The 56,199-nt window shown below is 68.6% G+C and carries 50 protein-coding genes and 1 other RNA gene (1 of these 51 only partly in view); 24 read left to right on the top strand and 27 right to left on the bottom strand.

Features of this window, described 5'->3' with window-relative positions; translation table 11 throughout:
- The 10 genes from V8Z80_RS18795 to V8Z80_RS18750 all read right to left on the bottom strand — a co-directional run.
- A protein-coding gene (locus tag V8Z80_RS18795) for an ABC transporter ATP-binding protein (protein ID WP_155196370.1) crosses the window boundary here: on the bottom strand, positions 1-683 show its 5' portion. The gene continues 28 nt to the left of window position 1, outside the view; 683 of the gene's 711 nt are visible here — the first part of the coding sequence; it begins with the start codon at positions 681-683; the stop codon falls past the left edge of the window.
- Positions 680-1,450 (bottom strand): ABC transporter ATP-binding protein, encoded by a 771-nt coding sequence (locus V8Z80_RS18790; RefSeq protein ID WP_155196371.1) that lies wholly within the window; start codon positions 1,448-1,450, stop codon positions 680-682. The genes V8Z80_RS18795 and V8Z80_RS18790 overlap by 4 nt, the downstream gene beginning before the upstream one ends.
- Positions 1,443-2,309, bottom strand: coding sequence for a branched-chain amino acid ABC transporter permease (locus V8Z80_RS18785; protein WP_155196372.1), 867 nt, complete (start codon positions 2,307-2,309; stop codon positions 1,443-1,445). Before V8Z80_RS18785 ends, V8Z80_RS18790 begins: the two co-directional genes overlap by 8 nt.
- Before the next feature lie 6 nt (positions 2,310-2,315).
- Positions 2,316-3,197, bottom strand: a complete 882-nt coding sequence (locus V8Z80_RS18780) for a branched-chain amino acid ABC transporter permease (RefSeq protein ID WP_155196373.1) — start codon at positions 3,195-3,197, stop codon at positions 2,316-2,318.
- 161 nt (positions 3,198-3,358) lie between these two features.
- Positions 3,359-4,513 (bottom strand): ABC transporter substrate-binding protein, encoded by a 1,155-nt coding sequence (locus V8Z80_RS18775; RefSeq protein WP_155196374.1) that lies wholly within the window; start codon positions 4,511-4,513, stop codon positions 3,359-3,361.
- A gap of 167 nt (positions 4,514-4,680) precedes the next feature.
- Positions 4,681-5,322, bottom strand: coding sequence for a tRNA-uridine aminocarboxypropyltransferase (locus V8Z80_RS18770; protein WP_336063088.1), 642 nt, complete (start codon positions 5,320-5,322; stop codon positions 4,681-4,683).
- Positions 5,306-6,385 (bottom strand): hybrid sensor histidine kinase/response regulator, encoded by a 1,080-nt coding sequence (locus V8Z80_RS18765; RefSeq protein ID WP_155196376.1) that lies wholly within the window; start codon positions 6,383-6,385, stop codon positions 5,306-5,308. The genes V8Z80_RS18770 and V8Z80_RS18765 overlap by 17 nt, the downstream gene beginning before the upstream one ends.
- 19 nt (positions 6,386-6,404) lie before the next feature.
- A complete protein-coding gene (locus V8Z80_RS18760; RefSeq protein WP_155196377.1) occupies positions 6,405-7,058 on the bottom strand; it encodes a chemotaxis protein CheB in 654 nt (217 codons plus the stop codon).
- On the bottom strand, positions 7,055-7,870 hold the full coding sequence (locus V8Z80_RS18755) for a CheR family methyltransferase (protein WP_155196378.1): 816 nt from the start codon (positions 7,868-7,870) through the stop codon (positions 7,055-7,057). The genes V8Z80_RS18760 and V8Z80_RS18755 overlap by 4 nt, the downstream gene beginning before the upstream one ends.
- 12 nt (positions 7,871-7,882) lie before the next feature.
- Positions 7,883-11,020 (bottom strand): response regulator, encoded by a 3,138-nt coding sequence (locus tag V8Z80_RS18750; RefSeq protein ID WP_336063087.1) that lies wholly within the window; start codon positions 11,018-11,020, stop codon positions 7,883-7,885.
- A 302-nt stretch (positions 11,021-11,322) separates the two neighbouring features.
- Between V8Z80_RS18750 and V8Z80_RS18745 the strand changes: the two genes are divergently transcribed.
- Positions 11,323-11,706: a phage holin family protein gene (locus V8Z80_RS18745; RefSeq protein WP_155196380.1), complete on the top strand. Its 384-nt coding sequence runs from the start codon at positions 11,323-11,325 to the stop codon at positions 11,704-11,706.
- Positions 11,703-12,374 carry a DUF883 family protein gene (locus V8Z80_RS18740; protein WP_155196381.1) on the top strand — a complete coding sequence of 224 codons (672 nt, stop codon included), beginning with the start codon at positions 11,703-11,705 and terminating at the stop codon, positions 12,372-12,374. The genes V8Z80_RS18745 and V8Z80_RS18740 overlap by 4 nt, the downstream gene beginning before the upstream one ends.
- 48 nt (positions 12,375-12,422) lie before the next feature.
- On the opposite strand, the gene V8Z80_RS18735 is transcribed toward V8Z80_RS18740, so the two are convergent.
- Positions 12,423-13,616: an amino acid aminotransferase gene (locus tag V8Z80_RS18735; RefSeq protein ID WP_336063086.1), complete on the bottom strand. Its 1,194-nt coding sequence runs from the start codon at positions 13,614-13,616 to the stop codon at positions 12,423-12,425.
- A gap of 321 nt (positions 13,617-13,937) precedes the next feature.
- On the opposite strand from V8Z80_RS18735, the gene uca reads away from it, so the two are divergent.
- On the top strand, positions 13,938-19,418 hold the full coding sequence (uca, locus tag V8Z80_RS18730; RefSeq protein ID WP_336063085.1) for an urea carboxylase: 5,481 nt from the start codon (positions 13,938-13,940) through the stop codon (positions 19,416-19,418).
- Positions 19,415-20,107 (top strand): GntR family transcriptional regulator, encoded by a 693-nt coding sequence (locus V8Z80_RS18725; RefSeq protein WP_155196383.1) that lies wholly within the window; start codon positions 19,415-19,417, stop codon positions 20,105-20,107. The genes uca and V8Z80_RS18725 overlap by 4 nt, the downstream gene beginning before the upstream one ends.
- A gap of 64 nt (positions 20,108-20,171) precedes the next feature.
- Here V8Z80_RS18725 and V8Z80_RS18720 read toward each other — a convergent pair whose 3' ends face one another.
- Complete coding sequence (locus V8Z80_RS18720; protein ID WP_336063092.1) at positions 20,172-20,726, bottom strand: helix-turn-helix domain-containing protein; 555 nt, start codon at positions 20,724-20,726, stop codon at positions 20,172-20,174.
- 151 nt (positions 20,727-20,877) lie between these two features.
- Here V8Z80_RS18720 and V8Z80_RS18715 point away from each other — a divergent pair, with 151 nt between their 5' ends.
- Positions 20,878-21,789, top strand: coding sequence for an EamA/RhaT family transporter (locus V8Z80_RS18715; RefSeq protein ID WP_155196385.1), 912 nt, complete (start codon positions 20,878-20,880; stop codon positions 21,787-21,789).
- Positions 21,790-21,867: 78 nt separating this feature from the next.
- Here V8Z80_RS18715 and ybgF read toward each other — a convergent pair whose 3' ends face one another.
- From ybgF to V8Z80_RS18675, 8 genes are all read right to left on the bottom strand, one after another.
- Positions 21,868-22,545 carry a tol-pal system protein YbgF gene (ybgF, locus tag V8Z80_RS18710; protein WP_155196386.1) on the bottom strand — a complete coding sequence of 226 codons (678 nt, stop codon included), beginning with the start codon at positions 22,543-22,545 and terminating at the stop codon, positions 21,868-21,870.
- Between the two features lie 124 nt (positions 22,546-22,669).
- Positions 22,670-23,185: a peptidoglycan-associated lipoprotein Pal gene (pal, locus tag V8Z80_RS18705; protein ID WP_155196387.1), complete on the bottom strand. Its 516-nt coding sequence runs from the start codon at positions 23,183-23,185 to the stop codon at positions 22,670-22,672.
- Positions 23,186-23,225: 40 nt separating this feature from the next.
- Positions 23,226-24,566, bottom strand: a complete 1,341-nt coding sequence (tolB, locus tag V8Z80_RS18700; protein ID WP_442951999.1) for a Tol-Pal system beta propeller repeat protein TolB — start codon at positions 24,564-24,566, stop codon at positions 23,226-23,228.
- 13 nt (positions 24,567-24,579) lie between these two features.
- Positions 24,580-25,803, bottom strand: coding sequence for a cell envelope integrity protein TolA (tolA, locus tag V8Z80_RS18695; protein WP_442951998.1), 1,224 nt, complete (start codon positions 25,801-25,803; stop codon positions 24,580-24,582).
- A gap of 19 nt (positions 25,804-25,822) precedes the next feature.
- On the bottom strand, positions 25,823-26,266 hold the full coding sequence (gene tolR / locus V8Z80_RS18690) for a protein TolR (RefSeq protein WP_336063084.1): 444 nt from the start codon (positions 26,264-26,266) through the stop codon (positions 25,823-25,825).
- Entirely contained in the window at positions 26,266-26,946 is a 681-nt protein-coding gene (tolQ, locus tag V8Z80_RS18685; protein ID WP_336063083.1) for a protein TolQ, read from the bottom strand. The genes tolR and tolQ overlap by 1 nt, the downstream gene beginning before the upstream one ends.
- 2 nt (positions 26,947-26,948) lie before the next feature.
- Positions 26,949-27,374 carry a tol-pal system-associated acyl-CoA thioesterase gene (gene ybgC / locus V8Z80_RS18680; RefSeq protein WP_336063082.1) on the bottom strand — a complete coding sequence of 142 codons (426 nt, stop codon included), beginning with the start codon at positions 27,372-27,374 and terminating at the stop codon, positions 26,949-26,951.
- Between the two features lie 33 nt (positions 27,375-27,407).
- Entirely contained in the window at positions 27,408-29,138 is a 1,731-nt protein-coding gene (locus tag V8Z80_RS18675; RefSeq protein WP_155196391.1) for a proline--tRNA ligase, read from the bottom strand.
- An 88-nt stretch (positions 29,139-29,226) separates the two neighbouring features.
- On the opposite strand from V8Z80_RS18675, the gene V8Z80_RS18670 reads away from it, so the two are divergent.
- The 6 genes from V8Z80_RS18670 (at position 29,227) to V8Z80_RS18645 (ending at position 35,202) form a co-directional block, all read left to right on the top strand.
- The gene (locus tag V8Z80_RS18670; protein ID WP_336063081.1) at positions 29,227-29,802 is read left to right on the top strand and encodes an RNA pyrophosphohydrolase; all 576 of its coding nucleotides are present in this window, start codon (positions 29,227-29,229) and stop codon (positions 29,800-29,802) included.
- On the top strand, positions 29,783-30,469 hold the full coding sequence (locus tag V8Z80_RS18665; protein ID WP_155196393.1) for a response regulator: 687 nt from the start codon (positions 29,783-29,785) through the stop codon (positions 30,467-30,469). The genes V8Z80_RS18670 and V8Z80_RS18665 overlap by 20 nt, the downstream gene beginning before the upstream one ends.
- A 46-nt stretch (positions 30,470-30,515) precedes the next feature.
- Complete coding sequence (locus V8Z80_RS18660; RefSeq protein WP_336063090.1) at positions 30,516-31,994, top strand: sensor histidine kinase; 1,479 nt, start codon at positions 30,516-30,518, stop codon at positions 31,992-31,994.
- Positions 31,995-32,181: 187 nt separating this feature from the next.
- Positions 32,182-32,649, top strand: coding sequence for a tripartite tricarboxylate transporter TctB family protein (locus V8Z80_RS18655; RefSeq protein WP_336063080.1), 468 nt, complete (start codon positions 32,182-32,184; stop codon positions 32,647-32,649).
- Positions 32,650-32,655: 6 nt separating this feature from the next.
- Positions 32,656-34,176, top strand: a complete 1,521-nt coding sequence (locus V8Z80_RS18650; protein ID WP_336063079.1) for a tripartite tricarboxylate transporter permease — start codon at positions 32,656-32,658, stop codon at positions 34,174-34,176.
- A 96-nt stretch (positions 34,177-34,272) separates the two neighbouring features.
- Positions 34,273-35,202, top strand: coding sequence for a 2-hydroxyacid dehydrogenase (locus V8Z80_RS18645; protein WP_336063078.1), 930 nt, complete (start codon positions 34,273-34,275; stop codon positions 35,200-35,202).
- Here the strand turns inward: V8Z80_RS18645 and V8Z80_RS18640 are convergent.
- Entirely contained in the window at positions 35,196-36,140 is a 945-nt protein-coding gene (locus V8Z80_RS18640; RefSeq protein WP_336063077.1) for a LysR substrate-binding domain-containing protein, read from the bottom strand. The genes V8Z80_RS18645 and V8Z80_RS18640 overlap by 7 nt on opposite strands.
- Before the next feature lie 117 nt (positions 36,141-36,257).
- On the opposite strand from V8Z80_RS18640, the gene V8Z80_RS18635 reads away from it, so the two are divergent.
- The 5 genes from V8Z80_RS18635 (at position 36,258) to V8Z80_RS18615 (ending at position 43,514) form a co-directional block, all read left to right on the top strand.
- Positions 36,258-36,863 (top strand): FMN-dependent NADH-azoreductase, encoded by a 606-nt coding sequence (locus V8Z80_RS18635; protein ID WP_336063076.1) that lies wholly within the window; start codon positions 36,258-36,260, stop codon positions 36,861-36,863.
- 96 nt (positions 36,864-36,959) lie between these two features.
- The gene (locus V8Z80_RS18630) at positions 36,960-37,628 is read left to right on the top strand and encodes a TetR/AcrR family transcriptional regulator (RefSeq protein WP_336063075.1); all 669 of its coding nucleotides are present in this window, start codon (positions 36,960-36,962) and stop codon (positions 37,626-37,628) included.
- The gene (locus V8Z80_RS18625; RefSeq protein ID WP_336063074.1) at positions 37,625-39,082 is read left to right on the top strand and encodes an efflux transporter outer membrane subunit; all 1,458 of its coding nucleotides are present in this window, start codon (positions 37,625-37,627) and stop codon (positions 39,080-39,082) included. Before V8Z80_RS18630 ends, V8Z80_RS18625 begins: the two co-directional genes overlap by 4 nt.
- 14 nt (positions 39,083-39,096) lie before the next feature.
- Entirely contained in the window at positions 39,097-40,311 is a 1,215-nt protein-coding gene (locus V8Z80_RS18620) for an efflux RND transporter periplasmic adaptor subunit (protein WP_336063073.1), read from the top strand.
- Positions 40,308-43,514 carry an efflux RND transporter permease subunit gene (locus V8Z80_RS18615; RefSeq protein ID WP_336063072.1) on the top strand — a complete coding sequence of 1,069 codons (3,207 nt, stop codon included), beginning with the start codon at positions 40,308-40,310 and terminating at the stop codon, positions 43,512-43,514. Before V8Z80_RS18620 ends, V8Z80_RS18615 begins: the two co-directional genes overlap by 4 nt.
- A gap of 80 nt (positions 43,515-43,594) precedes the next feature.
- Here the strand turns inward: V8Z80_RS18615 and V8Z80_RS18610 are convergent, their stop codons facing one another.
- The 4 genes from V8Z80_RS18610 to V8Z80_RS18595 all read right to left on the bottom strand — a co-directional run bounded on the left by V8Z80_RS18610 (position 43,595) and on the right by V8Z80_RS18595 (position 48,382).
- Positions 43,595-44,500: an NAD(P)-dependent oxidoreductase gene (locus tag V8Z80_RS18610; RefSeq protein ID WP_336063071.1), complete on the bottom strand. Its 906-nt coding sequence runs from the start codon at positions 44,498-44,500 to the stop codon at positions 43,595-43,597.
- Between the two features lie 66 nt (positions 44,501-44,566).
- On the bottom strand, positions 44,567-46,204 hold the full coding sequence (locus V8Z80_RS18605) for a gamma-glutamyltransferase family protein (protein ID WP_336063070.1): 1,638 nt from the start codon (positions 46,202-46,204) through the stop codon (positions 44,567-44,569).
- Positions 46,205-46,396: 192 nt separating this feature from the next.
- Positions 46,397-47,902, bottom strand: coding sequence for a tripartite tricarboxylate transporter permease (locus V8Z80_RS18600; RefSeq protein WP_336063069.1), 1,506 nt, complete (start codon positions 47,900-47,902; stop codon positions 46,397-46,399).
- A 21-nt stretch (positions 47,903-47,923) separates the two neighbouring features.
- A complete protein-coding gene (locus V8Z80_RS18595; RefSeq protein WP_336063068.1) occupies positions 47,924-48,382 on the bottom strand; it encodes a tripartite tricarboxylate transporter TctB family protein in 459 nt (152 codons plus the stop codon).
- Positions 48,383-48,770: 388 nt separating this feature from the next.
- On the opposite strand from V8Z80_RS18595, the gene V8Z80_RS18590 reads away from it, so the two are divergent.
- The 4 genes from V8Z80_RS18590 to V8Z80_RS18575 all read left to right on the top strand — a co-directional run bounded on the left by V8Z80_RS18590 (position 48,771) and on the right by V8Z80_RS18575 (position 50,579).
- The gene (locus tag V8Z80_RS18590; RefSeq protein WP_336063067.1) at positions 48,771-49,199 is read left to right on the top strand and encodes a hypothetical protein; all 429 of its coding nucleotides are present in this window, start codon (positions 48,771-48,773) and stop codon (positions 49,197-49,199) included.
- Complete coding sequence (locus V8Z80_RS18585) at positions 49,199-49,513, top strand: cell division protein ZapA (RefSeq protein ID WP_155197242.1); 315 nt, start codon at positions 49,199-49,201, stop codon at positions 49,511-49,513. The genes V8Z80_RS18590 and V8Z80_RS18585 overlap by 1 nt, the downstream gene beginning before the upstream one ends.
- Positions 49,514-49,531: 18 nt before the next feature.
- A non-coding RNA gene (gene ssrS / locus V8Z80_RS18580) (6S RNA) lies at positions 49,532-49,717 on the top strand.
- Positions 49,718-49,799: 82 nt separating this feature from the next.
- Positions 49,800-50,579, top strand: a complete 780-nt coding sequence (locus tag V8Z80_RS18575; RefSeq protein ID WP_336063066.1) for an SIMPL domain-containing protein — start codon at positions 49,800-49,802, stop codon at positions 50,577-50,579.
- An 86-nt stretch (positions 50,580-50,665) separates the two neighbouring features.
- Here V8Z80_RS18575 and lgt read toward each other — a convergent pair whose 3' ends face one another.
- On the bottom strand, positions 50,666-51,448 hold the full coding sequence (gene lgt / locus V8Z80_RS18570) for a prolipoprotein diacylglyceryl transferase (RefSeq protein WP_155197240.1): 783 nt from the start codon (positions 51,446-51,448) through the stop codon (positions 50,666-50,668).
- Positions 51,449-51,537: 89 nt separating this feature from the next.
- Here lgt and ilvD point away from each other — a divergent pair, with 89 nt between their 5' ends.
- The 3 genes from ilvD (at position 51,538) to msrA (ending at position 54,240) form a co-directional block, all read left to right on the top strand.
- Positions 51,538-53,223 (top strand): dihydroxy-acid dehydratase, encoded by a 1,686-nt coding sequence (ilvD, locus tag V8Z80_RS18565; RefSeq protein WP_155197239.1) that lies wholly within the window; start codon positions 51,538-51,540, stop codon positions 53,221-53,223.
- Positions 53,216-53,542, top strand: a complete 327-nt coding sequence (locus V8Z80_RS18560; protein ID WP_155197238.1) for a c-type cytochrome — start codon at positions 53,216-53,218, stop codon at positions 53,540-53,542. The genes ilvD and V8Z80_RS18560 overlap by 8 nt, the downstream gene beginning before the upstream one ends.
- Before the next feature lie 137 nt (positions 53,543-53,679).
- Positions 53,680-54,240, top strand: coding sequence for a peptide-methionine (S)-S-oxide reductase MsrA (gene msrA, locus V8Z80_RS18555; RefSeq protein WP_155197237.1), 561 nt, complete (start codon positions 53,680-53,682; stop codon positions 54,238-54,240).
- Positions 54,241-54,256: 16 nt separating this feature from the next.
- On the opposite strand, the gene hppD is transcribed toward msrA, so the two are convergent.
- The gene (gene hppD, locus V8Z80_RS18550; protein ID WP_155197236.1) at positions 54,257-55,369 is read right to left on the bottom strand and encodes a 4-hydroxyphenylpyruvate dioxygenase; all 1,113 of its coding nucleotides are present in this window, start codon (positions 55,367-55,369) and stop codon (positions 54,257-54,259) included.
- A 176-nt stretch (positions 55,370-55,545) separates the two neighbouring features.
- Here hppD and V8Z80_RS18545 point away from each other — a divergent pair, with 176 nt between their 5' ends.
- The gene (locus V8Z80_RS18545; protein ID WP_155197235.1) at positions 55,546-56,019 is read left to right on the top strand and encodes an Lrp/AsnC family transcriptional regulator; all 474 of its coding nucleotides are present in this window, start codon (positions 55,546-55,548) and stop codon (positions 56,017-56,019) included.
- Positions 56,020-56,199: the final 180 nt, after the last annotated feature.

Here is a 56,199-nt window from a genome sequence, read left to right as displayed (position 1 = left end):
CGAGGATGGTCGAGCAGTTCGCGGCCCGTGCCCGACAGGGCCATGCTGCCGTTCTCCAGCACGTAGCCGTGCTGGGCCACTCGGAGCGCCTGGCGCACGTTCTGTTCGACCAGGAACAGCGTCAGGCCGTCCTGGTTGATGGCGCGCAAGGAGCGGAAAATTTCCTGCACCACGATGGGCGCCAGGCCCATCGAAGGTTCGTCCAGCAGCAGCAGCCGCGGCTTGGCCATCAGCGCGCGGCCGATGGCCAGCATCTGCTGCTCGCCGCCCGAGAGATTGCCGGCCAGGCCGTCCAGGCGCTCCTGCAGGCGCGGAAACAGGTTGAACACGTATTCGAGATCCTGCGCGGCGTCCTTCAGGCCCCGGCGGTAGGCGCCCAGCTCCAGGTTCTCGCGCACCGTCATGGTGGTCAGGATGGCGCGGCCCTCGGGCACCTGCACGATGCCGCGCGCCACGATCTCGCTGGGCGACAGGCGCGAGATGTCCTCGCCGTCGAAGCGGATCGTGCCGCGCGCCTTGGGCAGCAGGCCCGACAGCGCCAGCAGGGTGGTGGACTTGCCGGCGCCGTTGGCGCCCACCAGCGCGGTGATTTCGCCGGCGTTCAGGTCGATGTCGATGCCGCGCACGGCCTCGATGTGGCCGTAGTTGACTTCCAGCCCGCGGACTTCCAGCAAGGCGCTCATTGCGTTTCCTCTTCTTCCTCGCGGCCCAGGTAGGCTTCGATCACCTGTTCGTTGCTGCGGATCGCCTCGGGCGTGCCGCAGGCGATGATCTTGCCGAAATTGAGCACCGCGATGGTCTCGCACAGCCCCATCACGAAGCGCATGTCGTGCTCGATCATGAGGATGGTATAGCCGCGGTCGCGGATGGCGACGATCTCGCGCATCAGCTCGGCCCGCTCGCTGGTGTTCATGCCGGCCACCGGCTCGTCCAGCAGCAGCAGGCGCGGTTCGGTGGCCAGCGCGCGCGCCAGCTCCAGCCGGCGCTGCTCGCCGTAGGACAGGTTGTCGGCCAGGTCGTGCGCCTTGTGTTCGAGCTTCATCCAGGACAGCAGCTCGAGCGCGCGCTCGCGGGCGCGCCGCTCGTGTTCGCGGTAGCGCGGCAGCGACAGCAGCAGGCTGGCGTAGCCATAGTCCATGTGGCGGTACGCGCCCACCACGACGTTCTCGAGCAGCGTCATCTCCTTGAACAGGCGGATGTTCTGGAAGGTGCGCGCGATGCCGGTGCGGGTGATCTCGTGCGGACGCTTGCGCAGGATGCTGCGGCCCTCGAACTCGATGCTGCCGCCCGAGGGCGGCAGCAACCCCGTGATCAGGTTGAACACCGTGGTCTTGCCCGCGCCGTTCGGCCCGATCAGGCCGTAGATCGCGCCTTGCGGCACCGAGACGTTGACGTCCTGCAGCACGTGCAGGCCGCCGAAGCTCTTGGAAATGTTCTTCAGCTCAAGCATGGCGGCGGCCCCCCTTCTTGCCCATCCAGCGCGCGTAGCGGTGCGGGTCCCAGATGCCTTGCGGCAGGAACAGCACGATCAGCACCAGAATCAGCCCGTTGACCACCAGGCGGAAGTCGGCAAAGCCGCGCAGCACTTCCGGCAGCAGCGTGATGATGAAGGCGCCCAGCACCGGGCCGGCCAGGCTGTTGATGCCGCCCAGGATGGCCATCGTAAGGATCTCCACGCCGCGGTCAAAGCCGTATTCGCTCGGGCCGATGAAGAAGGTCAGGTGCGCGTTCAGGCCGCCGGCCAGCCCGGCGATCACCGCGCCGGCCACGAAGGCCAGCGTCTTGGCCGAGCGCACGTCGATGCCCATCAGGCCCGCGGCGGTCTCGTCGCCGCGGATGGCGTCGAAGGCGCGGCCGACCTTGGAGCGGCGCACCCGCCACAGCACGAACAGCACCACCGCCAGCGCCAGCACGACGTGCCACCACTGGGTGAGCTGCGGGATGCCGTTCAGGCCCAGGGCGCCGCCCGTCCAGGACTCGGTGTTCAGGATGGTGATGCGCACGACCTCGCCGAATCCCAGCGTGGCCATGGCCAGGTAGACGCCCGACAGGCGCAGGGTGGGCAGCGCGATGATGCCCGCCACCAGCGCGGGCGTGACCATGCCGCAGGCCAGCGCCAGGGGGAAGGACACCTCGTAGTTCAGCGTGAGAATCGAGGCGGTATAGGCCCCGATACCCATGAAGGCGGCGTTGGCCATGGCCAGCATGCCGCAGGAAAGCGTCAGCCAGATGGACAGCGCCAGCAGGGAATTGGTGCCCAGCGACAGGATGAGGTTGCCGTAGATGGCCCAGAAGCTATCGAAATCCATGTTGCGTCAGGCCTTGCGTTGGACGACTTTGCCGAACAGCCCCTGGGGCCGGACCAGCAGGATGAGGAACAGCAGGCCGAAGGCCACGGCGTCGCGCATGGTCGAGCCGATGTAGGCCACCGACAGCACTTCGGCAAAGCCCAGGAACAGCCCGCCGAGCATGGCGCCGCGGATGTCGCCCATGCCGCCCAGGATGATGACCGCGATGCCCTTGTGCAGCATGGGCTGGCCCATCAGCGGGAACAGCGCGTTCGAGTACAGGCCGATCAGCACGCCGGCCACCCCGCCCAGCGCCGCCGCGAAGAACGAGGTGGTCAGGAACAGGCGCTCGACGTTGATGCCCAGCAGCCAGGCGGCCTTGGGCGACTCGGCGATGGCGCGCAGCGCGCGGCCGAACTGAGTGCGGCGCATGATGACCATCAGCACCGCCATCAGCACGAAGGAGACCAGGATGATGCCCAGTTCGATGGCCGTGACGTGCAGGTGGCCGATCTCGATGGCCTGTTCGGGAACGGTTCCGTGCGGAAAGCGCAGGTTGTTGGCGCCGAAGATGCCCTGCACGGTGTTGTTCAGGATGATGCCCACGCCGATGGTGGCGATCATCGGGATCAGGTGCGGGGCATTGCGGCGGCGCAGCGGCTTGAGCACCAGGAAGTCGATCAGCGCCCCGACCGCGCCGGCCACCAGGAAGGCGGCCACCAGGCCGGCCCACAGCGGCAGCTCGAGATAGGCGATGACGGTCAGCGCCGCGTAGGCCCCCACCATGAAGACCGCGCCATGGGCCAGGTTGATCACCCCCAGCACGCCGAAGACCAGCGTGAATCCGAGCGCGAACAGCGCGTACACGCAGCCCAGCGCCATGGCGTTGATAAGTTGTTGTTCCAGCATGATGGGTTCGTTCCAAATCAAAACGCCTTGCGAACGCGCGCGTCGTTCGCAAGGCGCCGTTGCCGCCTAGGGGGCGGCAACGGTTCCTTTTGCCGCCGGGCCGACCCACGGCAAAAGCTGCCCTGGGGGCAGCGAGCCGTTAGGCGCAGCGTGGGGGCGTTTTACTCCACGATGGCGTACTTGCCGTCCTTGGTCACGCTCACGATGGGGGCCTGGTCGGCGTCGTAGCCGGCCGGCTTGCCATTGCGGCCCATGGCCTGGCGGAACTTGAAGGGACCGGTCGCCCCCGTCCATTGGACGTCGGGCAAGGCATCGCGCAGCGCGGTGCGGTCGGCTGCCAGGTCGCCGCTGAGCTTGACCTTCTTGAGCGCCTCGACGACGATGTAGAAGGCATCATAGGCCTGGGCGGCGAACTGGTCCGGCGCGCCATTGTACTTGGCCCGGTAGGCTTCGATGAACCGGGTGTTCTCCGGCGAGGGGTTCTCGATCGACCAGGGGCTGCCGATCCACAGGTTGTCCGAGGCGTTGCCCGTTGCCAGGTCGAAGATCTTGACCGAGTTCATGCCGTTGCCGCCGATCACCGGCACGTTCAGCCCCACTTGGCGGGCCTGCACCATGATGGGCGCGCCTTCGGCCAGCAGCGCCGAGAGCACCAGCGCGTCGGGGTTGGTGCCGCGGATCTTGGTCAGCTGCGCCTTGAAGTCCACGTCGCCCTTGGCGAAGGTCTCGGTGGTGGTGATGGGGATCTGCTGGTCGTCCAGCGCCTTCTTGAAGTTGTCGTAGCCGCTCTTGGTGAAGACGTCGTCGTTGCCGTAGAGCACCGCCACGTTCTTCAGGCCGGTCTTTTCCTTGACCTTCTGGATGGTGGCCGGCAGCACGTCGGCCTCGGTGACCGAGTTGCGGAAGATGTAGTCGCCGATCGATGTGATGCCGTCGGCGGTATTGGAGGTGCCGAAGGCCACGGTCTTGAACCGCTGCGCGATCGGGTGCGCCGCCTGCGCCGAGTTCGACAGCGTGGGGCCGAAGACCATCAGGACGCGGTCCTTGTTGATCAGCTTGTTGAAGACGTTGATCGCCTCTTCCTTGCGGCCCTGCTCGTCCTCGATGACCAGCACCAGCTTGTTGCCGTTCACGCCGCCGGCGGCGTTGACTTCTTCCGCGGCCAGCTGGAAGCCGTTGCGGATCGAGATGCCGTACTGGGCGGCGCCGCCGGACAGCGCCTCGGCCACGCCGATCTTGATGTCGGCGGCGTAGGCGGCCGGAAGCAGGCTTGCGGCAAGCAGCGCGGCTGCCGCGTTCTTGAGATGAAATTTCATGATTGACACCACCCTTTGGTCTCTTGTCTGTCACGGCGCTGTCTGCCGACGGCCGCGTCCCGGGTGCGTCTAGGGCGCGGGCGGGCGGCCGGTTCGGGCGCCAAGCGTGCAATATTACCTTTTTTGTTTCCGATCGAAACCCGCTGCCAGGCTTGCGCCATGCGGGTTTACGAGAGGCCGCGGCGTGCGCCCGCGTCCGCGCCGGGGTAGTTGCGGGCATAGACCTGCGGCCCCATGGCCTGGATCTGCCCCTGGACCAGGGCCTCGAAGGGCCGCAGCAGCGCATCGTGGCGGGCCGGCGCGTCCAGCACGTCCAGCGCGCGGGCCACCGCCTCCACGGTGGACAGGGCCTGGGGGCCGGGCGCCTTGCGCACCCGGTAGCCGCCGGGCGGGCCGGCCGGCAGGGCCAGGCGGGGCAGCGCGGCCAGCGCGGGGTTATGGTGGATCAGGCTGCGCGCATGGCGCCAGGTGGCGTCGGGCACCACCAGCAGCAGTTCGCCGGGCGGCGGCAGCGTGCCGGCCGCAAGCGGCAGGGCCTGCGGACCGGGAAAAAGCAGGGCCGGCGCCAGGCCCGGTCGCAGCCACAGGGCCGGGTCAAAGCGCAGGCCGCATTCGAGCCTGGCCTGTTGCAGGCCCAGCGCCGCCAGACGCCCGGTGTTCAGCGCATGGCGGCGTTCCTGCGGATGCTGCAGGATCAGCACCGGCGTGCGGTTGGCCAGGGACGGCAGCAGCGGGCACAGGCAGTGCGCGCCGGGGCGCAGGCAGCGGGCGCAGCGTGCGCGCCCGCCGGTTTCATCGGGGCAGCGCAAGCTCGAATACCGTGCCCGTGCGCGCGTCCGAGCGGGCGGTGACCTTGCCGCCGTGCGCATCGACGAACTGCTTGACGATGTACAGCCCCAGTCCCAGGCCCTCGCGCGAGAGCCCGTCCACGCCTGCGCGGAAAGGCTCGAACAGGTGCGGCATGTGCGATTCGGGAATCACGCCCTGGTTCTGCACGATGATGGTGATGCGTTCGGGCCGCCCGCCGTCCACGCACAGCTGCACGGGATGGCCCGGCTCGCCGTGCTGCAGTGCGTTGCCCACCAGGTTGGAGATCACCTGCGAGAGGCGGTCCACGTCCGCCCGGCCCCGCACGTCGTCGCGCACTTCCAGCTGCACCTGGCGGTCGGGCGAGGCGCTGACCAGTTCGTCGACGATGCCCCGGCACAGCTCGGCGTAGTCGGTCTGCTGCAGCCGCAGCGCCAGGCCGTTCGAGCGGATGCGCGCGACGTCCAGCAATTGGTCGACCATGCGCGCCATGCGCTGGGCGCTGGCCTCCATGCGCTGGGCGATCGACTGGACCTTGGCATCGTCGGACAGGCGGCGCAGCAGGCCGGCGCCGCTGGTGATGGCCGACAGCGGGTTGCGCAGGTCGTGGCCCAGCACGGCGGCGAACATCTCGTTGATGTGCAGCGATTGCTGCAAGGCCTCCAGCTGCGAGGCCAGCTGCTTGCGCTGGGTATAGAGCTCGACGAAGACGTTGACCTTCGAGAGCAGCACCTGGCGGTCGATGGGCTTGTACAGGAAGTCCACCGCGCCGGCCTCGTAGCCGCGAAAGCTGGTCTGCTGCTCGCGCGAGGCGGCGGTCAGGAAAATCAGCGGCGTGTTGCGGGTGCGGTCGCTGCCGCGGATGAGATTGGCCAGCTCGAAACCGTCCATGCCCGGCATTTGCACGTCGATCAGCGCCAGGGCGACTTCGTGCGTGAGCAGCAGCTCGAGCGCCGCGGTGCCCGAGTCGGCCTTGAGCACCGTGATGTCGGGGCGCGCCAGCAGGGCCTCGATGGCGGTGAGGTTCTGCGCCACGTCGTCCACGACCAGTACGTTGATTTTCATAGTTTTCACAGGGTCTACGCTAGAGCAAAGAAGGGGGATCGTCCGCCAACCGGGCCAGGCCGGCGGCCATTTCCCGCAGGGTCAGGATGCGGTCGGCGCCGGCCAGCTCGATCGCTGCGCGCGGCATTACCGCGGCGCTGGCCTCGTCCGGGTCCTGCACCCAGGCCATGCCGCCTTGCCGGCGGATGCAGGCCAGCCCTTGCGCGCCGTCGGCGCTGGCGCCGGTCAGCACGATGCCCAGCGTCCGCTCGCCGTAGGCGCAGGCGGCCGATTCCATCAGCAGGTCGATGGATGGGCGGGAATGGTTGACCGGTTCGTCGCAGGACAGCGCAAAGCTGCGGTCCGGCTCGATCAGCATATGATAGTTCGGAGCGGCGAAATAGACGTGGCCGGGCTCGACGGCCTCCTTGTCCTCCACTTCCTTGATGGGCAGCGCGCAGCGGGTCTCGTAGAGTTCGGCCAGCAGGCTGGCGCGGTCGGGCGGGATATGCAGCACGATGGCGACCGCCGCCGGAAACCCTGCCGGCAGCCCCGCCAGCAGCACGCCCAGCGCCTCGACACCGCCGGCCGAGGCGCCCATGGCCACCAGCTCGATGCCCGCGGCCGCGCGGGCTGGCCTGGCTTCGCGCTGCGCGCTCCGGCCTTCGCGCTGGGGGCGGTCGGGCGCGCTCATAGCCGCTGGTATACCTTCTGGCCGGCCCGCAACTCGACGTAGCGTTCGGCCAGGGCGGTAAAGCGCAGGCTCTCCTTGCTGCCCAGCCCCAGGAAGCCGCGATGCACCAGGGCTTCGTCGAACAGCGTCACCGCCCGGTCCTGCAGCTCGCGGTTGAAGTAGATCAGCACGTTGCGGCAGGAAACCAGGTGCACCTCGGAGAACACGCTGTCGGTGGCCAGGCTGTGGTCGGCGAACACGATGTTCTTGCGCAGCGAGCGGCTGAAGATCGCATCTTCGGCGTCGGCGATGTAGTAGTCCGCCAGCGAGCCGGTGCCGCCAGCCTCGTGATAGTTGGCGCTGAACTGCGCCATGCGGCTGAGCGGATAGATGCCCGACTCGGCGGCCTTGAGGGCCTCGGGGTTGATGTCCGTGGCGTAGATGATGGCGCGGTCCAGCAGCCCTTCCTCCAGCAGCAGGATGGCCAGCGACCAGACTTCCTCGCCGCTGCTGCACCCGGCCACCCACACCTTGATCGACGGGTAGGTGCGCAGCACCGGCACGATCTCCTCGCGCAGGGTACGGAAATAGGCCGGGTCGCGGAACATCTCGCTGACCTGCACGGTGAAATACTGCAACATCTGGGCGAACACGGCCGGCTCGTGCAGCACCTTGTGCTGCAGGTGCGAGACCGACTCGCACTCGAAGCGCTCCATGGCCTGCTGGATGCGCCGGCGCATCGAGGCGATGGAGTAATTGCGAAAGTCGTGCTGGTAGCGCAGGTACACGCCTTCCAGCAGCAGCTTGAGCTCGATGTCGAAGACCGGCTTCATGGCGGCGGCGCTTTACTTGGGCATCCAGACGCGGCACAGCGAAACCAGCTTGTCCACGTCGATGGGCTTGGCGATGTAGTCGTTGGCGCCGGCCTCCAGGCAGCTGCGGCGGTCGTCGGGCATGGCCTTGGCGGTCAGCGCGATGATGGGCAGCTTGGACAGCTCGGGGCGGCGGCGCATGGCGCGCGTGGCGGTCAGTCCGTCCATCTCGGGCATCATCAGGTCCATCAGCACCAGGTCCAGGTCCGGGTCCTTCTCGACCTGTTCCAGCGCCTCGCGGCCGTTGCGCGCGATCACCAGCTTGGCGCCCAGCGGCTCCAGGATGCTCGAGAGCGCGAAGATGTTGCGCACGTCGTCCTCCACCAGCAGGATCCGGCGGTTCTCGAATACCGTATCGCGCTGGCGGGCCTGCTGCAGGAGTTGGCGCTGGTCGGCCGGCAGCGAGGACTCGACCCGGTGCAGGAACAGCGTCACTTCGTCCAGCAGCCGCTCGGGCGACTTGGCGCCCTTGATGATGATGGACTTGGAGTAGCGCCGCAGCTTCTGCTCTTCGGCGCGGGTCAGGTGGCGGCCGGTGTACACGATGACCGGCGGGAAGGAGTACTTCTGGCCCGCGGCCATCTGTTCGAGCAGCTCGTAGCCCGAGGCGTCCGGCAGCATCAGGTCCATCACCATGCAGTCGAAGGTGTTGGCGGCCACGTGGTGCAGCGCCTCGGCGACCGTGCCGGCGGTGGTGATCTCGATATCGTCGGCCTGCAGCAGCAGGCCGATGTTCTCGCGCAGGGTCGCATCGTCCTCGACCACCAGGATGCGGCGCGGACGCGCCTGCAGCTTTTCCTCGACCTTGCGAAAGGCGCTGACCAGCTCCTCGCGCGCCACGGGCTTGAGGGCGTAGCCCACCGCGCCCAGTTCCAGCGCCGTCTGGGTGTGGTCGCTGACCGACAGCACGTGGATGGGCACGTGGCGCGTGGCCGGATCGCGCTTGAGCTGCTCCAGGATGGACAGGCCCGACTGGTCCGGCAGCCCCACGTCCAGCAGGATGCCGTGCGGCTGGTTCTCGCGCGCCAGGCGGATGGCCTGCTCGCCGCTGCTGGCATGGATGCAGTCGAAACCCAGCTCGTGGGCCAGCTCGTACAGCACCGAGGCGAAATGTTCGTCGTCCTCCACCACCAGGATCAGCCTGTCGCGGTGGCGCCGGCCGCGGTCGTCGTCGATGGTGGCCGGCGCGTGCGGCTGCCCTGGCGCCGGTCCGGCCGGGGCGGCGCCGGCCTGGCGTGCGGCGGGCCGCGCTCCCGCAGCCGCCCGGGACGGGCGGCCCGCCGGCTCGGCCGCCTGCACGGCCGGCACTTCGTCCTGCCTGGGCGCGCGTGCGACGGTGTTCAGGTCGATGGCCACCTCGGCGGTGAAGGTGCTGCCTACGCCCGGGGCGCTTTCGACGTGGATTTCGCCGCCCAGCAGGCGGGTCAGCTCGCGCGAGATCGACAGGCCCAGCCCGGTGCCGCCGTACTTGCGGCTGGTGGTGCCGTCGGCCTGGCGGAACGCCTCGAAGATGACGTCCTGCTGGGCCGGCGGGATGCCGATGCCGGTATCGCGCACGGCGAAGGCGACGCGGTCCCCGGCGCTGCGCGAGACCTCCAGCCTGACGCTGCCCCGGTCGGTGAACTTGAAGGCGTTGGACAGCAGGTTCTTGAGCACCTGCTGCAGGCGCACGTGGTCGGTCACCAGCGAGGCGGGCGTGCCCGGCTGGATGTGCACCTCGAATGCCACCTGCTTTTCGGCGGCGATCGGTTCGAACTGCTGCTTGACCGGCTCGATCAGCCCGGCGATGGTGGCCGGCGCCGGATCGATCTCGACGTGGCCGACCTCGATCTTGGACAGGTCCAGGATGTCGTTGATCAGCGCCAGCAGGTCGTTGTTGGCGTCGTGGATGGTCTTGGCGTACTTGCGGGCCTGCTCGGGCGGCAGCTCGGCCGCGCGCGGCTCGGACAGGATCTGCGAGAGGATCAGCGAACTGTTCAGCGGCGTGCGCAGTTCGTGCGACATATTGGCCAGGAACTCGGACTTGTACCGGTTGGCGCGCGACAGCTCGCTGGCGTTGATCTCCAGCGCGCGCTGCGCATCGAGCAGCTCGCGCTTCTGGCGCTCCAGGCGCTGGGTCTGCTCCTCTAGCTGCACGTTGGTCTGCTCCAGCTCGGCCTGCTGGTTCTCCAGGCGCGCCTGCGACTCGCGCAGCACGCGGCTCTGTTCCTCCAGCTCTTCGTTGGAGACGCGCAGTTCTTCCTGCTGCGCCTGCAGCTCCTCGCTCTGGCGCTGGGTTTCCTCCAGCAGCTCCTTCAGGTGCTCGCGGTAGGCGGCCGAGCGCAGCGAGGTCGCCACGTTCTCGGACACCTGGCGGATCAGCTCCAGCTCGTCCTCGAACCGGCCCCGCGGGCGCAGGTAGCCCAGCTCGATCACCCCGGCCAGCCGGCCTTCGCTCAGGATGGGCGCGATCAGCAGGCTGCCCACCTTGGCGCTGCCGACGGCGGAGCTGGCGCGCAGGTAGTCCTCGGGCAGGTCGGTGACGACGATGGGGGTGGGCTGGCGCGCCACCTCGGCGGTCAGGCCCACGGCGCCGCGCGCCTCGTCCGGCGTGCAGCCGTAATGGCCGATGGCTTGCAGGCCCTTGCGGTCCACGCGGTGCAGCACGCCCACCTGCGCGTCGGTGTAGCGGGCCAGGGCCTGCAGCGCGTTGTTGCCGATCTCCTCGACCTTCTGCTCGCCGAACAGGCTGGTGCCCACGGCGTTCTCGCCTTCCTGCAGCCACAGTATGCGCGCGATGCGGTTGCGCTCGACGATGACCTGGCGGGCCATATAGGCCACGCCGATGATCGTCAGGATGCCGAAGCTGCGGTTCATCGCGGGCACCAGGGGCAGTGCTTGCCCCTCGCGCATGCCCAGCACGTAGCCGGCCGCCATCAGGCTCGCCTGGACCAGCGCCAGGCCCACCGGCAGGTTGCGGTTGCTCTGCATCGAGGTCAGCGCCAGCGGAATGATGTAGAACACCCATACCTGGATGCCCAGGCGCGTCAGCGTGTCGGTCAGGAACACCGCCGCGGTGATCAGTACGATGGCGACATGGATGGCGGTGATCCGCTTGGACTGTACGAGCATGGTCGGTCGTCTCTGGTGTGCAAGCCGGGCGGGGCGGGCGCGAAAAGGCAGGGGCGCGCTGTCCTCGCGCAAGGCGGGCCGGGGCAATGGGAGCACGGCGATGTTACTTTATTCGTCCCCGATTTCGGGACAGATAAGGGCGCTTTGGTAGCAATTGGACACGTGTGGCCGCGTTTTGGCAGCCCGAGCCATCGGCTAGCAGATTATTGCAATCGGATATATGGCGCGCCGCCGCGCTGCCGCCATAATGTGGGGACTGGCTCGTGCCTGGGCACGCGCCGATCACGTTCTAGGGAGGCCTCATGTCACGGATGCTGGGACGCATCGCCAGGGCCCGGGCGATTGCCTTGTTCGCAGCCGCGCGCGCGAGCGACTACGCCGAGCTGCTCAAGCTGGAAATCGTGCAATACCGCAAGGCGCTGGTGCGCAGCCTGGTGGGCTGCATCGCGCTGGCCTTTTGCGGGCTGGTGACGGCCTCCTTCGTATCGGTGGCGGTCATCGTCACCTATTGGGAGACGGCCATGCGGGTGCAGGTGGCCTGGCTGGTGGCCGGGGCCTGGTTCCTGCTTTCGCTGGTGGCGCTGTGGCTGGCGCGCGCCGTGCTCAAGGAGCAGCCGCCCTTTGCCGCGCTGGGCGAGCAGTTGCAACTGGACCTGCAGGCGATCCGCGACGAGGAGCAGCGATGAGCGACCCACAGGAAGCAGAACGCCTTGCGCTGCTCGAGCGCATGGCAGCCGACCGCAGCCGCCTGCGCGCCTATCGGTACGAGCCGCCGCCGCTGCCGCCCGATGGGGCGCTGGCGCTCTATGGCCTGGGCGCGGCGCTGGCCGCGCTGGCGGCCTGGCGCTATCGTTTCGTACGTTCCGTGCTGGGCATGGCGCTACCGGTTATCTTGCGCGACCGTGTGCGTCCCTGGCTCGCAACGCGTTATGCATCGCTCGCGCAATCAAGCAAGGAGAGTGAAACCATGGGTATTTTTGCACGCACCGAACGCGACCTGGACCGTGGTATCCAGGACGCCAAGGAAACGGGCCGCCGCGCCAGCCGCGAGCTGCGCGCCACGGGGCGCCAGGTCCAGGACGACCTGAAGAGCAACTACCAGAACCTGCTCAGCGACCTGGAAGAGACGCTGCGCAGCGGCGCCGACACCGACATCGAGGCGCTGCGCACCCGCCTGAACGCGCAGATCGAGAAGGCCCGCCAGTCGCTGGACGAGGCGGCGGGCATCGCCAGCGGTTTCGTGCACGAAGCGGTCGATACCGCAGAAGACCACATCCGTTCGCGCCCCCTGCAGTCGGTGGGCACGGTGGCCGGCATCGCCTTCCTGCTGGGCCTGCTCGTAGGCCGGCGGTAGGCCCGCCCGAGGCGCTGGCGCGCCTCCTCCCAGGAGGCGGCGCCGGCCTTAGGCCATCACCGCCGCCATCGCCTCGGCGGTCTTGTCGACGTTGTGGCGGTTCAGTCCGGCCACGCAGATGCGGCCCGAGCGCACCAGGTAGACGCCGTGCGCCTCGCGCAGGGCATCGACCTGGGCGGGGGACAGGCCGGTGTAGCTGAACATGCCGCGCTGCTCGGTGAAGTAGCCGAAGTCGCGGTCCGGCAGCCGCCGGGACAGGCCCTCGCGCAGGGCCGCGCGCATGGCCTGGATGCGCGTGCGCATCTGCCCCAGTTCGTCGGCCCATTGCCGGCGCAGCCCGGCATCGAGCAGCACCCGCGCCACGATCTGGCTGCCGTGGGCCGGCGGGCTGGAATAATTGCGCCGCACCGTGGCCTTCATCTGGCCCAGCACGCGCGCGGCTTCGTCCTGGTCGGCGCACACCACGCTCAGCGCCCCGCAACGCTCGCCGTACAGCGAGAAGCTCTTGCTGAACGAACTGGCCACGAAAAAGGACAGGCCGGCCTCGGCCATGGCGCGCAGCGCATGCGTGTCCTCGTCCAGGCCGTTGCCAAAGCCCTGGTAGGCGATATCCACGTAGGCAATGAGTTCGCGCGTGCGCAGCACCGGGATCAGCTGCGCCCATTGCGCGGCAGAGAGGTCCGCGCCGGTGGGGTTGTGGCAGCAGGCATGCAGCAGCACGATGCTGCGCCGGGGCAGGGCCTCGATGGCCGCCAGCATGGCGGGAAAGTCCACGCCGCCGGTGGCCGGGTCGAAGTACGGATAGGTGTGCACCGCGAAGCCCGCGCCCTCGAACATGGCGCGGTGGTTGTCCCACGTGGGATCGCTGACCCAGACCTGCGAGTCGCCGAAATAGCGCTTGAGGAAATCGCCGCCCACCTTCAGGCCGCCGGAGCCGCCGATGGTCTGCAGCGTGGCGATCCGGCCGCTGGTCACGGCTTCGTGGCCCGCGCCGAAGAGCAGCTGCTGCACGGCCTGCCGGTAGTTGGCGGCGCCTTCCATCGGCAGGTAGGGGCGCGGGCCGATCTCGCGCAGCATGTCCGATTCGGCCTGGCGCGCCGCCGCCATGACCGGCAGGCGGCCGGCGTCGTCGAAGTACATGCCGATGCTCAGGTTCACCTTGTCCTGGCGCGGGTCCTTCTGGAAATCTTCGTTCAGGGTCAGGATGGGGTCGCCGGCATAGGCGTCGATGTGCTCGAACATGAAGGTCTCTGCGAATAAAGGGCGGCACCCGGCCGCAAGGGATGGGTGATTGTATCGGGGCCGGGCGGCCGGTGCGCGCCGGCCGCGTCAGGGTGGTGCCCGATGCACGCCTTTGGTGCCGCATGCCCCGGGCCATGCGCCGGATGCCGGCGCGGGCCCGGCATGCCTTGGTGGCCGTGCGCCCGCGCTGACCGCCGTGGCGGGGCAGGCATGGCAATTGCTTCTGGCTGGAGGACGACTTGTATACAACAAGGAATCCAAGGCCTGGGGCCGGCGGATTCCTTGTCTGCCCGGCGGGCAGCCAACCCAGGAGCGAGCCTCGTGTTCCAGACCGTCCTCATCGCCAACCGCGGCGAAATCGCCGTGCGCGCCATCCGCACCCTCAAGCGCCTGGGGGTGCGCAGCGTGGCCGTCTATTCCGACCCGGACCGCAACGCGGCGCACGTGCGGCAGGCCGATACGGCCGTGGCGCTGGGCGGCGAGAAAGCCGCCGACAGCTATCTTTGCATCGACAAGCTGCTTGCCGCCGCGCGCCAGAGCGGTGCGCAGGCCATCTATCCGGGCTACGGCTTCCTGTCCGAAAGCGCCGAATTCGCCCAGGCCTGCGAGCAGGCCGGCATCGCCTTCGTCGGCCCCACGCCCGGCCAGATGCGCGAATTCGGCCTGAAGCACCGCGCCCGCGAGCTGGCCGCGGCGGCCGGCGTGCCCATGACGCCGGGCACCGGCCTGCTGGCCGATGCCGGGCAGGCCATCGCCCAGGCCCAGGCCATCGGCTATCCGGTCATGCTCAAAAGCACCGCGGGCGGCGGCGGCATCGGCCTGACGCGCTGCGACGACGCCCAGTCGCTGCGCCGCGCCTTCGAGACCGTGCAGCGCATGGGCAAGCAGTTCTTCAGCGACGGCGGCGCCTTCATCGAGCGCTACGTGCAGGACGCGCGCCATGTGGAAGTGCAGATATTCGGCGACGGCCGGGGCAAGGTGGTGGCCCTGGGCGAGCGCGACTGCTCGGTGCAGCGGCGCAACCAGAAGGTCATCGAGGAGACGCCCGCGCCCGGCCTGCCCGAGGCCACGCGCCGGGCCCTGCACGAGGCCGCCGTGCGGCTGGGCGAGTCGGTGTCCTACCGTTCGGCCGGTACGGTCGAGTTCATCTACGACGCCGCGCGCGACGCGTTCTATTTCCTGGAGGTCAACACGCGGCTGCAGGTCGAGCATCCGGTGACCGAGGCGGTGACGGGGCTGGACCTGATCGAGTGCATGCTGCGCGTGGCCGCCGGCGATGCGCTGGACTGGGACGCCCTGGCGCGCCCGCCGCAGGGCGCGGCCATCGAAGTGCGCCTGTACGCCGAGGATCCGGTGCGCCAGTTCCAGCCTTCGCCGGGCGTGCTGACCGACGTGTTCTTTCCGGACGGCGTGCGGGTCGACGGCTGGGTGTCCACCGGCACCGAAGTGCCGTCCTTCTACGATCCCATGCTGGCCAAGCTGATCGTGCACGGCCAGGACCGGGCGCAGGCCCTGCAGCGGCTGTCGCAGGCGCTGGGCGCCACGCGGCTGGCCGGCATCGCCACCAACCTGGACTACCTGCGCCAGGTCGTGGCCGATCCGCGCTTCGTGCGCGCCGAGCTGTCCACCCGCTTCCTGGATGATTTCGTGTTCCGCCCGCACGCCGTCGAAGTGGTGCAGCCGGGCACCTACACCAGCGTGCAGGACTACCCCGGCCGGCTGGGCTACTGGCACATCGGCGTGCCGCCTTCCGGGCCCATGGACGACTATGCGTTCCGCCTGGCCAACCGCATCGTCGGCAATCATCCGGATGCCGCGGGACTGGAGGCCACGCTGGCCGGTCCCACGCTCAGGTTCCACGGCGAGGCGGTGATTGCGCTGACCGGCGGGGTGTGCCCGGCGACCCTGGACGGCGAGCCCGTGCCGTTCTGGCGGCCGGTCGGCGTGCGGGCTGGACAGGCGCTGGCGCTGGGCCGGGTCAGCGAAGGCTGCCGCACCTATCTGGCGGTACGCGGCGGCCTGGACGTGCCGCTGTACCTGGGCAGCCGGTCCACGTTCGCGCTGGGGCAGTTCGGCGGCCACGCCGGCCGCATCCTGCGGGCCGGCGACATGCTGGCGCTGGCCCAGCCGGGCCTGCCGGCCTCGCTCACGCCCGCGCCGGTGGCCGAGCCGGCTCCCGCGCCGCCCGAACTGGTGCCGGCCTACGGCAGCCATTGGGAAATCGGCGTGCTCTACGGCCCGCACGGCGCGCCGGATTTCTTCACGCCCGAGGCCATCGAGACCTTCTTCGACACCGATTGGGAAGTGCACTACAACTCCAACCGCCTGGGCGTGCGGCTGCTGGGTCCCAAGCCGACCTGGGCGCGCACCGACGGCGGCGAGGCCGGCCTGCATCCGTCCAACATCCACGATTGCGAATACGCCATCGGCAGCATCAACTTCACCGGCGACAGCCCCGTCATCCTGACGCGCGACGGCCCCAGCCTGGGCGGCTTCGTGTGCCCGGCCACCATCGCCAAGGCCGAGCTGTGGAAGGTCGGGCAGGTCAAGCCGGGCGACCGCATCCGCTTCAAGCGCATCGGCTACGACCAGGCGGTGGCCTTGCAGGCCGCGCAGGACCGGGCCATCGAGACGCTGGCCCCGGCCGCGCCGCCGATCGTGCAGGGCAAGGGCGCGGCCGGGGCCGCGGGGCTGTCCGAAACGGTGCTGGCCCACCTGCCGGCCGAAGGGTCGCGGCCGGCGGTGGCCTATCGCCAGGCGGGCGACGGCTACATCCTGCTGGAGTATGGCCAGAACGTGCTGGACCTGGCGCTGCGCATGCGCGTGCACCTGCTGATGCAGGCCCTGGAGGCGGCGGCCGTGCCCGGCGTGCAGGAGCTCTCGCCCGGCGTGCGCTCGCTGCAGATCCGCTACGACAGCCGCGTCATCGGGCAGGGCGAGCTGGTGCGGCGCCTGCTGCGGATCGAGCAGTCGCTGGCCGATGTCGATACCCTGAAGGTGCCCACGCGCGTGGTCCACCTGCCCATGGCCTTCGAGGACGAGGCCACGCTGGGCGCCGTGCAGCGCTACCGCGAGACGGTCCGGGCCAAGGCCCCCTGGCTGCCCAACAACATCGATTTCATCCAGCGCATCAACGGCCTGCCCGAGCGCGAGGACGTGCGCCGCGTGGTGTTCGAGGCCAGCTACATGGTGCTGGGGCTGGGCGACGTCTACCTGGGCGCGCCCTGCGCCGTGCCGGTGGACCCGCGCCACCGGCTGCTCACCTCCAAGTACAACCCGGCGCGCACCTTCACGGCCGAAGGCACGGTGGGGATAGGCGGGGTGTACATGTGCATCTACGGCATGGATTCGCCCGGCGGCTACCAGCTGGTGGGCCGCACCCTGCCGATCTGGAACAAGTTCCTGGACAATTCCGTCTTCGAGGACGGCAAGCCCTGGCTGCTGCGCTTTTTCGACCAGGTGCGCTTCTATCCGGTCAGCCAGCGCGAGCTGGACGTGCTGCGCGAGGATTTCCGCGCCGGCCGCGCCGGGGTGCGCATCGAAGAAGAGGTCTTCGATTTCGCCCAGTACCGCCGCTTCCTGCAGGAAAACGCGCAAAGCATCGAGGCCTTCGCGCGCCGCCAGCAGGTCGCCTACCAGGCCGAGGTGGCGCTGTGGCAGGCCGACGAGGCGGCCTTGCCCGTCGAGCCGCCGCCCGAGCAGGCCGCGCCGCCGGAAACGGTCCAGGGCCATGCCGTGCAGGCCGATATGTGCGGCAGCGTCTGGAAGGTGGTGGTCGAGCCGGGCCAGGCGGTCAAGGCCGGCGATACGCTGGTCGTGATCGAGGCCATGAAGATGGAGCTGGCGGTGACCGCGCCGGTCGACGGGGTGGTCGCCGCGCTGCGCTGCGCGCCCGGCAAGGCCGTGGTCACGGGCGATACGCTGGCCGTGCTCGCCGAGCCGGCCGGGCCGTCCCGCGCAGGCTGGACTCTGTCCCAGTGGCAGCAGGCCTACCGCAGCGGCAAGCTCGAACTGGACAGCGTGCTGGCCGATTACGCCCAGGCCGCCGGTCAGGCCGACCCGGCCTTCATCCACCGCCCCGACGCCGCCGCGCTGGCCGAGCAGGCCCGGGAGCTGGCGCAACGGGTGCAGGCCAGCGGCCAGGGCATCGAGGCCTTCCCGCTCTATGGCATCCCCTTCGTCGTCAAGGACAACATCGACGTGGCCGGCTGGCCCACTACCGCCGCCTGCCCGGCCTACGCCTATACGGCGCAGGAGGATGCCGAGGTGGTGCGCCGCCTGAAGCAGGCCGGCGCCATCGTGGTCGGCAAGGCCAACCTGGACCAGTTCGCCACGGGCCTGGTCGGCACGCGCTCGCCGCACGGGCCGGTGCCCAACAGTTTCGATGCCCGCTACGTCAGCGGCGGCTCCAGTTCCGGTTCGGCCAGCGTGGTGGCGCGCGGCCTGGTGCCTTTCTCGCTGGGCACCGACACCGCGGGCTCGGGCCGCGTGCCGGCCGCCTTCAACAACATCGTCGGGCTCAAGCCCACGCTGGGCTGGTTCAGCGGCCGCGGCGCGGTGCCGGCCTGCCGCACCCTGGACTGCATCAGCGTATTCGCGCTGACGGTGCAGGACGCCCAACTGGTGGCCCATCTGGCCGGCGGCTACGATGCCGCCGACCCGTACAGCCGGGCGCGTCCGGCCGCGCCGGTTGCCGTCATGCCGGCCTTGCCGCGCATCGCGGTGCCGTCCCAATGCGAATTCTTCGGCGACGAGCTGGCGCGCGCGCATTTCGAGCGGGCGCTCCAGGCGCTGCGCGAACTGGGCGCGAAGGTGGTGCCCATCGATTTTGCGCCGTTTGCCGAACTGGCCGAACTGCTTTACCAGGGGCCCTGGGTGGCCGAGCGCCATACCGTGGTGCAGGCCGTGCTGGAGCGCGACCCGCAGGCCGTGGACCCGGTGGTGCGAGGCATCGTCGAGCAGGCCTCGCGCTATAGCGCGACCGACGCGTTCCGCGCCGAATACCGCCGGGCCGAGCTGACGCGCGCCATCCACCAGCGCCTGGCGCAGGTGGATGCCCTGATGGTGCCGACCACGCCGTCGATCTACACCATCGAAGCCTTGCGCAAGGAGCCGGTGCTGCTCAATTCGCGCCTGGGCATCTACACCAACTTCACCAACCTGGCCGACCTGTCGGCCCTGGCGGTGCCGGCCGGGCTGCGCGAGGACGGCTTGCCCGCGGGCGTGACCTTCATCGCGCCGGCCTGGCACGACGATGCGCTGGCCGAGCTGGGCCGGCGCTGGCAGCGCGCCTTCGACCTGCCGCCCGGCGTGGCGGCGCGGGCCGGCGCTGCCAGGCCAGGCGCCATACGCGTGGCCGTGGTCGGCGCGCACCTGCGCGGCATGCCCCTTAACCACCAGCTGACTTCCCGCAATGCGGTTTTCGTGGAGCAATGCCGCAGCGCCTGCGATTACCGCCTGTATGCGCTGCCCGGCACCGTGCCGCCCAAGCCGGGCCTGGCCCGCATGCCGGTCGGCGCCTGCATCGAGCTGGAGCTGTGGGACGTGCCGGCCGAGGCTTTTGGCTCCTTCGTGGCCGAGATCCCGGCGCCGCTGGGCATCGGCACCATCACCCTGGAGGACGGGCGCGAGGTCAAGGGCTTCATCTGCGAGCCGCGCGGCCTGGAGGGCGCCGCCGACATCACCGAATTCGGCGGTTGGCGGGCTTACCTCGCCAGCCGCCCGCCGGCGCAGGCCGAGCCGCGCCGGGTCCAGGCGGCCGCCCACGACCCGGCCGCGGCCCGGCCGCAGGTGCAGGCATGAGGCAGGGCCGGGCGGCGCGCCCCGATACCCTGGCCGACCAGGTCTATGCCCAGCTCAAGGACGACCTGTTCGGCTACCGGCTGCTGCCCGGCGACCGCTTTACCGAGGCCGACGTCGTGACCCGCACGGGCGCGAGCCGCACGCCGGTGCGCCAGGCCTTGTACCGGCTCGAACGCGAAGGCTTCGTCATGGTGCACCTGCGCAACGGCTGGCAGGTCAAGCCGTTCGATTTCCAGCATTTCGACGCCCTGTACGACGTGCGCATCGTGCTGGAGCTGGCCGCGGTCGAGCGCCTGTGCGCGCGGGCCGATACCGAGCCGCCCCAGGCCCTGCGCGAGCTGGCCGGGTTCTGGCTGGTGCCCGAGGCCGAGCGGCTGGCCGACGGCCCCACGGTGTCGCGGCACGACGAGGCCTTCCATTGCGAGCTGGTATCGGCCGCCGGCAATCCCGAGATGGCCCGCATGCACATGGAGGTCACCGAGAAGATACGCATCCTGCGCCGGCTGGACTTCACCCAGGGCGCGCGCGTGACCGCCACCTACGACGAGCACGCCGCCATCCTGCGGGCGCTGCTCATGCGCCGCGCCGACGAAGCCAGGCGCATGCTCAAGGCGCATATCGAACTGAGCCGCGCCGAAGTGCAGAAGATCACGCTGCATATGCTGCACACCTCGCGCAGCGCCTGGTAGGGCAGGGCGCCGGCGGATGCGCAGCCCCGCCGTGCATCCGCCGGCAGGCTTGCGGGGCGGCTCGCTAGCGCGAGGCCACCACCAGCACTTCGGCCGCGCGCGGGCTGACGCTGCGCATGCGGTGATGCAAGGTGGCGTCGAAATACACCGAGTCGCCGGTTTCCAGCCGCAGGCTGCGGCTGCCCACCACCATCTCGACCGCCCCCGAGAGCACCAGCACGAACTCCTCGCCGGCATGCGGCGAGGCGGCCTGGCGCGCGGGAAAGTCGCGCGGCGGCACGACCAGCACCGGCTGCATGGACCGCACCCGGCGCTTGCCGGCCAGGGCCTGGTAGGAATAGCCCAGCGCCGTGCCCAGGCGCACCAGCGGCTTGCGTTCGTGGGCGCGCACCACGCTGACGACTTCGTCCAGGCCTTCCGGCCCGCTGCCGGTCAACTGGTCGGGCGTCAGCCCATAGGCGGCCGCCAGCTTGCCGGCGCTGGCCTCGGACGGCCGGCTCAGGCCGCGCTCGAGCTTGGACAGGTAGCTGCGCGTCAGGCCGGTGCGCTGGGCCAGTCCGGCCAGCGACAGCTGGTGCTGGCGGCGCAGGGTTTTCAGGCGGAAGGGCAGGTCTATCACGATAGCCAACTATCCCCCGCAGGACACACTGTGTCAACCAGGGCCGCCAGGACGCGCCGATGGGCCATACAGTGCGGGATGCGCCGTCCGGCAGGCGCGCGGCGCGGCCGGACCGGCACCGCGCCCGCAGCCGCACCTATGGAGACCCGCCTTGGACCCGACCTGGATCTGGATACCCGCCACCTTGCTGGCCGCCGCCGCGCAAGCCGGCCGCAATGCCGTGCAGCGCAGCCTGACCGCCCAGCTGGGCACGCTGGGGGCCACCCAGGTGCGTTTTCTCTACGGCTTTCCGTTTGCCCTGCTGTTCCTGGGCCTGGCTATCGCCGGCACGGGCGCAGCGCCGCCGGCGCTGAACCTGGGCTTTCTGGCCTATGTGGCCGGCGGCGCGGTGTGCCAGATCGCGGCCACCGCCCTGATGCTGGCGGCCATGCGCGAGCGCGCCTTCGTCGTCGTGACCGCCTGGACCAAGACCGAACCCATCCAGGTCGCGCTGTTCGCCTTCGTGGTGCTGGGCGACCCCCTGAGCCTGGGGGCGGCGGCGGCCATCGTGGTGGCCACGGTGGGCGTGGTGCTGCTGTCGGTCAAGCCCGGCACGCCCCTGCTGCAGGATGGCGGCTTGCGGCCTGTGCTGTTCGGCCTGGTCTCGGGCGCATTCTTTGCCTTGTCGGCCGTGGGCTTTCGCGGGGCCATGCTGCAGGCGCCCGGCGCGCCGTTCATCGTCCTGGCCAGCTGGACGCTGGCCTGGTCGCTGTTCATGCAGGCCGTGATGCTGATGGGCTGGATGCTGCTGCGCGATCGCGAGCTGCTGCGCAATTGCCTGAAGGCCTGGCGGGTGTCGATCCTGGGAGGCCTGCTGGGCGCCTCGGCCTCGCAAGGCTGGTTCGTGGGCTTTTCGCTGACCGCCGCCGCCAATGTGCGCACGCTGGGGCTGGTGGAGGTGCTTTTTGCGCACTGGCTCTCGGGCAAGGTCTTTGCCCAGGCATCTACCGGCCGCGACAAGCTGGGCATCCTGCTGGTGGTTGCCGGCGCGGCGCTGCTGATCTGGCTGATGCCGCCGGCCTGAGCCCCCCGGGCGCGGCGGACAAGGCGGCAGTGCCCGGGGGGGCGGGCGGGGGCCGGCCGGCGCGCCGGCCCGCAAGGCCTAGAGCAGCTGCAGCCGCTTGCCCGCCGTCTCGGCGGCGGGGCTGGAGGGGTAGTTCTGCACGATGCGCTGCAGCGTCGCCTTGGCGCCGGCGCGGTCGTTCAGCTCGATCTGGCTGCCGGCCACCACCAGCAGCGCATCGGGCGCGCGCGCATTGTCCGGCGCCTGCTGCACCATGGCCTGCAGGTCGGCGATGGCGGTCTTGTAGTCTTTCAGCGCGTAGCGGCTGCTGCCCAGGTAGAAGCGGGCGGTCGGCACCAGCGCGCTGTCGGGATACAGGGTGGTGAAGGCGCTCAAGGCCTCGGCGGCTTCCTTGTATTGCCCCTGGCGGAACAGGTCGATCGCGCCGTCGTAGGCGGCTTGCTCCTGCGGGTCGGCGGCGGCTTCCTCGCCCGAGGGCCCCTGGCCCGAGGGCGAGACCGGCGTGGGCCGCGAAGCCTGCTCGACCTGGTCGCGCAGCCGCATCACCTCGAGCTGCAGCGCGTCGATCTGGTCGGCCAGCTGGAAGCGCGCCCGCTGGTTCTGCTCGGTAATCTGCTTGATCTGCTCGCGCAGTTCGAGAATGGCGCGACGGGCCTGGTCATCGGAGAAGGCGTGTGCGGGCGGCGCGGCCAGGGCGCAGGCAGCGGCGCCGGCGGCCAGCACGCTACGCGACAGTCGGGAAGGGAAAAAGCGCATAGGTCTGAAGATCCAAGATTTTTGCCCAGTGGCGGCCCGGCGGCGGACAAGGTCCTAGAAAAGAAAAAGCCCGGTACGCCTGCGAACTGCTCAGGAAGTACCGGGCATCATGCCACAAAGCGGCTTAGCGGCGATACACGAAATCCGCGCGGCGGTTTTCAGCGTAGTCGGCTTCGGTGTTGCCCAGGGCCCTGGGCTTTTCCTTGCCGAAGCTGATCGTCTCGATCTGGGCGTCGCTCACGCCCAGCAGCGTGAGCGTGCGGCGCACGGCATCGGCACGGCGCTGGCCCAGGGCCAGGTTGTACTCGGCGCCGCCGCGCGCGTCGGTGTGGCCTTCGATCGTGACGCGCTGCTGCGTGTTGCCGGTGAGATACCGCGCGTGATTCTCGATCACGGGGCGGAACTCTTCCTTGACCGTGTAGCTGTCGTAGTCGAAGTAAACCGAACGCTGCTGAGCCAGCACGCTCTGGGGGTTGAAGGGGTCCAGGATCTGGCCGGAGGATGCCCCGGTCGTTCCCATACCGGCGGTGCCGCCGCCACTACCGGCGCCGGCTTGATCGTCCAGGTCCACGGAGCTGCAGGCGGCCAGGCTGGACGCCAGAGCAACGACGGTAAGGCTTTTGGCAATGCGCGATCTCATGATTTTCCTTTAGAAGAGACTCACACGTTTTACGTAAGGCTTAGTTGGTGAACGGACCCCATGTGGGTTCGCGCACCTCGCCGTTCAACACGGACAGAGTTTGCCGCACCCGGCCATCGCTGGATACCCCGGCCAACACACTCCGACCGTTCTGAACGGCGGCGTATAGTACTTGCATTCCGTTGGGCGCGAAACTGGGAGACTGGTCGTCCGGCCCGTCGGTCAGCAAAGTCTCATTGCCTGACGCAATATCGAGTGATGCGATGCGGAATGCACCATCCCGCCGACTAACGTACAGCAGGGTTTTTCCATCGGGGGAAATCCGCGGTGAAATGTTGTAACTGCCATTGAAGGTGATGCGGCGGGCCTGGCCGCCGTCCAGGCCGGTCTGGTAGATCTGCGGGCTGCCGCTGCGGTCGCTGGTGAAATACAGGCTGCCGCCATCGGGCGCAAACACAGGCTCCGTATCGATCAGCGGCGAACGGGTCACCCGGCGCAGGTTCTGTCCGTCGGCCCCGACCACGTAGATTTGCGACAGGCCGTCGCGCGTGAGCACCACCGCCAGCTGGCTGCCGTCGGGCGACCACGACGGAGCGGAATTGTTACCTTTGTAGTTGGCCACGGGCACGCGCTGGCTGCTCGACAGGGTGTGCGAATACACCACGGGCTTGCCCGATTCGAAGCTGACGTAGGCCAGGCGCGAACCATCAGGCGACCACGAGGGCGAGATGATGGGCTCGCGCGAGCGCAGCGCCACCTGGGGATTCTGGCCGTCGGAGTCGGCCACCTGCAGCTCGTAGGTGCCGCCTTGCTTGAGCACGTAGGCAATGCGGGTGGCAAAGACGCCGCGCACGCCGGTGATCTTTTCGTAGATGCGGTCGGCGATCTGGTGGGCGATGCGCCGCAATTCGCGCTCGGTGCCCGAGAAGGCCACGCCGTCGAGCTGGCCGCGCTGCACCGTGTCGGCCAGGCGGAAGCGGATTTCATAGCGGCCGTCGCCGGTGCGGCTGATGCTGCCGTAGGACACCGTGTCGGCGCCGCGGTTGCGCCAGTCGTCGTAGGCGATCGGCGTCTCGGAGGTCAGGTTGCTGCCCGAGGCGTTGATCAGCCGGAACTGGCCGGTGCGGGTCAGGTCGGCCCGGATGACTTCGGCGACCGCCTGGCCGGCGGGATCGCCGGTGAAGTCGGCCACCGCGATGGGGTATTGCTGGGCGCCGGTGCCGGAGATGTCCACGCGCAGCTGGGCCTGGGCCGGCCGCCAGAGCATGGCGGCCAGGGCCAGCATCAGCAGGGCGGTCATCAGGCGCAGCAGGCTGCGGGTTCCGGCCCGACCCGGGGCGGGGGGACGCGCGGTAGGCGCGCGGCGATAGGCTGGGGTCATGAGCTGCGATCTCCTAGTCGTACATGCGATAGAGGACTTCGATCGTGGACGGATAGTTTCCGGATGGCGGACGCGGGAACGGCGAGCAGCGCCGGATGCCCGTTTCCACCGCACGGTCAAAGCCCGAGATGCCCGAGGAGCGGGTCAGCGCCACGCCGGCCACCGAGCCGTCTCTTTGTAACTGTACCCGGTATTGTGCCGTCGGATTGGCCGATCCGGAACGCGGCGGCGTCGGATACGACACACCCGGCCGGATGCAGGCGCGGACCTGGCCGGCGTAGCCGTCGTCCCGCCCGCCGCCGGCCTGGTTGCGGTCGGCCGTGCCGCCGGGCAGGCCCGCCGCGCCCAGCGCGTCGCCGCGCAAGGCTTCGCGCAGCTGCCGCTCCTTCTCGGCGGCAGCCTTGGCGGCGGCGGCTTTCTCGGCCGCGGCCTTTTCCGCCGCGGCTTTCTTGGCAGCGGCGGCCTTTTCCTCGGCTGCCTTCTTCTCGGCAGCCGCTTTTTCCGCGGCGGCCTTCTTCTCGGCAGCGGCTTTCTCCGCAGCGGCTTTTTCGGCCGCTGCCTTCTCGGCCGCCGCCTTTTCCGCGGCAGCCTTCTTCTCGGCTGCGGCTTTTTCCTCGGCGGCCTTTTTCTCGGCGGCCGCCTTGGCGGCCGCTTCCTTGCGGGCGGCTTCGGCCTTGGCCTGCTTTTCGGCTTCCAGGCGCTCTTGCTCCAGCCGCTCGCGCTCGGCCTGTTCGGCCTTTTCGCGTTCCTGCCTGAGCCGTTCGGCTTCCTTGCGGGCTTCTTCCTCCTGCTTGCGCTTGAGCTCGGCGGCCTGGCGGGCCGCCTCTTCCTCGGCCTGCTTGCGCTTGCGCGCCTCGGCCAGCGCGATCTCGGGATCGGGCTGCTGGACTTCGGGCGGCGCGGGCGGGGGCGCAGGCGGCGCAGGCGGGGGCGGCGCCGGTTCGGGTTCGGGGGCCGGCGCGGGCGGCTGGGGCTCGGGCTGGGGCTCGGGCTCGGGCTGCTCAGGCTGGGCAGGCGGCTCGGGTTCGGGTTCGGGCGGGCGCGCGTCGGGGCTGTCGCCGTCCATCCAGAGCTCGACCTGCACGGGCCCGGGCGATTCGGTGCGCCAGGCCATGCCCAGCACCAGCATCAGGGCCAGCAGCACGTGTATGCCCACGGCCATCGCCAGCGAGCGGCGATCTATGCGTTCCTCGGGCGGCCCGGCCTGGAATTTCGAAGGGTGATCGGACATCGGCATAGGGTTCGGCTCGGCGCGCCTAGCGGCCGGCGGGCGCGCCGCCCTTCTGGTTGACCAGCAGGCCCAGGCGCGTGATCCCGCTGGCGCGCAGCTCGTCCATCGCTTCGACCACCTGCTCGTAGGGCACGCGGCCGTCGGCGGCGATCACCACCGGCGTGTCGGCCGTGATGCGCGCCTGCACTTCCTTGACCAGCGATTCGCGCGCGATGTCCTGCGGCTGCGAGCCGGCCTCGCGCATGCGCACGGCCACCTGGCCGTTCTCGGCGATCTGCACTTCGAGCGGCGTGACCTTGACCTCGGCGGCCTGGCCCATGGAGGGCAGTTCGATCAGGCCAGGGGTGATCATGGGCGCGGTGACCATGAAGATCACCAGCAGCACCAGCATCACGTCGATGTAGGGCACGACGTTGATCTCGTTCTTGAGCCGCCGGCCGCGGCCGGAACGGGAGCGGACGGATGGCATCAGCGCCCCTGGCGTTGGAGGATGTTCAGGAACTCGTCGACGAAGGCGTCGAAGCGGATCGACAGCCGGTCGACGTCGTGGGTGTAGCGGTTGTAGGCCACCACCGCCGGGATGGCCGCGAACAGGCCGATGGCCGTGGCGATCAGCGCCTCGGCGATGCCCGGCGCCACCGAGGCCAGCGTGGCCTGCTGCACGTTGGCCAGCCCCACGAAGGCGTGCATGATGCCCCACACCGTGCCCAGCAGGCCGATGTAGGGGCTGACCGAGCCGGCCGAGGCCAGGAAGTTCAGGTTCGACTCCAGGGCGTCCATCTCGCGCTGGTAGGCCGCGCGCATGGCGCGCCGGGGCCCGTCCAGCACGGCGTGGACGTCGCCGCCCGCGTGGTTGCGGCGCGATTTCACGAACTCGTTCATGCCGGCGTCGAAGATGCGCGCCAGCGGCCCGTGCTCGGCGCGGCGGCTGGCCACGGCCTGCTGCAGCATGGACAGGTCGCCGCCGGACCAGAAGTCGTCCTCGAAGCGCCGCGTCTGCGCCTCGGCTTTCTTGAGCGCGGCCCGTTTGCTGAAGATGAAGGTCCAGGACATGATGGAGATACCGACCAGTATCAGCATGATCAGCTGTACCGGGATGCTCGCATCGAGGATGAGCGTCAGTATCGACATGTCGGCGGTTGCTTGCATGGTCATTCCAGTGTGATGGCTTTTAGCGTGTCCCAGAGCGGCCGGGGCAGGGGGGCCGGCTTGAGCGAGCCGGCATCCACGCAACAGACTTGGATGTTGCCCGCAGCGAGCAGTTCCCCGTTGCGCTCGGCGCGCTGCGCGAAGTGTATCGAAGCGCGGCCCAGTCGTGTGATGCGGCTGTGGATGACCAGCAGGTCATCCAGGCGGGCGGGCCGCAGGTACTGCATGTCCAGCGACTGCACCACGAACAGCCGGTGCTCGCGCACGGCCAGCTCCGACTGGTTGACGCCCAGCGCCCGCAGCCATTCGGTGCGGGCGCGTTCGAGGAACTTGAGGTAGTTGGCGTAGAAGACCACGCCGCCCGCGTCCGTATCCTCGTAATAGACGCGCAAAGTCAGGGCGGCGGTCGATGTTGCGGGTGTGGTCACTCTGTCAGGTATTTTTTGCGATGGGACGGCGGCTCAGGCCCGGGCCAGGCAGGCCAGGGTCTGTTCGAGCGCCTCGTCCACCGGCACCTTGGCGGTTTCGCCCTGGCGACGGGTCAGCAATTCCACCACACCCTCGGCCAGGCCGCGTTCTCCAACTGTTACCCGGACCGGCACCCCGATCAGCTCCCATTCGGCGAACATCACCCCCGGCCGCTGGTCGCGATCGTCCAGGATCGCGTCCACGCCGCGCGCCAGCAGGGCCTCGTACAGGCGCTCGGCCGTGTCACGAACCGTTGCACTTTTGCTCCAGCCCACCGGGCACACCACGACTTGGAACGGGGCCAGCGCCGCCGGCCAGATGATGCCGCGCTCGTCATGGTTCTGTTCGATGGCCGCGCCCACGATGCGGGTGATGCCGATGCCGTAGCAGCCCATCTGCATCAGGGCCGGCTTGCCGGTCTCGTCCAGGTAGGTCGCCTTCAGGGCCTCGGAATACTTGGTGCCCAGGTAGAACACGTGGCCGACCTCGATGCCGCGCTGGATGGCCAGCCGGCCCTTGCCCGAGGGAGCGGGGTCGCCTTCGACCACGTTGCGCAGGTCGGCCACCAGTTCCGGCTCGGGCAGGTCGCGGCCCCAGTTGGCGCCGGTGTAGTGAAAGCCGGCCTCGTTGGCGCCGCAGACGAAGTCGCTCATCCTGGCCACCGTCAGGTCGGCCACCACCCGCACCGGCCGCGCCGTGCCGATCGGACCCAGGTAGCCCGGCTGGCAGCCGAAATGCTCGACGATCTCCGCCTCGGTGGCAAAGCGCCAGCCTTGCTTGAGCCCGGGCAGCTTGCCCGCCTTGATTTCGTTGAGTTCGTGGTCGCCGCGCAGCAGCAGCAGCCAGACCTGCACGCCGGCCTCGTCCTCGGTGGCCAGCACCAGCGACTTGAGCGTGCGCGACAGCGGCAGGCCCAGCAGCTCGGCCACGGCCTGGCACTTGGCCGCGCCGGGGGTCGGCGTCTTGGCCAGCGGCTCGCCCGGCGCGGCCCGCTCGGCCAGCAGGGCCGGCGCCTCGGCCAGCTCGATGTTGGCCGCGTAGCTGGAGTCCGGGTCGTAGACGATCAGGTCTTCGCCCGTCTCGGCGATGACCTGGAATTCGTGGCTGCGGTCGCCCCCGATCGAGCCGGTGTCGGCCGCCACCGCCCGGAACTGCAGGCCAAGGCGCTCGAAGATGCGCAGGTAGGCCGCGTACATGGCGTCGTAGCTGCGCTGGGCGCCGGCCTCGTCGCGGTCGAAGGAGTAGGCGTCCTTCATGGTGAATTCGCGCCCGCGCATCACGCCAAAGCGCGGGCGGCGCTCGTCGCGGAACTTGGTCTGGATGTGATAGAAGTTCACCGGCAGCTGGCGCCAGCTGTGCAGCTCGTTGCGGGCGATGTCCGTGATCACCTCCTCGGAGGTGGGCTGCAGCACGAAATCGCGCTCGTGGCGGTCCTTGATGCGCAGCAGTTCGGCGCCATATTGTTCCCAGCGGCCCGACTCGCGCCACAGCTCGGCCGGCTGCACCACGGGCATCAGCAGCTCCAGGGCGCCGGCCGCGTTCATTTCCTCGCGCACGATGGCCTCGACCTTGCGGATCACCCGCAGTCCCAGCGGCATATAGGTATAGATGCCGCCGGCCAGCTTGCGGATCATGCCGGCACGGGTCATCAGCCGGTGGCTGGCCACTTCCGCATCGGACGGGGCTTCTTTGAGCGTATTCAGGTGGTAACGGGAGGCGCGCATAAGGACTCAGGGTTGTGCCGGAGGTCGGCAGAAGGGCTGCACATACGTATAATCGGGTGCAATTGTATTGAATTCGCTGGAGGTGGCCATGCTCGATCGCGAAGGCTACCGTCCCAATGTCGGCATCATTCTCGTCAACCACAAGAACGAGGTTTTTTGGGGTAAGCGGCTCAGGGAGCACGCTTGGCAGTTTCCGCAGGGCGGCATCAAGCACGGCGAAAGCCCGGCACAGGCCATGTACCGCGAACTGCACGAGGAAGTCGGCCTCAAGCCCGAGCATGTCCGGATATTGGGACGTACCCGCGACTGGTTGCGTTACAACGTGCCCGACAACTTCGTCAGGCGGGAATGGCGCGGCCATTACAAGGGACAGAAGCAGATATGGTTCCTGTTGCGCCTGATGGGCCGCGACAGCGACGTATGCCTGCGGGCCACCTCGCATCCCGAATTCGACGCCTGGCGCTGGAGCCAGTACTGGGTGCCGCTCGATGCCGTCATCGAGTTCAAGCGCGAAGTCTACACGCAGGCCTTGAACGAGCTGTCGGTCATCCTGTTCCGGCGCCACCACGAAACCCGCTACCTGCGCCAGAAGGTGCATGGCAGCCGCGGCGAGGCCAACGCGCCGCAGGACGGAGCCGACAGGCATGCGCATATTGCTGGTTGAAGACGAACGCGAAATGGCGGCCTGGCTGGTCCGGGCCTTGTCCCAGAGCGGCTTCGTGCCCGATCACGCGGCCGATGCCCGCACGGCCGAGGCCTTCATGGCCGGCAACGAATACGACGCCATCGTCATGGACCTGCGGCTGCCCGACAAGCATGGGCTGGTGCTGCTGCGCGAGATGCGCAGCCGCGACGACCGCACGCCCGTGCTGCTGCTGACGGCGCAGGGCGCCTTGCAGGACCGCGTGCGGGGCCTGAACCTGGGCGCCGACGACTTCCTGACCAAGCCTTTCGCCCTCGAAGAGCTCGAAGCGCGCCTGACGGCCCTGGTGCGGCGCAGCCGCGGCCGCCAGCATCCCCGCCTGCAATGCGGCTCGCTGGCCTACGACAGCGAAAGCCGGTCCTTCACGCTGGACGGCACCCTGCTGTTCCTGACCCCGCGCGAGCATGCGGCGCTGGCCGCGCTGCTGATGCGCACCGGCTACCCCGTGGACAAGTCCCAGCTCTTCGGCAAGGTCTTCACCCACGACAGCGAAGCCAACCTGGACGCCATCGAGGTCGTGCTGCACCGCCTGCGCAAGAAGCTGGCAGGCAGCGACGTGCGCATCACCACCGTGCGCGGCCTGGGCTATATGCTCGAGACGGCGCCCAGTGAAGCGACGTCCTCCTAGCAAGCGCCTGCCGCGGTTCCTCAGTCCCGATTACTTCCTGCCGCGCCTGGGGATCCGGGCGCTGCTGGTGTCCCTGCTGCTGCCGGGCATCGTGGTGCTGCTGGTGCTCGACAGCTGGAACGACTACCGCACCCTGGTCCAGGTCACCTCGGACGCCTATGACAACAGCCTGCTCGAGCCGGCGCGGGTGCTCGAGAGCAGCGTCGAGTTCGCGCAGGACCTGACCCTGCGCGTGAGCGCGCCGGTCTATGCCCAGGTGCTGCTGGAGTCGCGCGCGGGCCTGCGCAAGTATTTCCGTATCGAAGAGATCGATCCGCCGGTGATGCCCGGCGGCACGCGGGTGCCGCCGCAGGGCCGCACGCTGCTGGGCATGCCCGACCTGCCCCGGCCCGGGATCTGGCCCATGGTCGCCGGCGAGCCCTATTTCTACGACGGCGTCTATCGCAACGACCCGGTGCGCGGCGTGGCTATCTGGCGCGATCTCTATTACCAGGGGGCGCACCGGCAGGTGCTGGTGCTGGTGGCCGAAAGCACCGGCCCGCGCCAGGCCGCCGAGGAACGCGCCTGGCGCCAGGAGTTCCTGCGCGACGGCCGGATGGTGGGCCTGGTGGTGCTGCTGGTCTGGGTGGGCGTGGCCCTGGCCCTGCGCCCGCTGCATCGCCTGCGCAAGGAAGTGCGCGAGCGCTCGCCGGACGACCTGGAGCCCCTGGATGCCGACCGGGTGCCCATCGAAGTGGCGCCGCTGGTCGATGCGGTCAACCACCACATCGCGCGCTATCGGGACATGCTGGCCGAGCAGTCCGACTTCCTGGCGGACGCCTCGCACCAGATGCGCACGCCGCTGGCGATCATGCTCACGCAGGCGCAATATGCCCTGCGCGAGCGCGACCCCGAACGCATGCGCGAAGGGCTGCAGGCCCTGATCGAGCAGCTCAAGCGCACGCGCCGGCTGACCGAGCAGCTGCTGACGCTGGCGCATGCCAGCCACGACGAGGCGGCGGCCAAGCAGGATGTCGATCTCACCGCCCTGGCGCATGCCGCGGTGCTGCACTATCTGCCCCTGGCCCGTGAAAAGCGGCAGGACCTAGGCTGGCAGGACGCGCGCGCGCCGGGCCTGCGCCATGCCAATACGGTGCTGGGCAATGCGGACGAGCTGCGCGAGGCGCTGTCCAACCTGATCCACAACGCCATTCACTACACGCCGCGCGGCGCGCGGATCACCGTGTCGATCGAGGCCGACGCCTGCTCGGTCTGCCTGGTGGTGGTGGACAACGGCCCGGGGCTGGCGCCCGAACTGCGCGAGCGGGCCTTCGCGCGCTTTGAGCGCGTGGGAGCGGGCAAGGACGAGTCGGGCAGCGGCCTGGGCCTGGCCATCGCCCGCGCCTATGCCCGCCGCAACGGCGGCGATATCGAACTGGGCGATGGCGAGCCCAATGACCAAGGCTCGGTGGGCTTGCGGGCCATCCTGCGCCTGCCGCTGGCAAAACAAGCCGCACAAGCCGCAACTTCGCAAACCAGCGGATAGGGGTATACCCCAGTCGATCACCGCGCCCCCCTGGGCGCGCGCGCCGGGCCCGTCTCTGTTACATCCGGCCGAAAGCAAATCGCAAGCAACGGTTCTTAGACTCCTGCACTTTCTAACCACCTGCCGGCGGCGGCGGTGCGATGTCGCGCCCGGCCTTGGCAGGAAAAACAAGTGGGGAGTCCACATCTTGCAGCCATCAAAGCGCATCATCCGGCGCGAGTTACTGGGCGCCGGCCTGGTCATCGCACTGGGTATCGCCGTCATCATCGGCGGCTATTCGTATCAGGTCGGCACCCTGTCGCGCATGGGACCCGGCATGTTCCCGATCCTGCTCGGTTTCCTGCTGGTGTTCCTGGGCGTGCTCATGCTGATCAGCATCAAGGCGCTGCCGCCCGACGACGAGGAGGACGACACCGGACCGCCGCAATGGCGCGGCTGGGGCTGCATCCTGGCCGGCCTGATCGCCTTCATGTTCTTTGGCAAGTACGGCGGCCTTGCGCCCGCGACCTTCGCGCTGGTCTTCATCTCCGCCTTGGGCGACCGCGAGCACACCTTGCGTTCGGCGCTGTTGCTGGCAGTGGGGGTGACCATCGTCGGCGCCCTGATCTTTTCCTGGGGTCTGCAGCTGCAGTTCCCGTTGTTTCGCTGGGGCTGATGATCCATGGATATCTTTTCGAACCTGATGCATGGGTTCTCCGTCGCGTTTGCGCTGGATAACCTGATGTGGGCGACCTTCGGGGTCGTCATGGGCAACCTGATCGGCGTGCTGCCCGGCATGGGCGTGCTCGCCTCGATCTCGATCCTGCTGCCGCTGACCTACACGATGACGCCCACGGCCGCGCTGGTCATGCTGGCGGGCATCTACTACGGCTCGCAGTATGGCGGCGGCATCACTTCCATCATGCTGAACCTGCCGGGCACCGCCTCGCACGCGGTCGCCTGCCTTGACGGCAACCCGATGGCCCGCAACGGCAAGGCCGGCTCGGCGCTGTTCATGCTGATGTTCTCCTCCTTCTGCGGCGCGTCGGTGGGCATCATGACCATGATCCTGTTCTCGCCGGTGCTGGTGGAGGTCGCCTTCAAGTTCGGCCCGGCCGAATACTTCGCCATGATGATGCTGGGCCTGCTGGCCGGCGCCACGCTGGCCAAGGGCTCGGCGCTCAAGGGCGTGATCATGGTGGTGGTCGGCCTGGTGCTGGGCGTGGTGGGCACCGACGTCAATACCGGCGTCATGCGCTTTCACTTCGGCATCCTGGAGCTGAGCGACGGCCTGCAGATCGTGGCGCTGGCCATGGGCCTGTTCGGCGTGGCCGATTTCCTGCGCAACATCAACCGGATCGACTCCAGCGCCAAGGTCATCGGCGGGGGCAAGATCTCGATGAAGGCCATGCGCCCCGAACCGGGCGACATCAAGCAGTCCGCCCCGGCCGTGGTGCGCGGCTCGGCCATCGGCGCCGTCTTCGGCGTGCTGCCCGGCACCGGCCCGACCATCGCGTCGTTCATCTCCTATGCCACCGAGAAGAAGGTCGCCAAGGAGCCGCGCCGCTTCGGCCGCGGCGCCATCGAGGGCATCGCCGGTCCGGAAGCGGCCACCAACGCCTCCTCGCAGACCAGCTTCATTCCCACGATGAGCCTGGGCATCCCCGGCGACCCCGTGATGGCCCTGATGCTGGGCGCGCTGATCATCCACGGTATCCAGCCCGGTCCGCAGATGATGACCGAGCACTCGGACATGTTCTGGGGCCTGATCGCCAGCTTCTGGGTGGGCAACGTCCTGCTGCTGCTGCTGAACCTGCCCCTGATCGGCATGTGGATCAAGATGCTGTCGGTGCCGTTCCGCTACCTGTTCCCCACCGCGCTGTTCTTCGTCTGCGTGGGGGTGTACAGCACCAACAACAACCTGTTCGATGTAGGGATGGTGACCTTCTTCGGCGTCGTGGGCTACCTGTTCATCCGCTTGCGGTTCGAGCCGGCGCCCTTGCTGCTGGGCTTCGTGCTCGGTCCCATGGTCGAAGAGAACTTCCGCCGCGCGCTGCTGCTGTCGCGGGGCGACATGGCGATCTTCATCGAGCGTCCGATCAGCCTGGGCTTCGTGGTCGCCAGCGCCTTGCTGATCGCCTTCGTGTTCATCTCGGCCGTGCGCCAACGGCAGCGCCAGAAGCTGCAGGAAGCCAAGGCCTGAGCATGGGCCCGCCGGGACTCGGGCCGGCGGGCTGCTTCGGTACGGCGGGCAAACCGTGATACGGTTTAGGCCCGCCGTTTTTTTTCCCTCTCGCAGATGCACATCCTGTTCGCCGCCAAAGACTACGACGCCGATCGCTGGGTCGCCGATTTCGCCGCCGCCCTGCCCGGACACACCGTCAGCGCGTGGCGGCCGGGCATGGCGGCGCCGCGGGCGCAGGCGGCCATCGTCTGGCAGCCGCCGCAGGCCTTGTTCGAACAGGTGCCGTCCTTGCAGGCCGTCTTCAACCTGGGCGCGGGCGTCGATGCCTTGCTCGATTCGGGGGTGCTGCCCGACGCGGTCCAGGTCTACAGGCTCGAGGATGCCGGCATGGCCGTGCAGATGGCCGAGTACTGCCTGTACGCGCTGCTGCGCGCGGCGCGCGACTTCGGCGCCTACCAGGCCGCGCAGGCGCGCGAGCACTGGCTCGATGTGCCGCCCATGCAGCGCAGCCAGTGGCCGGTGGGCGTGCTCGGCCTGGGCGCGGTGGGCAGGCGCGTGGCGCAGGTCCTGGCCGATTTCGGCTTTCCGGTAGCCGGCTGGTCGCGTTCGGGCGCGCAGGTGCCCGGCGTGCAGGGGTATGCCGGCGCGCAGGCCCTGCCGCAGTTCCTTGCGCGCACGCGCGTGCTGGTCAACGTGCTGCCCCTGACCGACCAGACCCGCGACATCCTGAACCGCGACACGCTGGGCCGGCTGATGCCCGGCAGCCACCTGATCAACGTGGGCCGCGGCGCGCACCTGGTCGAGGCCGACCTGCTGCATGCGCTCGAGCACGGGCCCCTGGCCGGCGCGACGCTGGATGTCTTTCGCACCGAGCCGTTGCCGCCCGGGCATCCGTTCTGGCGCCATCCGGCCATACACATCACCCCGCACGTGGCCGCGCGCACTCTGCATGACGAAACCATCGAGCAGGTGGCCGGCAAGATCCGCGCCCTGGCGGCCGGGCAGACGCCCTCGGGCCTGGTCGAGCGCGGCAGGGGCTACTGACCTTCCGCCTCGTGGCCGGCGCGCGCCGCCGGATGCTGCACGCAGCCCGCGGGCAATCTGGCGGTCAGGAATTCGGCCAGGGCCTTGACCGCCGGCAGCATGCCGCGCCGCGAGGGATAGACCATATGAAAAATGCCCGAGCCCGAGCCCCATTGCGGCAGGACGCGCACCAGCTTGCCTTGGGCAATGGCGTGCAGCACGCCCATGTCGGGCAGCAGCCCGATGCCCTGGTGGGCCACGGCGGCGGCGGCCAGGACGGGAAAATCGTTGGCGCACAGCCTCGGCCTGACCGAGACCGAGACTTCCTCGCCACGCGGCCCGTGCAGGGTCCAGCGTTGCGGGCCGGCGGTTTCGCTAAATGCCAGCGCAGGATAGTCGGCCAGCTCGGCCGGATGCGTGGGCGTGCCGTGACGCTGCAGAAAGGCCGGACTGGCCACCAGCAGGGCGCTGCTTACGCCTAGCCGCCGCACCACCATGTCCGCGTCGGTGTCCAGGCGCGTGCGCACCCGCAGGGCCAGGTCCACGCCTTCGGCCACCAGGTCGATGCGCCGGTTGGTGGCAATGACCTGCACGTCCACCTTGGGCCATTGGGCAAGGAACTCGGGCAGCAAATGCTGCAGGGATTCCTGGGCCACTGCCACCGGCGCGCTCAGGGTCACCGTGCCTGCCGGTTCGGCGCGCATCTGCTGCATGGCGTCCTCGGCCGCACGGGCCGATTCGATAATGCTCTGGCAGTACTGCAGGTAGCGTTCGCCCGCGGCGGTCAGGCGCAGCCTGCGGGTCGTGCGTTGCAGCAGCCGCATCTGCAGCCGTTCCTCCAGCAGGGCGATGCGGCGCGACAGGCGCGATTTGGGAATGTCCAGGCGGCGGGCCGCCGCGCTGAACCCGCCGGCTTGCACCACCTGGGCGAAATAGTAGAGATCGTTCAGGTCCTGCATCGATTGTCCTATAAGCAGAACGACCTGTGCATTGTAGGATGATTTATCGAAGCAATGGCGCTGCGTAAAGTGAGGCCCATCGAAGCCACAGGGCCCAACGCCCGCACGGAGCCTGTCATGAAAACCCTAGTCCTGCTTTCCTCCATCCTGGGCGAAGCCTCGCTCTCCAGCGGCCTGGCCCGCCACGCCATCGCCAAGATCCAGGCCCGCGAGCCCCAGGGCGCCGTCATCGTGCGCGACCTGGCCGCCGAGCCGCTGCCTTATTTCGATGCGGCCGCCGCCGGCGCCCTGTTCACGCCGGCCCAGGCGCGCACGCCGGCCCAGCAGCAGATCGTCGAGCTCAGCGATGGCCTGGTGCGCGAGCTGTTCGAGGCCGACCGCCTGGTGATCGCCGTGCCCATCTATAACTTCGGCATCCCGGCCCAGCTCAAGAGCTACCTGGATTTCATTGCGCGGGCGGGCGTCACCTTCCGCTACAACGCCGACGGCACGCCGCAGGGCCTGGTCACCGGCAAGCAGGTGATCGTGCTGGTCTCGCGCGGCGGCCAGGCGCTGGGCACGCCGGTGGACACGGCCACGCCCTATCTGCGCACCATGCTGGGCTTTCTGGGCATGGACGACGTCACGGTCATCGCCGCCGAAGGCGTCAAGATGGGCCAGGAGTCGCTGGACCGCGCGCTCGGCCAGGCGCGCGGGCGCATCGAAACGCTGCTGGCGGCCTGAGCGCGCGTCACGGCGGCCTTGTTCCGTTTGGACACAAATTAACGACCATTTGGGTGTTAGGATGGGGGCTTTCGTACGCTCGCCGCGTGCCTGGCCATGTCCGATAACGCCCTCCCGCCGCTGTCCCCTGCCAGCCCGGCGCATCCGGCCCGGCGCGTGCGCCTGCGTCCCGAGGTGCGCAGGCGGCAGATCCTGGACGCGGCCCTGGCCGAGTTCAGCGCCGTGGGCTTCGAGGGCGCCACGATGGACCGGATCGCCCAGCGCACGGGGCTGACCAAGGCCGGCCTGTACGCCCATTTCAAAAGCAAGGAACACGTGCTGGAGGCGCTGCTGGTCAGCAATATCTTCGACCAGTCCTCGCATCCGCATTGGCAATGGACGGACGGCGCCACGCTGGAAGAGACGATAGACCGGTATCTGGGCAGCGTGTACCGCTTCATACGCGATCCGCGCGTCCAGGCCACGTTCCGGCTGCTGATCGCCGAGAGCGGGCGCGCGCCCGAGCGCATCCGGCGCTGGAACGAGGCGATCTTCCGCCCCCATGCGGCCCAGCGCCAGCGCGAACTGGACGAATGCGTGGCCAGGGGCCTGGTGCCGGACAACGCGGTCTCGCGCAAGTTTTCGCTGGCCTCGGCGCCGGCCTTGCAAGCCTTGATGGCCTGGCTCCTGCTCGATGCGCGGCAAGCCGAGCAGGAAGAAGCCGAGATCCGCGCCGCCCATCGCGAAATGCTGCTGGCCCTGCTGGGCGGGCAGGGCGCACCATGAGGCCCGCGGCCCGCCGCCTGCGCACGCGCGCGGCCCTGCTGGGGTTGGCGGCCTGCCTGACGGCCTGTTCATCGGTCGCGCCCGAACCGCCGCAACTGCCCTTTACCCTGCCCGAAGGCTTTGCCGCCGAGTCCGCAGCCGGCGGGCGGGCCTGGACCGAACGCTGGTGGCAGGATTTCGGCGACGCGCAGCTCGACCGTTTCGTCGATACCGCGCTGCTGGGCAATCCGGACCTGGCGCAAGCCATCGCCCGCACACGCATCGCCCAGGCGCAGGCGCGGCTGCAGCGGGCCGACCAGCTGCCCCAGGTCGGGCTGGGCGCCGGCGCGGCGCGGCAGCGGCAGAACGTCGCCGGCATGCCGGGCAGCCCGGGCGCGGTCCCGATGATCGGCACCGGCTACGATGCCTCGCTGGACGTCAGCTGGGAGCTGGACCTTTGGGGGCGGCTGTCCGCGCTATCGGCCTCGGCGCGCGCCGATTACCTGGCCAGCACCCGGCAATTGCGGGCCATGCGCCAGTCGGTCGCCGCACAGGTCGTGCAGATGTACTTCGAGATCGTGCATGCGCGCGCACAGGCCGAGCTGTCGGCGCGCACCGTCCAGGCGCTGGCCGAGATGGCCCGGCAGGTCGACAATCGCGTGCGGGCGGGCATCGCCTCGCCGGCCGACGGCATGCTGGCCAACGCCAACCTGCAGTCGGCCCGGGCAGGCCTGGAACAGCGCCGCGAAACCCTGGCGCGCAGCCTGCGGCAACTGCAGGTCCTGATGGGCGGCTATCCCTCGGGCAGCCTGCGCACCGCCCAGGCGCTGCCCCCCGTGCCGCCGCCGCCGTCCGCCGGCATTCCCGCGCAGCTGCTGGCGCGCCGTCCGGACGTGCAGGCCGCCGAGCTGGGGCTGCTGGCCGCAGGCTATCGGCTCGGCGCGGCGCAGCGTTCCTTCCTGCCTGCGCTCACGCTCAGCGGTTCGGCCGGCTATTCGGGCAGCGAGCTTGCCGAATTGTTCAGCAGCGGCAACCTGGTGTGGTCCATCGCGGGCCGCCTGCTGCAGCCGGTCTTCCAGGGAGGGCGGCTGACCGCGCAGGTCCATATTGCCCAGGGCCAGCGCGACGAGGCCCTGTACGCCTATGCGCAGACCGCGCTCAACGCCCTGGCGGAAGTCGAAAGCGCCCTGGCGGTCGACGCCTTGCTGCGCGAGCGCGAGGCGGCGCTGGATGCTTCGGCTGGCGCCGCCGAGCAAGCCGTGCACGTCTCGCTGAACCGCTACCTGCAGGGCATCGACCCGTTCCTGAACGTGCTGGAAAGCCAGCAGCGCGCGCTGGACGGCCGCAGCGCCTACCTCAGTGCCCGCCATGCCCGGCTGGAGAACCGCATCGCCCTGCATCTTGCGCTGGGCGGCGGTTTCGAGGACGAGCCCCCGTCCCTGGCCGCCGAGCCTTCTTCCCTTTCCGTTCCATGACGAAAGACAGAACGATGACCAAGCACTGGATGACCATCGCGGGCGCTGCCGCCTTGCTGGGCCTTGCCGGCTGCGGCGACGGGGGCGATACGCCGGCGCCGGCGCGCGAGGACGCAGCCGCGCAGGCGGGCGCGGCCAGCCAGGCCGATACGCGCATCGCCAGCGTGCATGCCATGCCGGTACAGCGGCGCACCCTGCAGCCCTGGATCTACAGCCAGGGCACGGCCCGCTCGCGCCAGCGCGAGTTCCTGACCTTCACGCAGCAGGGCATGGTCACGTATGTCGACGAGAGTCTGCGCGTGGGCAGCCCCGTCAAGGCCGGCCAGTTGATCGCCCACCAGGCTCCCGAGCGGGTGCAGGCCGAGCTGCAGGCCGCGCGCGCGGCGGTGGCCGAGGCGCAAGCCAACCTCGCGCTGGCCGAGGTCACCCGCCAGCGCTACGAAGTCCTGATCAGCCAGCGTTCGGCCTCGAAACAGGAGCTGGACCAGGCCGTCGTGCAGATCCAGCAGGCCAGGGCCGCGCGCGACAGCGCGCGGGCGCAGTTGGCGCAGGCCCAGGTCGGCGTGGACGAATCGCGGCTGGTCTCGCCCATCGACGGCGTGCTGGCCCGGCTCAACATAGAAAAAGGGCGCTATTTCATGCCCAGCACCTTGCAGACCAACACGGAGCAGAACGCCCTGCGTACCGTGCCGGCCCTGGTCATCGATCCGGACCGCTTCGAGGTGCGCGTGGACCTGCCTTCCTACGATTTCCGCCGCATACAGGCCGGCGCCCGGGCGGTGATCGGCGCCGACCCGCCGCAGGTAGGCCAGGGCCTGGATCCGCTGGCGCGCGAAGGCCAGGTCCAGGGTCGGGTCTACGCCGTCAGCCCCTCCCTGGATCCCGAAACCCGCACCTTCCAGGTCATCGTCCATACGGAAGGTACCGGGCCGGGGCTGCAGGACGGCGAATTCGTCGCGGTCTGGATCGCCGAGCCGGCCGCACAGGACGCGCTGGCCGTGCCGCTGGACGCCTTGCGCTTTCGCAATGACCAGTCGTTCGTGTTCGTGGTCGATCCCGCTTCGGGCAAGGTCGCCGAGCGCAGGGTCGAGCTGGGCCAGCAATCCGGCAACCACCGGCAGGTTACAGAAGGCGTGCAGGAAGGCGAGCTGGTGGTGACCGATGGGCGCGCGGTGCTGCACGACGGCCAGCAGGTGCGCCTGCTGCAACGCGGCGGGCATGCGCCATGAGCGTGCCGCACGAAAGCCAGGAGGTGCGCAATGCCCACCCGCTGGCGCGCTTCTTCTTCCTGCAGCCGATATTCGGCATCCTGCTGGCGGTGACGCTCTCGCTGGGCGGCGTGCTGGCGTATTCCCAGCTGGTGAAGGAGTCGCTGCCCGATCTGAACATCCCGCAGGCCACCATCACCACCGCCTGGCCGGGTGCGGATCCGCGCACCATGGAAGAGCAGGTCACCGACGTCATCGAGGACGAGGTCACGACCCTGCAGGGCGTCACGCGGGTCGATAGCGCTTCCTTCGATTCGTTCTCGATCATCTCGGTGGAGTTCGACGCGGCCGCCGATCCGGTCGATGCCATGACGCGCCTGCGGGCGGCGGTTTCCGATGCCGAAGCCGAGCTGCCCGCCGATGTCGAGCGCCCCGCCATCGCGCAGGCGTCGGTGGACGACCGGCCGATCTTCACGTTCACCCTGCATGGCGATGGCGGCTCGGCCACCATGAACCAGCTGGCTCGCCGCATCCGTGACACGCTCGAGCGGCTGCCCGGCGTCAACGAGGTGGACATCGGCGGCGAGCGCGAGGAAATCGTCCAGATCCTGCTGCGCCCCGAGCGCCTGCTCGCGCTGGGCCTGTCGCCTTCGGCGGTGCGCAATGCCGTGCAGCAGGCCAACATCGAGCAGCCGTTCGGCGAAATCCGCAGCGACAGCATCGGCGCGGTGGTGCGGCTGGAGGGCCGCTTTCGCGACGTGAACGATCTGCGCGCCTTGCCGGTCACGCGGCGCGACGGATCGGGAGCGGGCAGGCCGGTGCGGCTCGACGAGGTGGCCTCGGTGCGCCGCATGCAGGAGACCGAAACCACGCGCGCCTTCTTCAGCGCGCGCGGGGCTGCCTATGCGCCTTCGCTCGAGCTGTCCGTGCGCAAGACGCCGGGCGCCGATACGGTCAATCTCGTGGCCACGCTGCGCGCCACGCTCGCGCAGATGCAGGAGCAGGCCTCCTGGCCCGCCGGCCTGCAATACACCATCACGCAGGACGAGGCCGTGCAAATATGGAAAGCGCTGGCCGACGTATTCGTCAGCGCCCTGCAGACCATGGCCATCGTGTTCGCCATCCTGCTGCTGACCATCGCCTGGCGCGAGGCCATCGTGGCGGGCCTGTCGGTGCCCGTCACCTTCGCCGGCGTGCTGCTCGCCATCCTGTTCATGGGCTACTCGCTCAACGAACTGGTGGTCATCGGCATGGTGATCGCCCTGGTCATGATCATCGACGTATTCATCATCCTGATGGAAGGGCTGCACGAGGAGATCTACAACGAGGGCAAGACCTTCGGCCAGGGCGTGCTGGCCACCGTCAGGCGCTACGCCGTGCCGGCCCTGGCCGCGCAACTGACGACCATCCTCGCGCTGGTCCCGCTCATGTCGATCGGCGGCACGGTCGGCGAGTTCATCCGCGTGCTGCCCACCACGACCGTGGTCTGCCTGGTCATCTCGTTCATCGTGGCGATGCTGTGTTCGCTGCCGCTCTCGCGCGCCCTGCTGGGCAAGGCGCGCAAGCCCGAGGATCCCAGGCAGCAGGGCCTATCCGACCGCATCACCGCCTGGGCCGTCAACGGGCTGGAGCGCTGGAACCTGCGCACGGTGGTCAGCAGCCGCCGGCGGTCCTGGCTATGGGTGTTCGGCGCCATCGGCCTGTTCATGCTGTCGATGCTGGCTTTCACGCAGGCACGCGTGGAGCTGTTTCCTCCCACCGACGGCGAGCGGTTGGGCATCAACATCGAGCTGCCGCCCACGGCGCAGCTGGCGACCTCCCAGCAGGTGGCCGACGAGGTCGGCGAGATCCTGCGGGCCAAGCCCTACTTCGAGAGCGTGGTCAAGCTGGTGGGCCGCAAGAGCCCCTTTGCCGGCGGCTCGATGGCCTCGAACCTGCAGCCCAGCGAGGCGGAGAACTTCATCGGCTTTTCCGCCATCTTCCGCGACCGCGCCGAGCGCGATGCGGATTCCTACGTGCTGGCCGACGAGCTGCGCCGCGAGCTGTCGGCCTATCTGCAGGCCAACGTGGCGGCGGCGCAGTTGCTGGTCGCGCCCGAGGCCAGCGGCCCCGGCGCCGGCGATCCGATCGAGATCCAGCTGGTGGGCGCCGACATGGACGAACTGCAGCGCCTCTCGCGCCAGGTGCAGGCGCTGCTCTCGCAGACCGCAGGCGTGGTGGACGTGCGTGACAACATCGGCATGCTCAAGCCGCAGCTGGCGCTGCGGCCCGACCGCGAGGCCGCCAATTTCTTCGGCATCGGCCATGACGACCTGGCTTCGCAGTTGCGCATCGCCTTCAGTTCGGACGATGTCGGCACCTTCGTGACGGGCGAGGGCACCGATGACATCGACATCCGCCTGGGCACCGAATGGCCGAGCCGGCCCGGAGAAGCCGGCGGGCCGCGCAACACGGAAGAGCTTTCGCGCGTGCGGGCGTTTGCCGAGGACGGCCGCTCCATCGCGCTGAACCAGCTGGTCCGGCCCGTGCCGTCCGAAGCGGCGATCGCCATTTCGCACGTCAACGGCGAGCGCGCCCTGACCGTCATGGCCAAGAACGAAGGGCGTACCGTGGGCGAGGTCATGGCCGACGTGGGGCCGCAACTGGACGCGTTGCAGCGGCAATGGCCCCCCGGCTACCGCGCGGTGATCGGCGGCGAGTCGGCCGACACCGCGCAGACCTTCGCATCGGCGCTGCTCGCACTGGTCATCGCGGTGGTGCTGGTGGTCGGGGTGCTGGTCATCGTGTTCAGCAGCTTTCGCCAGGCCTTCATCATCTTCGCCACCATGCCGCTTGCCGTGGTCGGGGCCGCACTGGGCTTCTGGGCCTTCGGCATTACGTTTTCGTTCTTCGCGATGATCGGCCTGGTATCCCTGATCGGGATCGCCATCAACAACGGCATCATCATGGTCGATACCATGAACGGCTACCTCAAGGCCGGGATGTCCGTCAGCCAGGCGGCGGCGGCCGGATCGGCCCGGCGCCTGCGGCCGCTGCTGACCACGGCCGTGACCACCATCGTCGGCCTGGTCCCGCTGGCGGTCAGCAGCGCCTTCTACCGGCCGTTGACGCTGGTCATCATCTTCGGACTGGTTTCGGTATCGGTGCTGGCGCTGTTCGTCGTGCCCGCGCTGTACCTGCTGCTGACGCCGCCGGACGCGGGCCGGCCCCGGTCGCTGGACTAGGGCGGCGGCCGCGGATAGCCCGCCCGCCGCCGCCGCCCGCGCCGCAAGACAGTGCCGCGGGCGGGCGGCCCCCGGCCGTGTCAGTCCTTCAGGCGCGTGATCAGGCTGGAGGTGTCCCAGCGGCCGCCGCCCATCTTCTGCACGTCGCCATAGAACTGGTCCACCAGCGCCGTCACCGGCACCCGGGCGCCGTTGCGGCGCGCCTCGTCCAGCACCAGGCTCAGGTCCTTGCGCATCCAGTCCACGGCAAAGCCGAAATCGAACTTGCCATCGACCATGGTGTGGCCGCGGTTGTCCATCTGCCAGCTTTGCGCCGCGCCTTTGCCGATGACCTCCAGCACCTGCTTCATGTCCAGCCCGGCCCGCTGCCCGAAGGCGATGGCTTCGGACAGGCCCTGGACCAGGCCGGCGATGCAGATCTGGTTCACCATCTTGGCCAGCTGGCCGGCCCCGGGCTCGCCGACCAGCGTCACGGCCCGCGAATAGGCGCCGGCGATGGGGCGCATGGTGTCGAAGGCGCCTTGCTCGCCGCCGCACATGACCGTCAGGGCGCCGTTGACCGCGCCGGCCTGGCCGCCCGAGACGGGCGCATCGACGAATTGCAGGCCGGCCGCCTTGGCCGCTTCGTAAAGCTCGCGCGCCACGTTGGCCGAAGCGGTGGTGTGGTCCACGAAAATGCTGCCGGGCTTCATGCCGGCGAACGCGCCGTCCTCGCCCAGCGTCACGCTGCGCAGGTCGTCGTCGTTGCCCACGCAGGCGAACACGATCTGCGCATCCTGCGCGGCCTGGCGCGGGGTGGGCGCGGCCTGGCCGCCGAACTCGGCGGCCCAGCTCTGGGCCTTGGCTGCCGTACGGTTGTACACGGTGACCTGGTGGCCCGCGCGGGCCAGATGGCCCGCCATGGGCAGGCCCATGACGCCCAGGCCCAGATAGGCGACCTTGACGGGCGCGGTGGATTCGTAGGACTTGCTAGCGATCGATGCCATGCGGGGAGTCTCCTTGTCTTGGCGTTGGGCGGAGCCCAAAGTCTATAGCAAGGACGCCGCCGCGCGTCAGTATCCCGCCGCCGATCCATCGCGCCGGCCGTCGCAGGCACCGGCATGGCCCTCGGCCGCCGGGTCGCCCAGGCGCAGCACCACCTGTCCCGAACCAAAATCGATCCCCGGCCGGGCCGCCTCAGGTCGAGCCGCGTCAGGCCGGGCCGTATCCGGCCGGCATTCGACAAGATGGCCGCGCGCGCCCAGCCCGGCGCGCAGCTCGTTGCCCAGGCCGGCTTCGCAGGCCACGGACAGGCCGCCGCGCCATTGCCAGCGGGGCGCGTCGCAGGCGGCCTGGGGTTGCTGCCCATAGTCGATCATGCGCACCAGCGTCTGCAGCTCGCCCTGTACCTGCATGCCTTCGCCCGTGAATCCCAGGCTCATGAGCGGAGCGCCGTCCTTGCTGACAAAGCCTGGCGAGCACGTGTGCAGCGGCCGCTTGCCGCCCGCCACGCCGTTGGGCCGCTGCGGGTCCGCATCGAAGGCGGCGCCGCGGTTCTGCAGGCTCACGCCCGACACCACCACGCCCGAGCCGAAGCCGGTATGGCTCGATTGCACCAGGCTCACCATCATGCCGTTGCGGTCGGCCACGGTCAGGCACACAGCCCCGCACGCGGCGGGCTTGCCAGCCGCGAGCAGCTGGGCCCGCTTGGGATCGATCTGCCGCGCGCGCCCTTGCAGGTAGCCCGGATCGAGCAGGGCGGCAGGCGCGATCGCCATGTCCCGGGCATCGCAGGCGCGGTTCTGGATATCGGCGTGCGCCAGCTTGGCCGCCTCGATCAGCAGATGCTGGGTATCGGCGTGATCGGCCGCCTGCGCGCCCAGGTCGAACTGCGCCAGGATGCCCAGCCCGATCAGCGTGCCCAGGCCTTGCCCGCCGGGCGGCAGCTGATGGATGGTGTGGCCGCGATAGGGCATGGCGATGGGCTCGACCCACTGGGGGGCGTAGCTGCGCAGGTCGTTCAGGCTCAGTACCGCATCGTGGGCCTGCGCATGGGCGACCAGCTTCTGGGCGGTCTCGCCCTCGTAGAAATCGCGTCCGGCCGACTCGGCGATGCGGCGCAGTGTTTCGGCCGCCCCGCGCAGCACGAAGCGCTCGCCCACGTGCGGGACGCGCCCGCGCGGCAGGAAATGCTCGGCAAAGCCCGGCATGGTGGCCAGCTGGTCCGCCTGCGCGGCCCATTTGCGCTGCACCCAGGGCGTAAGGGCGAAGCCGCGTTCGGCATAATCAAGCGCCGGGGCCAGCACCTGGTCGAAAGGCAGCTTGCCCAGCCTGGCGTGCAGCGCGGCCCAGCCGCCCACCGCCCCGGGCACGGTGGCGCTGTCCCAGCCTTTGGCGGGCATCGTCCCCTGGTGCTTGCGCTGGAAATAGTCGGCGTGCCACCGGGCCGGGGCCGGCCCGACGGCATTCAGGCCATGCAGGCGCGCGCCGTCCCAGACCAGGGCGCAACAGTCCGAGCCCAGGCCGTTGCTGGCCGGGTCCACCAGCGCCAGGACCGCCGCGCCGGCCACTGCCGCATCCGCGGCATTGCCGCCCTGCTGCAGCATGCGCAGCCCCGCCTGGGTGGCCAGGCCATGCGAGGCGGACACGATATTGCGAGCAAATACCGCCGGGCGGGTCCACGGGTAGGGATTGCTCCAGTCCATGCTCATCGAAAAGGCGCCTGGTTGCGGGTAAACCCGTAGCTTATCGCAGCGTCTTGTGTGCAATGCAGCAAATAGAGGCCCAGCGCTGCGCCTGGGCCTGCCGCCCTCAAGGAGCTGTTTTTCGCCTTGGGCGGCCCGGCGCGCAAAAAAAAACGCCTCCCGAAGGAGGCGTTTCTTCAAGCCAGGCGAAGGAGGCGGTCAATCTTCTTCCACGAAGGTTTCTTCGCGCTTCTTGCGGATGGCCGGCAGGGCTACCAGCACCACCAGGATCACCGCGGCGCCCAGCAGCGAGGCCGAGAGCGGGCGGTCGATGAAGGTCGCATAGTCGCCGCGCGAGAGCAGCAGCGCCCGGCGGAAGTTCTCCTCCATCATGGGGCCCAGCACCAGGCCCAGCAGCAGCGGCGCGCCTTCGCATTTGAGCTTGGCCCAGATGTAGCCGATGATGCCGAAGGCGGCGGTCGTGTAGATGTCGAAGACGTTGTAGTTCAGGGAATACACGCCGATGGTGCAGAACACCAGGATGGCCGGGAACAGGATGCGGTAGGGCACGCGCAGCAGCTTGATCCACAGGCCGATCAGCGGCAGGTTCAGCACCACCAGCATCAGGTTGCCGATCCACATCGAGGCGATCAGGCCCCAGAACAGCTCGGGGTGGCTGCTCATGACCTGCGGGCCGGGCTGGATGTTGTGGATGGTCATGGCCCCGACCATCAGCGCCATCACGGCGTTGCCCGGGATGCCCAGCGTCAGCAGCGGGATGAACGAGGTCTGCGCCCCGGCGTTGTTGGCCGACTCGGGGCCTGCCAGGCCGGCCGGCGCGCCCTTGCCGAAGCGCTCGGGCGTCTTGGACAGCTTCTTCTCCAGCGTATAGGAGGCGAACGACGAGAGCACCGCGCCGCCGCCGGGCAGGATGCCCAGCATCGAGCCCAGGGCGGTGCCGCGCACGATGGCCGGGGCGGCTTCGCGGAACTCCTGCTTGTTGGGATACAGCGTGCCGACCTTGTCGTTGACCTCGACGCGGTTCTCGCGCTGCTCCAGGTTGGTCATGATCTCGGCGAAGCCGAACACGCCCATGGCCACGATGGCGAAGTCGATGCCGTCCTGCAGCTCGGGGATGCCGAAATCGTAGCGGGCCACGCCCGAGTTCACGTCGGTGCCCACCATGCCCAGCAGCAGGCCCAGCAGGATCATGCAGATGGCCTTGGGCAGCGAGCCGGAGGCCAGCACCACTGCGCCGACCAGGCCCAGCACCATCAGCGAGAAGTACTCGGCCGGGCCGAACTTGAAGGCGACTTCGGCCAGGGGCGGCGCAAAAGCGGCCAGCAGCAGCGTTGCCACGCAGCCGGCGAAGAACGAGCCGATGGCCGCCAGCGCCAGCGCCGCGCCGGCGCGTCCGTTCTTGGCCATCTGGTGGCCGTCCAGCACTGTCACCACCGCGGATGTCTCGCCCGGCAGGTTGACCAGGATGGCCGTGGTCGAGCCGCCGTACTGCGTGCCGTAGTAGATCCCGGCCAGCATGATCAGGCCGGCCACCGGCGGCAGCACGTAGGTGATGGGCAGCAGCATGGCGATGGTGGGCACCGGGCCCAGGCCCGGCAGCACGCCCACCAGCGTGCCCAGGATGCAGCCCAGCAGGGCGTACAGCAGGTTCTCAGGCGTGAAGGCGACCGAAAAGCCCAACGCCAGGTTGTCGAAAAGTTCCATGATCGTGTCGGAGCCTCAGTCTTAGCCCAGGAAGGCGGGCCATTGGGGGAAGATCAGGCCGAGGCCCTTGATGAATGCCAGCCAGCAGAACACGACCAGGAAGATCGCATTGGCCAGGGCGACTTTCCAGCTGAATTCATGGCTGGCCAGGCTGCTGAGCACGACAAGGATGAACAGCGACAGGTACAGGCCCAAGGGCTGGAGCAGGATGCCGAACAGAATGACCGAGGCGATGATGATGGCAAGGATCTTGAAATCGAGCTTGTCGATCTTGGTCTCGGTTGCCTTGGGCCGCAGCGCGGTCAGGGCGACGACCGCGCCCAGCAAGGCCAGGCACATCCCCAGCCAGAAGGGAAAGTAGCCCGGCCCCATGCGTGCTGCGGTACCCATTTGATAAGAGGTCGCCTGGTAGGCGAACCCCAGGCCCAGGGCGACGAACATCACCCCCGACCAGAAGTCTTGTTTGTTTCTTAGCTGCATGTTGACTCCTAAACCCCGTGCGCGAACAACGTGTTGGTTAGTACCCTTGAAACGTGGTTGATGGCTCCGCTTTCAATGGCTGAAAGGCTGCCGAAGCCTTTTGAAAGGCGACATGGTAATGGAGCGCTGGCCCAAGTGATACCTGGAAGATGTCCTAAGTACGTGGGGTTTTCCCTAAAACTCGGGGGTGGTTAGGGTCTTTTGGCCGTGCTTTCATCTGCCTGTGAGACAAATGAAAGCGCCTTGAAAGCAAATGGCAAGATTTATGAAAGCAGAGGGGGGGATTGAAGCGAAAGTAATTCGATAGGACGGGAGGATGCAATCTATTACCAACGAAGCGCCGGCGGCGGCATCCCCCTGCCGCCGACTATGGTTTACGATAGCGCCCATGCTGGAAGATCTAGACCAACTCGCGGCCCGCATCGGGCAACTCGTACAGCGGACGCGGCAGCTGCACGCCGAGCGCGACGCCCTGCGCGCGCGCCTGGGCGAGGTCGAAAAGGAACGCGACGCGCTCAGGAAGCGCCAGTCCGACACCGAGGACCGGGCCCAGGCCCTGCAGGCGCGGCTGGACGAGCAGGTGCGCGAGCGCGAATCCCTGCAGGCCCAGGCCGACGGCGCCGAGCAGCGCCTGCAGGCCGAGCTCGAGCGCCAGGCCGGCGAATATCGCAGCCTGCAGGCGCGCTACCAGGCCCGCGAGGCCGAACTGGCCCGCCTGCATGGCGCCGCCGTGCAGGCGCAAGAGCGCATCGACGCCGTCCTGGTCAAGCTGCCGGGCGGCCAGCCTCTGGCCCACTCCGCCCAGGAGGCCAACTGATGGAACGCATAGACGTATCGATATTGGGCCGCGACTATTCGCTGGCCTGCTCTCCCGAAGAAAAAAACGCCCTGCTCGCCGCCGTGCGCCACGTCGACCAGCTCATGCTGCGCATCAAGGGCAGCGGCAAGGTCTCCAGCAACGAGCGCATCGCCGTCATGGCCGCCATCCAGATCGCCGGCGAGATGCTGGCCATGAAGGCCGCGCCCGACGGTCCGCTGGGCGGCTTGGCGGTGGGCGACTTCAAGCGTAAAATAGAGGCCATGAACACCATGCTCGACGAAGCCATCGTCGGGCAGCAAAGGCTGGTATGACACAGCCTTGCCGCCAGGTTGTCCCTGCGGTGCACGTGACTAGGCCATACATTCTCTGAACCTATGTCTTATGGCATAAGGTTGCGATGGCTTTCCGGTGGGCGTGATCGTCTCTCCGTCAGACGAACTCAAAGCCGGGCCGAAGCGACCACCTTGAACCTCAGGGTTCGAGATGCCGGCCTTGACGGCACATGCGGGGCATTTATCGAAACGGGTCTGCGACTGCGCAGGCCCGTTTTTGCTTTTTGCCCCCGTCCTTCTTTTCCTTCCTAGAAGCGAGACCAGCATGAATCAACGTTTCCGTGCGACTTCCCCCCTGCGCCTGGCGTGCGCGGCCGCCGCCTTCGGCTTGCTTGCCGCCTTGCCGGCCCATGCCCAGGAGCGGGCCGCTGCGCCGGCCAGCGGCCAGCAGGCCGGCCGCCACGAGGACGGCAAGCGCCAGCGCCCGCCGGAGCTGGTGCTGCAAGCCCAGGCGGTTGCCGAGCTGCCGCAGGACACCGTCACCATCACCCTGGCCGCCGAACGCGACGGCGCGGACCAGGCCGGCGTGGGCAAGGCGCTGACGGCGGTCCTGGACGAGGCCATGAAGCAGGCCAAGGGCGACGGCAAGGTAAGCGCGCGCAACGGCAGCTACCGCATCTGGGCGGTCACCAACCGCGACGGCCAGCTCACCGGCTGGCGCGGGCGCGTCGAAATGGTGCTCGAATCGCGCGACTTCCCGGCCGCCTCGGCCCTGGCCGGCAAGCTGTCCGAGACCATGCCGGTGGCCGGTATCGCTTTCTCGCTGTCCGAGCAGGCTCGCGCCGAGCAGGAGCGGCGCCTGCTCGAGCAGGCCGCGCAGGCTTTCGGCGAACGCGCGCAGGCAGCGGCGGCCGCCTTCGGTTTCGACGGCTACCGTATCCGCAAGATCGAGCTGGGCGGCAGCGGCGCGCAATATGTCCGTCCTCGCATGCAAGCCATGGCGGCCAGCGCCGAGTCCGTGTCCATGAAGCTTGCCGATGTGCCCTTGCAGGCCGATACCGAAATGGTCACGGTCTCGGTCAACGGCACGGTCAGCCTGCATTAGATCTGCATCAGGCCTGCGTCCGGGCCTTTGGCCCGCCCGCGGGCCGTTGCCCGGACGCGCGGCCGGCGCATCGGCGGCAGCCGGTCCTAGCCAGTGCGGCGCGCGCTGTAGAAGTACAGCGCCGCGCCGGCGGCGATCATCGGCAGTGACAGCCACTGCCCCATGCTCAGGCCGCCGGCCAGCAAGCCCAGGAAGCCGTCGGGCTCGCGCGTGAACTCGGCCAGGAACCGGAAGACGCCGTAGCCCGCCAGGAAAACCGCGCTGACCTGGCCGATCGGCCGCGGCTTGCGGGCGAACAGCCAGACGATCACGAACAGCGCCAGGCCCTCGAGCCCCATCTGGTACAGCTGCGAGGGGTGCCGCGCGATGCCGTCGGCCGCTTGCGGGAACACCATGCCCCAGGGCAGGTCCGTCGGGCGGCCCCACAGCTCCCCGTTGATGAAGTTGCCCAGCCGTCCGGCCGCCAGCGCCAGCGGGATCAGCGGAGCGACGAAGTCGCCCACCTCCAGGAAGCGGTAGCCGCGCTTGCGCGCGAACAGCCACATCATGGCGATCACGCCCAGCAGGCCTCCGTGAAAGGCCATGCCGCCTTCCCACAGGTAAAAGATCTCCAGCGGATGGCTCAGGTAGTAGCCAGGCTTGTAGAACAGCACGTAGCCCAGCCGCCCGCCGGCGATCACCCCCACCACGCCATAGAAGATCACGTCCTCCAGGTCCTGCGAGGTCATCCGCGTCTTGCCGTGCCGGATGCGCCAGCGTCCCAGCACCCAGGCCAGGGCAAAGCCCAGCAGGTACATCAGTCCGTACCAGTGGATGGCCACCGGGCCTACTTGCAGGGCGATGGGGTCGAATTCGGGGTATCGCAGCATGGTCGCGGGCAAGAAGAAAAAAGATGACCGATAATAACCGCCGTCCATGATGTCCAATGCCCGCTTTCGAGAAAGGAAGGAAGAGACAAATGCCGCACAACGAACGCTCGCGCAATATCACCCACGGCGTGGCCCGCGCGCCCAATCGCGCCATGTACTACGCGCTGGGCTATACCGAAAAGGATTTCGACAATCCCATGATCGGTATCGCGAACGGGCATTCCACCATCACTCCCTGTAACAGCGGCCTGCAGGTGCTGGCCGACCGCGCCATTGCCGCCGTGCGCGAAGCCGGCGCCAACCCGCAGGTGTTCGGCACGCCCACCATTTCGGACGGCATGTCCATGGGCACCGAAGGCATGAAGTACTCGCTGGTCTCGCGCGAGGTCATCGCCGACTGCATCGAGACCGCGGTGCAGGGCCAGTGGATGGACGGCGTGGTGGTCATCGGCGGCTGCGACAAGAACATGCCCGGCGGCATGATCGCCATGGCCCGTACCAACGTGCCCAGCATCTACGTCTATGGCGGCACCATCAAGCCGGGGCGCCACAAGGGCAAGGACATGAACATCGTCTCGGTTTTCGAGGCCGTGGGCGAATTCACCATGGGCCGCATGGACGAGCAGGAATTCAAGGAAATCGAGAAGTGCTCGATTCCCGGCCCGGGCTCCTGCGGCGGCATGTACACGGCCAACACCATGAGCTCGGCCTTCGAAGTGCTCGGCCTGAGCCTGCCGTACTCCAGCACCATGGCCAACGTCGATGCCGAAAAGGCCGATTCGGCCGCTGAGTCGGCGCGCGTGCTGGTCGAGGCCGTCAAGAAGAACATCCGCCCGCGCGACCTCATTACCCGCAAGTCCATCGAGAACGCCGTCTCGGTCATCATGGCCACGGGCGGCTCGACCAATGCCGTGCTCCACTTCCTGGCCATCGCGCACGCGGCCGAAGTGGAGTGGACCATCGACGATTTCGAGCGCATCCGCAAGCGCGTGCCCGTGATCTGCGACCTCAAGCCCTCGGGCAAGTATGTCGCCGTCGACCTGCATCGCGCCGGCGGCATCCCGCAGGTCATGAAGATCCTGCTCAACGCCGGGCTGCTGCACGGCGACTGCATGACCATCACGGGCAAGACCATCGCCGAGGTGCTGGCCGACGTGCCCGACACGCCCAGCCCCGACCAGGACGTGATCCGTCCTATCGACAAGCCGCTCTACCAGCAGGGCCACCTGGCCATCCTCAAGGGCAACCTCTCGCCCGAGGGCTGCGTGGCCAAGATCACCGGCCTGAAGAATCCCGTCATCACCGGCCCGGCCCGCGTGTTCGATTCCGAGGACGCCGCCATGGCCGCCATCATGGACCGAAAGATCAATCATGGCGACGTGGTGGTGATCCGCTACGAAGGCCCCAAGGGCGGCCCGGGCATGCGCGAGATGCTTGCGCCTACCTCGGCGCTCATCGGCCAGGGCCTGGGCGAGACCGTCGGCCTGATCACCGATGGCCGTTTCTCGGGCGGCACCTGGGGCATGGTGGTCGGCCACGTGGCGCCGGAGGCCTACGTGGGCGGCCCCATCGCGCTGATCGAGGAAGGCGACTCCATCACCATCGACGCCAGGCAGCTGCTGCTGCAGCTCAATGTCGAGGACAAGGAGCTCGAGCGCCGCCGCGCGGCCTGGAAGCCGCCCGCTCCCCGCTATACCCGCGGCGTGCTTGCCAAGTTCGGCAAGCTGGCCAGCACGGCCAGCCGCGGCGCGGTCACGGACCGGTTCGATGAGTAAAGCGGCATGGACGCTGGCACTGCTGTGCGCGGCGCTGCCCGCCGCGAGCCAGACGCTGCAGGGCCAGGCCCTGGCCAAGGCCAGGCAATGCCTGGCCTGCCACCAGGTCGATAGCAAGCGGGTCGGGCCCTCGTTCAAGGCAGTGGCCGAGCGTTACGCCGGGCAGCAAGGGGCGCAGGACTACCTGGCCCAGGCCATCCGCCGGGGCGGCCGCGGCCGTTGGGGAGCGATCCCCATGCCTGCGCAGCCGCAAGTCGACGAGCAGGCCGCGCATGACCTGGCGCGATGGATACTCTCGCTGGAGCAGCCTGATTCCTAGGCCGGCCGCGGTCGTCCCCGGCGCTTGCAGGGAGGGCGGGGCGCTTCGTATGCTTGTCCGACGGCCTGTGGCGGCATCGCAAGCGCTGCGGCGCCGGTCCACTCATCCAGCGGCCACGCGCGTGGCAAGGAGCAAGCATGACTACTTCGGGCGCATCGGGCGCGGGCAGGCAGGTGGCGGTTTTTGGCGGCGGCTGCTTCTGGTGCGTCGAGGCCGTCTTCAAACCGCTGCGCGGCGTGCTGGCGGTCACCTCCGGCTATAGCGGCGGCCAGCTCGAACGTCCCAGCTACGAGCAGGTCTGCCAGGGCGATACCGGCCATATCGAAGTGGCCCGTATCGAATTCGACCCCGCCCAGGTTTCCTATCGCGATCTGCTGACGGTGTTCTTTGCCACCCATGATCCGACCACGCCGGACCGCCAGGGCAACGACGTCGGACCGCAGTACCGTTCGGCCATCTTCTGGCAGGACGAGACGCAAAAGCGCGAAGCCGGGCAACGCATCGCCGAGCTCGAGCGCGAAGGCGTATTCGACGCGCCCATCGTCACGCAACTGCTGCCGCCGGCGGTGTTCTGGCCGGCCGAGGCCGTGCACCACGACTATTTCGCACGGCATCCCCAGCAAGGCTATTGCCAGTTCGTCATCGCTCCCAAGGTGGCCAAGATGCGCAAGCAGTTCGCCGACAAGCTGGCTACATAGGGTTTGGCCGCCTGCCTTATTCGGTGGTCTTGAGCACGCCGCGCCGCATCTGGTCCAGTTCTATGGATTCGAACAGGGCCTTGAAATTGCCTTCGCCGAAGCCGTCGTTGCCCTTGCGCTGGATGATCTCGAAGAAAATCGGTCCGATCTGGTTCTCGGTGAATATCTGCAGCAGCAGGCCGCCGTCGGGCGCGCCGTCGAGCAGGATGCGGTTCTGGAGCAGGCGGGCGGTATCCTCGCCATGGCCGGGCAGGCGCCGCTCGAGCAATTCGTAGTAGGTTTCGGGCGTATCCAGGAACCTAAGCCCGCTGGCGCGCAGCCGTTCCACCGTGGCATAGATGTCATTCGTGCCCAACGCGATGTGCTGGATGCCCTCGCCGCGGTACAGATCCAGGTATTCCTGGATCTGCCCTTTCTCCTCGGTGCCTTCCTCGTTGATGGGGATGCGGATCATGCCGCATGGCGAGGTCATGGCCTTGGACTTCACGCCGGTAACCTTGCCTTCGATGTCGAAATAGCGCACCTCGCGGAAGTTGAACAGCCGCTCGTAGAATTCGGCCCATTCGGCCATGCGGCCCTTGTGCACGTTATGGGTCAGGTGATCGACCACGGTCAGGCCGGCGCCGGCATGGTTCATGTCGCTGCCGGCCGTCTGCGCGTCGATGGGCTCGAAATCCACGTCATAGATGCTGATGTCACCGATCCCGCCATGGCCGGACTTTCCACGCCAGCGGTCCACCAGGTAGATGAGCGAATCGCCGATGCCCTTGATGGCGGGGATGTTCAGCTCCATGGGGCCGCTGCGCGAGTCAAAGCCCCAGGCGCCCAGTTCGAGGGCGCGTTTGTAGGCCCGGGCCGCATCCTGCACGCGAAAGGCGATGGCGCAGATGGAAGGGCCGTGCAGGCGGGCAAAGCGTTGGGCAAAGGAGTCTGGCTCGGCGTTGACCAGGAAGTTGATGCCGCCTTGGCGGTACAGGGTCACCTTCTTGTGCCGATGGCGCGCGATGGGCTTGAACCCCAGCGATTCGAAAACCTTGCCCAAGGCTGCGGGATCGGGCGCGGTGTACTCGATGAATTCGAATCCGGCGGTTCCCATGGGGTTGTCCCAGGGCTTGAATGTCTCGCTCATGTCTTCCTCTTGATGTGGGTGGGGCTGCCGCAGGCCTGTCGTAGCACAGGGGCGGCTCGGACCGGTTGGGGAAATTCTAAGGAAGACAGGGCGGCAGGCTATTGCGAAATTGCGTGATTTCGCGGGGGTTGGAGCAATAATATTGCTCATCTTCGATGGCTATTGGCAGGAAACCCATGGAAATTACTCTGGATAGGACAGATCGACGCATTCTCCAGGAACTGCAGCGCGACGGCCGGCTCAGCAACCAGGAACTGGCCGACCGCGTGTCGCTTTCGCCCAGCCCATGCCTGCGGCGCGTCAAGCGCCTGGAGGCGAGCGGCATCATCCAGCGTTATGTCGCCGTGCTGGACGCCGAAAAGATCGGCCTGGGGCTGGTGGCCTACGTCAATATCCGGCTGCGCAAGCACAGCGGCGTGGGGCACGAACCCATGGAGTCCTTCCGGCGCGACGTCCAGCGTTGGCCCGAAGTGGCCGCTTGCTATGCCATGACCGGCGACATGGATTACCTGTTGCGGATACAGGTGCGCGACCTGGCGCATTTTTCCCATTTCGCCATGAACACGCTGATGCAGCATCCCTCCGTGGTGGACATGCGTTCGAGCTTCGCCTTGCAGAAGATCAAGGAGAACGGGGAGCTGGCGCTATAAAGTAAAGGGGAAAGTAAAGGGGAGCTTCCGGCAGCCAGTCTGGCCTGGCCCGTGCACCTTCTGCCGGCACCCCTCTATCGAGCCTCTCTTCCCAGGGCTTTCTCCCCGGGCTCTTTCCCGGGCCCCTCTCTCTGGCTTCCTCTGGGCCTTCCCTGCCTACCGCCCCGTCGTTTGCAGCGA

Origin of the sequence: Orrella sp. JC864 (genome assembly GCF_037026685.1) — a bacterium.
Taxonomy (GTDB): Bacteria; Pseudomonadota; Gammaproteobacteria; order Burkholderiales; family Burkholderiaceae_B; genus Orrella.
This window is presented reverse-complemented; position numbering and strand designations above follow the sequence as displayed.

Bases quoted from the DNA above. Each gene is read 5' to 3' on its own strand.
- V8Z80_RS18790 (WP_155196371.1), bottom strand. From the start codon at position 1,450: ATGCTTGAGCTGAAGAACATTTCCAAGAGCTTCGGCGGCCTGCACGTG.
- V8Z80_RS18785 (WP_155196372.1), bottom strand. From the start codon at position 2,309: ATGGATTTCGATAGCTTCTGGGCCATCTACGGCAACCTCATCCTGTCG.
- V8Z80_RS18780 (WP_155196373.1), bottom strand. From the start codon at position 3,197: ATGCTGGAACAACAACTTATCAACGCCATGGCGCTGGGCTGCGTGTAC.
- V8Z80_RS18775 (WP_155196374.1), bottom strand. From the start codon at position 4,513: ATGAAATTTCATCTCAAGAACGCGGCAGCCGCGCTGCTTGCCGCAAGC.
- V8Z80_RS18765 (WP_155196376.1), bottom strand. From the start codon at position 6,385: ATGAAAATCAACGTACTGGTCGTGGACGACGTGGCGCAGAACCTCACC.
- V8Z80_RS18760 (WP_155196377.1), bottom strand. From the start codon at position 7,058: ATGAGCGCGCCCGACCGCCCCCAGCGCGAAGGCCGGAGCGCGCAGCGC.
- V8Z80_RS18755 (WP_155196378.1), bottom strand. From the start codon at position 7,870: ATGAAGCCGGTCTTCGACATCGAGCTCAAGCTGCTGCTGGAAGGCGTG.
- V8Z80_RS18750 (WP_336063087.1), bottom strand. From the start codon at position 11,020: ATGCTCGTACAGTCCAAGCGGATCACCGCCATCCATGTCGCCATCGTA.
- V8Z80_RS18745 (WP_155196380.1), top strand. From the start codon at position 11,323: ATGTCACGGATGCTGGGACGCATCGCCAGGGCCCGGGCGATTGCCTTG.
- V8Z80_RS18740 (WP_155196381.1), top strand. From the start codon at position 11,703: ATGAGCGACCCACAGGAAGCAGAACGCCTTGCGCTGCTCGAGCGCATG.
- V8Z80_RS18735 (WP_336063086.1), bottom strand. From the start codon at position 13,616: ATGTTCGAGCACATCGACGCCTATGCCGGCGACCCCATCCTGACCCTG.
- V8Z80_RS18725 (WP_155196383.1), top strand. From the start codon at position 19,415: ATGAGGCAGGGCCGGGCGGCGCGCCCCGATACCCTGGCCGACCAGGTC.
- ybgF (WP_155196386.1), bottom strand. From the start codon at position 22,545: ATGCGCTTTTTCCCTTCCCGACTGTCGCGTAGCGTGCTGGCCGCCGGC.
- pal (WP_155196387.1), bottom strand. From the start codon at position 23,185: ATGAGATCGCGCATTGCCAAAAGCCTTACCGTCGTTGCTCTGGCGTCC.
- tolB (WP_442951999.1), bottom strand. From the start codon at position 24,566: ATGACCCCAGCCTATCGCCGCGCGCCTACCGCGCGTCCCCCCGCCCCG.
- tolA (WP_442951998.1), bottom strand. From the start codon at position 25,803: ATGCCGATGTCCGATCACCCTTCGAAATTCCAGGCCGGGCCGCCCGAG.
- tolR (WP_336063084.1), bottom strand. From the start codon at position 26,266: ATGCCATCCGTCCGCTCCCGTTCCGGCCGCGGCCGGCGGCTCAAGAAC.
- tolQ (WP_336063083.1), bottom strand. From the start codon at position 26,946: ATGCAAGCAACCGCCGACATGTCGATACTGACGCTCATCCTCGATGCG.
- V8Z80_RS18675 (WP_155196391.1), bottom strand. From the start codon at position 29,138: ATGCGCGCCTCCCGTTACCACCTGAATACGCTCAAAGAAGCCCCGTCC.
- V8Z80_RS18670 (WP_336063081.1), top strand. From the start codon at position 29,227: ATGCTCGATCGCGAAGGCTACCGTCCCAATGTCGGCATCATTCTCGTC.
- V8Z80_RS18665 (WP_155196393.1), top strand. From the start codon at position 29,783: ATGCGCATATTGCTGGTTGAAGACGAACGCGAAATGGCGGCCTGGCTG.
- V8Z80_RS18650 (WP_336063079.1), top strand. From the start codon at position 32,656: ATGGATATCTTTTCGAACCTGATGCATGGGTTCTCCGTCGCGTTTGCG.
- V8Z80_RS18645 (WP_336063078.1), top strand. From the start codon at position 34,273: ATGCACATCCTGTTCGCCGCCAAAGACTACGACGCCGATCGCTGGGTC.
- V8Z80_RS18640 (WP_336063077.1), bottom strand. From the start codon at position 36,140: ATGCAGGACCTGAACGATCTCTACTATTTCGCCCAGGTGGTGCAAGCC.
- V8Z80_RS18635 (WP_336063076.1), top strand. From the start codon at position 36,258: ATGAAAACCCTAGTCCTGCTTTCCTCCATCCTGGGCGAAGCCTCGCTC.
- V8Z80_RS18630 (WP_336063075.1), top strand. From the start codon at position 36,960: ATGTCCGATAACGCCCTCCCGCCGCTGTCCCCTGCCAGCCCGGCGCAT.
- V8Z80_RS18625 (WP_336063074.1), top strand. From the start codon at position 37,625: ATGAGGCCCGCGGCCCGCCGCCTGCGCACGCGCGCGGCCCTGCTGGGG.
- V8Z80_RS18620 (WP_336063073.1), top strand. From the start codon at position 39,097: ATGACCAAGCACTGGATGACCATCGCGGGCGCTGCCGCCTTGCTGGGC.
- V8Z80_RS18615 (WP_336063072.1), top strand. From the start codon at position 40,308: ATGAGCGTGCCGCACGAAAGCCAGGAGGTGCGCAATGCCCACCCGCTG.
- V8Z80_RS18610 (WP_336063071.1), bottom strand. From the start codon at position 44,500: ATGGCATCGATCGCTAGCAAGTCCTACGAATCCACCGCGCCCGTCAAG.
- V8Z80_RS18605 (WP_336063070.1), bottom strand. From the start codon at position 46,204: ATGAGCATGGACTGGAGCAATCCCTACCCGTGGACCCGCCCGGCGGTA.
- V8Z80_RS18600 (WP_336063069.1), bottom strand. From the start codon at position 47,902: ATGGAACTTTTCGACAACCTGGCGTTGGGCTTTTCGGTCGCCTTCACG.
- V8Z80_RS18595 (WP_336063068.1), bottom strand. From the start codon at position 48,382: ATGCAGCTAAGAAACAAACAAGACTTCTGGTCGGGGGTGATGTTCGTC.
- V8Z80_RS18590 (WP_336063067.1), top strand. From the start codon at position 48,771: ATGCTGGAAGATCTAGACCAACTCGCGGCCCGCATCGGGCAACTCGTA.
- V8Z80_RS18585 (WP_155197242.1), top strand. From the start codon at position 49,199: ATGGAACGCATAGACGTATCGATATTGGGCCGCGACTATTCGCTGGCC.
- V8Z80_RS18575 (WP_336063066.1), top strand. From the start codon at position 49,800: ATGAATCAACGTTTCCGTGCGACTTCCCCCCTGCGCCTGGCGTGCGCG.
- lgt (WP_155197240.1), bottom strand. From the start codon at position 51,448: ATGCTGCGATACCCCGAATTCGACCCCATCGCCCTGCAAGTAGGCCCG.
- ilvD (WP_155197239.1), top strand. From the start codon at position 51,538: ATGCCGCACAACGAACGCTCGCGCAATATCACCCACGGCGTGGCCCGC.
- V8Z80_RS18560 (WP_155197238.1), top strand. From the start codon at position 53,216: ATGAGTAAAGCGGCATGGACGCTGGCACTGCTGTGCGCGGCGCTGCCC.
- msrA (WP_155197237.1), top strand. From the start codon at position 53,680: ATGACTACTTCGGGCGCATCGGGCGCGGGCAGGCAGGTGGCGGTTTTT.
- hppD (WP_155197236.1), bottom strand. From the start codon at position 55,369: ATGAGCGAGACATTCAAGCCCTGGGACAACCCCATGGGAACCGCCGGA.
- V8Z80_RS18545 (WP_155197235.1), top strand. From the start codon at position 55,546: ATGGAAATTACTCTGGATAGGACAGATCGACGCATTCTCCAGGAACTG.